Raw genomic sequence first — 51,353 nt, 5'->3', positions numbered from 1 at the left:
TAGACACTTCCCAACCTCGCTTGGTACTGCTCTTCAAATCTTACCGGAGAAAGTCCATTGTTGTAACTATGGCGTCTAACCGGGTTGTAAAACATTTCGATGTAATCAAAAATATCTTCTCTTGCTTTTGCTCTGCTGGCATAGGTTTTACGTTTAATCCGCTCCCGCTTGAGTAGTTGGAAAAAGCTCTCCACTACGGCATTGTCATGGCAGTTTCCGCGCCGACTCATGCTTTGTTTGAGGTTATGTTCTTTTAAGAACGCTTGCCACTCGTAACTAGAAAATTGACTGCCTTGATCCGAGTGGATCATCACTGTCTGCTTGGGTTTTCGTTTCCATAAAGCCATCAGCAAGGCGCTGACCACCAACTCCTTATCCATTTGACCTTGCATCGACCAGCCTACAATCTGGCGGGAGAATAAATCCAAGACCACCGCCAAGTACAGCCAACCCTCATGCGTGCGGATATAAGTAATGTCCGTTACCCAGGTCTCATTAGGTTCTAAAACATCAAACTGCTGACCCAAGTGATTGGGGGCTGCCACATGAGGCTTACCAGTATGGTGCCGTGGTTTACGCTTGTAGCCTGTTTGGGAACGCAGGCCCTGTGCCTTCATCAATCGATACACCCGTTGCTCTCCACAAGCAATCCCCAGATCTTGCAGGTCATCATGGATCTTGCGATAACCATAGATGGTGCCGCTTGCCAGCCACGCTTGCTTAATTTGACCTACGATCATCTGGTTCTCATACGCTCGAGACGAGAGCGGCTCTTTAAGCCAAGCGTAATAGCCACTGTGGTGGACTCGCAAAACCTTGCACATCGTGCGGATGGCATGCTCATGCTGGTGCTTTTTGATGAAGGCGTACTTTAACCGGACTCCTTGGCAAAGTACGCGGCGGCCTTTTTTAGGATGTCGCGCTCTTCGGTAACCCGCCGCAGCTCCGCCTCCAGTCTTTTAAGCTTAGCTAATTGATCATCTTGAACTAAGCGCTGCTCGGCTGGAATACCATATTTATTAATCCAGGCATACAGACTATGGGGTGAGGTGCCCAGCCTAGCAGCCACATCTCGAACCCCAAATCCTCGCTCAACGACTTGCTTGACTGCCTCTAACTTGAACTCTTCAGTAAACCGTCTTCTTGTACTCATTACACACCTCCTAATAGACTAAATATTAGGCTAGAAAGTGTCTATAGAAGTGGTAGCGATTCACCCAGTAGCACTTGGAAGTGATTTACAACTGATCGTAAATCCTATGCTGACTTTGAATCACAACACAAATGATCAACAAGTTACTAATCAAGCTCAGCCATTACAGCTAGCTACTTACTTAGGGCCTGCATACGCAAAATACTTTTATGCTGGTATTGGGCCTTATTTTCAACTTCCAGCAACCAATATAAATAATGGCTCCAAACAAACAGGACTGGGGATTTCAGCGGGCGCTTACTTTACCCCAGACCATTGGGTCATCGGCGCGGTCGCTTATAACTCATGGGGTGTTGGTAGCAATATAGCTGGGGGGTCCGCCAATTTGTTCAATATTCAACCTAGTATTTCCTATACAACGGATGCTGCCTGGACTTATAACTTAGGTAGTCAGATGACTTATAACTATGACGCAAAGGCAGCCGCGAATCAGCTCACTTTAAGTGGTGGCAAAACTGTCAACCTGTTTGGCTACCATACTCAAGTTCAAGCTGGTCCAACCTATATGGTTACAACTACACCTACAAGTGCTAAGGGGTTTGGTGGATTTCTTGGCTTAACAGTCCTTCTTCCAAAGTAAGTGGCTTTATTTCAGCGTCCTTATGGATCGTGAAGTGACTAATTGCGGTGATGGACGCTTAGACATGAAATCGGCCATAAGGCGTCAATTAAATGCATGCCCACCTTAAAATAAAGCCTCTTAATAGGGCTGTACCTTTAAAAAATTATTTAATATGTAATTTTCTGATGCTAACATGAAAATTCTTTTAACCCATATCAATTCAATTATGAAAACTCGCAAGTCCTTTGGCGCTCTTCTATTGGCTGCCTCCTTTATTTTCTCCTCAATAGGAAATGCAGTTGCTTGCACTTCTCTGATGATGACGGATCTTAACGGTAATGCTTACCATGGTCGAACCCTAGAATTTAGTTCGATTATCCCAACGGCGATGACCTATTTTCCCGCTGGTACAAAAATTGAGTCTGTTACACCCTCAGGCAAGCAGGGTAAGACGTTTAATACCAAGTATGCGATTTTAGGAATGACCGCCCAAGCTCTTCCTACATCCAAGCAGGTAACTTTTGCTGATGGCATGAATGATCATGGCCTCAGTTTTAAAGTCAATTGGTTAAATTCAACCACTGGAATCCCTGTTACCGCGGAAGACTCCAAACTGTTATCTATTACTGATTTCGGATCATGGACCTTGGGTAATTTTAAAAATGTAGCGGAATTAAAAGCAGCTCTTGAATCCAAAGAAACAGAATTTTGGTTGCCAGTTATAAAAGACTTTAGCCCCAATCCATTTCCTCAGCACTATAACTTTGTGGATAAAACAGGAGGTAACCTAGTTATAGAGTTCACCAATAATAAGATGAATGTGTATGACAATCCTGTTGGGGTAATGACAAATGGACCTGATTTCCCATGGCATTTACAAAATCTGAACAACTATACGTTTACAAACGTAGATAAAAATACCGGTCAGTTAGGTAAGATGCCATTGGCAACTCAAGATTCTGGGATTGCTCTGACTGCATTGCCATCTGCACAAACATCACAAGGTCGTTTTGTAAAAGCAGCTTTCTATGTGAATTATGTTCGAAAAGGGAAGACTCCTGATGAAGCAATGAATCTTCTGGCCCACGTCATGAATAACTTTGATCGTCCATATGATTTAACCATTGATGGGGCTGGTGGCTCAGGTGACGGAATACGTGGCAAAGGTTTTTCAAGTGAAGTTACCTTGTGGACTACGATGAGTGATTTAAATCGTAATCAATATTATGTACGCAGTATTAATGCCATGAATTTTGCTGTGGTTGATATGAATAAGCTTAAGAGCATTAAGCAAATTAAGTCAATCTCAAGCTACGATGTAGATAAAGCAGGTGCTGATCTATTTGTTGTATTAAATCAGTAAATACGTTGATGAGTGAGAATAAAGCCACCTTCGGGTGGCTTTTGTTTGGATGTCTCCAATGGGTCGATATTTGCCTCCAGTAGCTAACTAGCTTGAATGACTGCTTTTGAGATTTCTAGAGTCCTTGCTGATGCCATTAATTCAGCGCAAAGTGGTATTCCCTTTCACACAAGGAGAATGTCATGGAACAGCTTATTGCAACTACGCATAAAGAACCCTGGAATAAAGGCAAACTGACAGGGCAGAAAGCACCGCTTAAGTTAAAAGATATTTGGGCCATTCGAGTTCGACTTCAACTCAATGGTAGCAAGCGAGATTTGGCTCTATTTAATTTAGCTATCGACAGCAAGTTAAGAGCTTGTGACCTGGTTAAGTTAAAAGTTCGAGATATCGCGACTGGTGACCATGTTTCATCTAGAGCCAATATATTGCAGCAAAAGACCCATCGACCAGTTCAGTTTGAAATTACTGAGCTGACAAGAGCTGCCGTAGAGCAGTGGATTTATGCTGATGGCTTGCGCTTGGAGGATTATTTATTTCCAAGTCGGATCAAAGAATCCCCTCATTTATCCACTAGGCAGTACGCTAGGATTGTCCATGGCTGGGTCAGCTCGATTGGATTGGAATCGGCTAACTATGGAACCCATACGATGCGTCGCACTAAAGTATCTTTAATCTATCGCCGCACTAAAAATCTACGAGCAATTCAGTTGCTGCTGGGTCATACCAAGCTGGAAAGTACAGTTCGTTACCTAGGTATTGAAGTAGATGATGCTTTAGAGATGGCAGAACAAACTGAGGTTTGAAATTGGGGCGGCTGCATTAATACCATTGCTGCAGTCTGCCCCTTACTCATAAGCGGACATTTGAAGGGTTTGGCTACCGCAGGCAAATATCGACCCATTTGAGTCATTAAGCCCTTTACATACCAATCGTATAAGTCGCCATCACACTGGTAGTAGACACTGCTTGAAATGGCTCTTGGCGGTAGATGCCATTGATACCTAAACGCTGGTTCTTCTCTACATCGTAATAAGCCCCAATAGTAGCGGTAGGTCTGGTTTTAACGGGATTAGTATTAAAGTTGATTGGAGTTAATCCAGTTACTCCAGTAGCAGAGTAAGTACCATTAGCAGTATTGGTATCAGTCTCGACACCAGCACTAGCGTATACCGTTGCCTTAGGAATAAAGCGGTATGAAGCACCTAGTCCTGCTAATGCGGTAGTGGCATTGGTATTGAGGGCTGAGTAAGTTAATGGCGCAGTGACAGTTGAAGATGTACCTTCGGTGTAGCCACCCATATTGTTCTGGGTATAACGCATGCCAACATACGGACTAACAATTACCTCTGGCAGGACTGCAAAACCATACTTGGCTTGTATCTGAGCACCTTGGCTTATCAAATTAGACGAGCCAGTACCAGGATCTGAAGTTCCCACTACTGAACGGGTCACAGTTGCATTCTTTTGCCCATAAGCAGCAGAGACCTTCACCTCCGTACCGGTACCATCCAAGCGCTCATTCCAAGCGCCAAACAGGCCGATCAATGGGGTGCTATTGCCTAACTTGACTGTGCCACCCGGACTATTGGTTGAAAGATTTTGATCTGCGTACGCACCGATTCGATAATTGGCATGGGGGCGATAGGCTGCGATGAGTAAACCACTAGTGTTGTTAATGCCCTCTGCTTGCACAGCAGTACTTCGACCACCAGCAGATATACATACATTATTAGCACCAAAGACTGCACAGTCATAAGAAAAGCTATTGGCTAAAACAGTATTTTGCAAAGTGTAGATGCCTTGTAATACAGAAGCGGTATTCACCAAAGATTGCTGGGTATCGCCTGTTCCTGCACTTAAGGTGAGATAAGCATTATTAGCATCGTAACTAAGTGATGAGTTCAAAGAGCTGTAGCTTGCTAGGTTACCTGAGAGGTTAGAAAACTTCCCTGTTAGACCAGCAGAGGTGAGAACTGTATAAGTCTTCTTAGCGTAAGTGCCACTAGAGGCATCAATAGTAAAGCCGCCCGCTACGCTTGCTGTTCCACCTACTGCTAACACGCTATTGGCAGTTGGGGTAATGGAGATTGATAAAGTACCGCCGCTGTTTTGAGTATAGTTACCAGCGACAGAGAGAGTTCCAATAGAGCCGCCGGGAGCTACTCTGCCGTTATTGGTGACATTACCACCAATACCACCATGACCAGCCAAAGCACCAGCTGCTTGCACCGTAACATCACCAGCCAAACGTGCTGCATTGTTTGCTTCTGAAGAGCCAACGCTTAAAGTGCCGCCTGCTACTGTGGTGCCACCGGTATATGTATTAACGCCATTCATATACGTAGTGCCAGTACCGTTAAAAGTCATTGCACCCGGGCCTGAGAACGCTCCAGATAAAGTGGCTGAGCCGCCTGAAGGTGAGGTAATTGTGCCGCCACTAGAATTAACTGCAAAAGCTTGATTGGAATTATCTCCATTAAGCAAAGTTAAAGTTCCACCCGCAAAGACGGGATTTAATGTATTACCAACAGCACTTAAATAGTTTCCAGAACTGGTAACGATGTTGCTAGAGGCAACATATGCAGGGAATAGCAAATCCCACATATTGGTAGTACCAGAAGTTCCTGCTTCTAGAACTAAATTATATTGATATCCGCCATAGTTGCCCGTGAGGCTCGATGGCGTGAACAAGCTTGCGCTTACACCGGAAATGACATCCAAATAGCTTGTTGACTTAACTAGTCCACTATAAATTCCAAAGTTAGTTGTACCAGCACCACCGTCCCAGCTAGTTACAGAAGTTGCAGCTAACTTGCCATAAGTATTTGCAGTAGAACCAAGAATAATATTGTAGTTTTGAGGGAGGTTTCGAGTGTAGGTTAACGGGGTCGTATCACCAGTGCCCTGTGCATTATTCAGAGAGGTAATTGTTCCGGAGTTGGAAATCATATTGCCAAATGGCGCTCGAATGCTCCCAATGTTTGTAAGCGCCCCAACAGTTCCAGTGTTAGATAAACCAGTGCTAAACGCAGATGAAATCTGACCGTTATTTATCAGCACTCCAATATCTCCTGCGTTAGTAATTCCAGTACCGCCACCGCCAATGGAGCCACCATTTGCATTTGTCAATACAGAAATAGTTGCACCAACACTGTTGGATAAGCCAGAGTTAAGACCGCTTAAAGTACCGCTATTATTTAAATTGTTAATGGTTCCCGAGTTTATTACCCCATAATGTCCGCCGGAACCAAAGCTTCTGATGAGGCCAGCATTATTCAAGTTTGTTATGGTGCCAGAATTATTTAGGCCATCACCTGATGAGCCTGAAATAGTGCCGCCTTGCAAGTTGTTTAGAGTTTGTATTGCCGATAAAGAGTCGACTGAGATTGCATAGTTGCCAACACCCCCCAAAATTGTGCCGGTATTGGTAAGAACTCCTATGCTTGAGACGCTGCTAATGCTTCCAGAATTTAAGTCAATTCCATTTCCATTTAGAGCTTGAATAGTTCCCGAATTAACTAGGGCATCAATTCTGGCGGCAGACCCCCCGAAGTTTGCGGTGGTAAAGTAAATTGCACTAGAACTACCCTGAATTATTCCTGAGTTATTCAGAGAACCTATCGTCGAGCCGTCAAGTAACATGATTGCATTGCTATTAGAGCTAGATATTGTTCCAGTATTAACTAAATTATTGATTGTCGTTATCTGAGTTATGGCTAGACCGGCAGAACTCGAAATAGTTCCGTTATTTGTAAAGTTGATAATTGTCCCTGAATTGATGGCGTTATCACCAGAGCTGCTTATCGTGCCATTATTTGTAAAGTTATTAATTGTTCCACCGTTAGAGACTGTGATGTCGCCAGATGAATTTAAGGTGCCATTATTCACAATGGTGTCAACAGTATTGCCCACTGTAATGTAGATTGGGTTACCAGGAATATCTATGGTGGAATTTGAGTTAATAATCAAGCTTCCAACAGATGCCGGGACCGTTGGACCCACCCAGAAACCGGTTGAAGTTCCATTGTTAAAGTTTATTGGTCCTGCAGGGCTAACGTTAATACTTCCGCCATCCCATGCAAAACTAACTGAAGGGTTGGGGGTATAAGTACCGAGGTCATTTCTAGTTATGGAGCAACTGGATGAAATTACTTGAGTAGGGTCACATTCGACACCAAATATGAGCGAGGAGCTCAATACCAAAAGTATTGCCAAGTAAATTTTGACTAATTTCATATAGATTCAGGGTGGTTATTATTTGCTGAGAGTTTATGGGATATTTGATAAAAAAACCTTGATCGCATAAAGTCTAAATTTCGAAACTAAAGCTATTGACACAAGTACGCTGCATTTGTATTCAAATCCACAGAGCTACAGTCCTAAGATTGGACCACAGGTGAGGTTTATTTAACACTCAAATGGCTGCTTTAAATATGTTTAACCAGGATTTTGGCGGGAATAGCATGATTTATATGCGAACTGCGACATAAAAGGGCGCAACCCTGCCTCTTACTGGTGTCTCTTAATGGCCGCTCTCTGCCGGTCAAATCTCTGAAAATTACATCTATTGAAGGGCTGAAGTTAGCCTGGAAGCTGCCGATCGCTAGGGCAAGCGATATGATCTCTATCTACAGAAATTAAAACCACCGCCGAAGCAAAGGTCAGTAAATCTTATTACCAGGCCTTAGCTTAAGTGTCTGAATTTTCAATAACTGGCTCTTGGGCAACTATTAGCGCTTTTCGACTTACGAGATATTTAACGCCCTTACTTCCGCAGTTTTCAGTATGAATCTGATTGGCTGATAAATAAAACACATCGCCAGCCAAGTAAATAGTTTTAATACCGCCCACATTGATATCAATTTGCCCATCCAAAACAAGTGCTTTAGCCTCGTAGGGATGAGAGTGTAAATCTAGAAAAAATGGAGGCTCTCGGGTCACCATTACTGGAGCTGGGAAGTCTTCTTTTTGAAGCATTCCTAAAAACACATCTTGATTCATTGGCTGGACAATCTTTTATTAAGGCTCCATTGTAATTGCGCCACGCCATTCTGATAAAGCAGCTGTACGAGCTTTAATTTCAATCACCACAGGCCATCAATGGTGCAAGCGAGTAAATAGAGCTCTATTTGCAGTAATGAAGGTATTTTTCTAAAATGTGGAATAAGACCAACCTTGGGTCTATTGGCCTACCAGTAAAAACAAAGGGTTACGCTTTAACCTGAGACTAACTTTATTGGCAGGAGACTGGCCTTATTGTCAGTAATCACGAATGTCAAACGGGCGAAAAATTATTCAACCGTAACGCTCTTTGCTAGATTTCTGGGTTTATCAACATCAGTGCCGCGTGCGCAGGCTGTGTGATAAGCCAATAGCTGCAGGGGAACTACATGCAGTATTGGTGAGAGGTTACCGTAGTGCTCAGGCAGCTTGATGACATTAATGCCTTCACTACTTGAGATGTGAGTATCTTGATCAGCAAAAACATATAGCTTGCCACCACGCGCTTTGACTTCCTGCATATTGGATTTAAGCTTTTCTAATAAGACATCATTAGGTGCAACGGTAACCACGGGCATCTTGTCTGTAACTAAAGCAAGCGGCCCATGCTTTAACTCGCCTGCTGGATAAGCTTCGGCATGAATATAAGAAATTTCTTTGAGCTTTAGTGCGCCCTCAAGTGCAATTGGGTAGTGCATTCCACGGCCAAGGAATAGGGCATTTTCACATTTAGAAAATGCCTCGCTCCAAGCAATAATTTGTGGCTCAAGCGCTAGTACTGCATGAAGTGCTTTCGGTAGGTGACGCAAGTCACGCAGTAACTCTTTTTCTTTTTCAGGGGATATTCTGCCATCGCGTTTAGCAATCGAAACCGCTAAGAGATAAAGCGCTAAAAGCTGCGTAGTAAATGCCTTCGTTGAAGCCACTCCAATTTCAGCACCTGCCTTGGTCAAGAAATGCCAATCGGTTTCACGAACCATGGCACTACTAGCCACGTTGCATATAGCCAAAGTAAAGCGGTGACCCAAACTCTTAGCATGACGCAATGCCGCCAAAGTATCTGCTGTCTCACCAGATTGTGAAACCACCACAATAAGTGTTTTTGGATTAGGCACAGTGGTGCGATAGCGATACTCACTAGCAATTTCTACTTGAGTCGGAATGCCAGCAATATCTTCTAACCAATATTTAGCAACACATGCAGAGTAATAACTCGTGCCACATGCCAATATTAAAATCTGCTCGAAAGCTCTCCAGTCTTCTGGCTTAGCTTCAAATAGTTCAGGGCCAAAGTCAGCGATATTAGCAAGCGTGTCGCCAATTGCTCTAGGCTGCTCAAAGATTTCTTTTTGCATGTAATGCTGATAAGGGCCGAGATCAACTGAGTCAGCTTGAGCTGGCATAGGCTTCAACTCTCTTTGGGCGACCTTACCAGCTTGATCAATTACCTCAACGGAATCAGCCTTGAGAACAGCTACATCACCTTCTTCCAAATACATCATGGAATGAGCGCGTCCTGCCAATGCCAAAGCATCAGAAGCTAAGAAGTGCTCATGATCGCCAATGGCAACCACTAGAGGAGAACCAACACGAGCGCCCACTAAAGTACTCGGGTTATCTTGAGAGATAACGCCAATAGCGTATGCGCCATGTAATTTAGGAAGCACCGCTCTTACCGATGCCGCAATATCTTTTTGGTCACTAGCAACATATTGCTGGTGAATTAAATGGGCGATAACTTCAGTATCTGTTTCAGAGGTAAACACATATCCAGCAGCCTTTAAATCTGAGCGCAGAACTTCATAGTTCTCAATAATGCCGTTGTGTACAACCGCAATTAAGTCGTTGGAAGTATGGGGGTGGGCATTTTGGGTATCTGGCTTACCATGGGTAGCCCAACGTGTGTGTGCAACACCCAAGGTGCCGAAAAAATCTTTACCTTGCTCACCTAATTCAGAAACACGTGCAGTAGTTCGAGCTCTTTCGATGGGGTGCTTGGCATCCTCACCATTAATGACCGCAAAACCACAAGAATCATAACCACGGTACTCTAGACGGCGTAAACCCTCAACCAAAACATCAACAATATTTTTATGGGAGGCCGCACCAACAATACCGCACATTATTTTTTACCCTTTGCAGTTTTCTTAACCGGCTTCTTGACGGCCTTCTTCACAGCCGTCTTTGATGCTGCTTTTTTTACTGGTTTCTTTTCTTGCTTGACAGGGCGCTGCCACTGTAAGGAAATTTGTTTTGCTCGAGATACAGTCAGTTGATTGGCAGGAGCATCTTTAGTCAAAGTTGTTCCCGCACCCAATGTGGCGCCACGACCAACACGCACAGGTGCAACCAACTGAGTATCCGAGCCAATGAAGACATCATCCTCAATAATGGTCTGGTGTTTGTTAACGCCATCGTAGTTACAAGTAATAGTGCCAGCACCAATGTTGACTCTGGAGCCAACAATAGAGTCGCCAACATAAGCCAAATGATTGGCTTTGCTATTAGCGGCAATTTTGCTGTTCTTCACTTCTACGAAATTACCAATATGTACATCGTTTGATAAATCTGCGCCAGGACGCAAACGAGCATAAGGGCCAATTAATGATTGATTGCCCACTTTTGCGCCGTCCACATGGCTATATGCATAAATAGAAACGCCTTTGCCGATCACGCTATTGCGAATCACGCAATATGGTCCAACCTTAGTACCAGCATCTAGAGTTACACAACCTTCAAATACACAACCAACATCAATTGATACATCAGTGCCGCACTCTAAGGTGCCACGTACATCAATACGCGCAGGATCAGCAAGCGATACGCCTGCATCCATTAATTGATAAGCATTATTGAGTTGGTGTACACGCTCTAATGCAGCAAGTTGATCACGACTATTGACACCAATAGTTTCAAACTCATCATCAGCTTGCGTTGTTCGAATCGGCACGCCATCTTTAACAGCCATAGCAATCACGTCAGTCAAGTAGTACTCGCCTTGTGCATTGCTGGCGCGTAAAGACTTGAGCCACTTCTTTAATGAGTTCGTTGGCAATACCATGATGCCGGTGTTAATTTCTTGAATCGATTTTTGCGCTGGCGTTGCATCTTTCTCTTCAACAATCTCTTTTACAGAGCCGTCAGCATCACGAACAATCCGGCCATATCCAGTTGGATTGGCAAGGTTTTGTGTGAGGAGCGCAAGTGCACTGTCTTGACCGCGAACACCATCAGCTAACTTCGCTAATTTGGCTAGCGTCTTTTTTGTAGTGAGGGGAACATCGCCATACAAAACTAAGGTTGGCTCTTGAAGATCTAATTTAGGCAGGGCTTGCAATAGCGCGTGACCTGTTCCTTTTTGTTCCGCTTGCAGCGCAGTGCTTACTTTGCCAAAGCTTGGATCTTCCTTGCTTGTGTTTAGCAAGAATGTTTTTACATCTGCTGCGCCATGACCAATCACTACAACGGGGCCAGATTTAGCCTTCTTATCCTGTAGCGAAAGAGCGGTATTGAGAACGTGTTGGAGCAGGGGTTTGCCTGCGAGAGTTTGCAGGACCTTGGGCAGAGCGGATTTCATCCGCTTTCCTTGCCCAGCAGCCAAAATGACGATATTCATAAAGGGGGATTATAAGTCCCCTGAATCATGGTTCCACAGGCTAATTCATCCAATTCAGCCTCATCAATTGCCCTGTCGCCAGAAGATCTAGCAGCAATACCCGCTAACTCGGTGGAAATCTCCAGATTTTTGAAATCAAAGGCTTCACCATCCATCAAATGGGATGGGACGATGTGATGCATAGAGCGGAACAAGTTCTCTACTCGACCTGGATGCTTCTTTTCCCAATCGCGCAGCATTTCTTTCATGACCTGGCGCTGCAAATTGGGCTGACTTCCACATAAATCACAAGGAATAATCGGGAAGTTCATATCTGCCGCATAACGTTCAAGCAGTTTCTCAGGGACATATGCCAAGGGGCGAATCACAATATGCTTGCCATCATCTGAGCGCAACTTGGGCGGCATCCCTTTTAGCTTGCCCGCATAAAACATATTGAGCATCAAAGTTTCTAGAATGTCATCACGGTGATGGCCTAAAGCAATCTTCGTAGCACCCAACTCATCGGCAACACGATACAAAATGCCGCGACGCAACCGTGAGCACAATCCACAAGTGGTTTTCCCTTCGGGAATCACACGCTTCACAATGCTGTAAGTATCTTGTTCTTCGATGTGATACTGAACACCTAATTTCTTCAAGTAATTAGGCAAGATTTCGGCGGGGAAATTAGGCTGCTTCTGATCTAAGTTCACCGCAATAATTTCAAAATTGATTGGTGCACGCTCACGCAGCTTCATCAGAATATCGAGCATGGCATAGCTATCTTTACCGCCCGATACACACACCATCACTTTGTCACCATCTTCAATCATGCCAAAGTCACCAATGGCCTGACCTACCAAGCGGCAGAGTTTCTTCTCTAGCTTGTTTTCTTCGAAGATAACTTTACGAATATCGCCCATAAGAGTTCTTTTCTAAATTCTATTTAAGAAGTCTTGATACGAAATACTTCAACGCCTACCGAGTGGCAATCTGGATAGACATCTGGCTTAGCCGTACTTACACGCGCAGCCAACACCTTTGGGTGAAGCAACATTGCCGTCACGATGTCATCGCAGAAGGTTTCCTGCAAATGAATATGCCCCTGAAAGGCCCGAGCCTTAATAGTTTCGCGCATGAAGTCGTAATCCACCACTTCATCCAACTGATCATTCGTTGGCGTATTCATATCAAGGGGAATATATAAGTCCACATTGAGGATGACGCGCTGCTCTGCTTTTTTCTCAAAGTCATGAACTCCGATGTTGATATAAATCTCATAGTCCCGGAGAAATAAACGGCGACAGTCAACAAGAGCGGGATGAGAAAGAATAGCGTGCATGTATGTTTGCTTTTTAAAAATACTTAATTAGTTTTGAACATCACATCACGTGATGATGGCAATAAATGTTGCCCGCCGTCCACATATAAGGTGGTTCCGGTGATGGCGCTAGAGTCCGCCAAAAATACGGCTGCCTTTGCAATATCTGCTGGTGTTGAGGATCTTCCCAGTGGCGTCATTTGATGTGCTTTGGAAAAACCATCCATTGTTTGATCGCCTGATGGCAAAGAGATTCCTGGTGCTAATCCGACTACACGCAGATGGGGCGCGAAATCCATTGCCAATAATTCAACAGAAGAAAGTAGCGCTGCTTTAGATAATGTGTAGGACAAATAATCTGGATTGAGATTAATCAACTTTTGATCTAACAATTGAATTACCGCTGGAATTACACCAAATGTATTTGGCTTACTTTTTTGAAACTCAAACATCTGCTGAGATAGCAAAATTGGCGCGGTTAAATTGACTTGCATATGGTCTTGCAAACTTTTTCCACTTAACGGGGTACCGGAGTTCGCGCGGTCATATTCAAAGATAGACGCGCTATTTACTAAGCAGGCCAAATTAGGGAATATCTTGCTGACAGCCAAAAAAAGATTTTTAGTGGCAGCCTCATCAGCCAAGTCCGCCTGGAAAGCTTGGGCTTTCACACCCATCATTTCGATTTCTCTGATGGTTTCTTGGGCCTCTTGCTCAGATCGCCCATAATGAACGGCAACATCCCAGCCCTGACGGGCAAACTGCAAGGCAATTTCTCGACCCAGGCGCTTGGCGGCGCCAGTCACTAAAACTGCTTTTCCTTGCTGGGATGGGGGCGTTGAACTAGGGTTCAATTAAATTCTCTTAGACTAGCGAGCTATGGATATTACCTTGACCAGCCTTGAAACGGAGCATAGTGCACTTCTAAAGGCCCAAATAGCCTCTCAAATCGCCTTACAGGGCGGCTGGCTGACATTCTCTCGCTATATGGAGATGGCTTTATATGAGCCCGGCATGGGCTATTACAGCGCTGGCGCTCACAAATTAGGTGCCGGCGGCGATTTCACTACTGCCCCTGAATTAAGCCCTCTCTTTGGCGCAGCCATTTGCTCCACTCTCCTACCGGTACTTGAGGGACTCAAGGAAAAAGGCCTTCCCACTCAAATCTTGGAGTTTGGCGCTGGGACAGGAAATCTTGCTACCTCAATACTGACCCGCCTCAATGATCTTGGCTTTCATTTGGATCGTTACGACATTATCGAAATTTCACCAGACTTAGCACAGCGCCAACAAGAAAGAATTAGAAATACTGTTGGACAACTTCATCTTAAGACCCAATGCAATTGGTTAACGGAGTTACCCGAAAATTTCAAAGGCATCATTCTGGCCAACGAAGTGATTGATGCGATTCCTTGTGATGCCATCATTTATCAAAATGGATTTTGGTATTGGTACGGTGTTGCATTTGAGAATGACAAACTGATCTGGAAAGTAGGCCCTCCAGTCGAACAACAATTACTTCCTGAAAGCCTTCTCAGCGGCAACTTCTCTGAAGGTTATGTCACCGAACTACACGCGCCAGCAAATGCATGGATGCAACAAGTTGCAAAACATTTAGATGCTGGCCTATTCCTCACGTTTGACTATGGATTTCCTGAGAGCGAGTACTATCACCCGCAAAGGCTTGAGGGCACCCTCATGGCCCATCATCGCCACCATGCAATTCAAGATCCATTTCATCTACCTGGTCTTTGCGATTTAACAACGCACGTTGAATGGTCCCAAATTGCTCGTAGCGCGTTGGCTGAAAATGTGGATGATGTATACCTTACCAACCAGGCTGCGTATCTATTAGATGCTGGCATTGGTGACATTGCTTTAGAAATTGGCGACCCAAGTGATCCAGAAACCTTCCTGCCGATCTCCAATTCTTTGCAAAAATTATTGTCTGAAGCAGAGATGGGCGAACTCTTTAAAGCTTTTGCATTTTCAAAGAAATTAGAAAGTTTGCTACCGGGATATGTACTCGAAGATCTGCCGGGCCTACGCGGCAGAAATAGGCTGTAGGCGCTCGTTTTAAGAAGCTAGAGCCATAGTAATTGCAGACAACCTGGCAGATTCAAATGCGCTGCCAATCCGCTCGCCGTTGGATCGATCTTCTGCAGCTACGCCAGCAATAATTTCGGCTGTATTGATGGCTTGAGTAGTACGCATTGCATTGATCAAAGGGGAAACAGGCATTCCCAATTTATCCGCAAGATTCAAAAGTGCTTGTGCTCGATCTGGCTTACGCCAAACATCTGCACGGTTGAACCAATTCAAAACGTCAACCGCCTGATAAGAAGCATTGGGATACTTGTTTATCAAGGCCCTAAGATCGCTGAATATTTCACTGAAATCTCGCACATCAATTGGCATGCGCACACATTCAGCCCATGAACGAATTTCATTTGCGGGCAAATTCATTAAGGCAATTGCGCAGCGCTCTTCAATACTATTTTCAGCTAAGGAAAAATACGCGATGAGCTCTTCACGAAACGACTCTTCAGACAGTTGGGTGGTCAATGAAGGTCCCAGTATCGTTCTGGCAGCACCGGCATCCAATAAAACCTGAAATAAGCGCATCGGCTTAGAAGCAACTAAGCCCCTGGCTAATTCCTGCCAAATACGCTCCGCCGATAAAGCATTTAGCTCACCTGATTGGACAATTGCCTTTAGGGCGCTGAGCGTTTCAGGAGCAACACTAAATTCAGGAAAGCGTGCAGCAAAGCGAGCAATACGCAGGAGCCGCAATGGATCTTCTGCAAATGCATCTGACACATGACGAAATACTTTGGCAGCCAAATCTTCTTGACCGTTATAAGGATCAATAATAGGGCCGAATTGCTTTCCATCAGCGCCCACTTCTTGCGCCATTGCATTGATTGTTAAATCACGACGCTCTAAGTCTTGCTCCAGAGTGACGGAAGGATCGGCATGGAAGTTAAAGCCTTTGTAGCCTTTACCAGTCTTGCGCTCAGTGCGCGCCAGTGCATATTCAGCCTGCGTCTCTGGATGCAAAAATACTGGGAAATCTTTGCCTACAGGACGAAAGCCCTTAGCAATCATCTCATCTACGCTGGAACCCACCACAACATAATCAATGTCGTGCAAAGGCAAGCCCATGAGGGTGTCCCTAATGGCTCCGCCTACTGCGTAGATTTTCATTACTGCATGCCCTCTAGGCTGCGACGACTCATTTTGAATACTTCCGGCAACGCATCAACACTATTCGCTGGCAAAGTATTGGGTACTTGCATAGATGCAATATTGTCACGAGACATCAATGTAGGACCTGGCAAGAATTCGAATGCCAATGCCTGTAGATAACCCACAAAAGCTGGCACGGGAATGATGAGGCACGAGGTTTTAGCCTTACGAGCGGCAAACTCAATAATCTCTTTCATGGTGTAAACCGTTGGGCCAACCAAGTCATAGGACTGACGAATTGTTTGAGGCATCGATAAGGATTTAACAAATGCACTTGCAACATCATCTGCGCTCACCGGCTGAAACTGCGCCTGGGAATTTGCCAAAGGCATAGCTGGAAACAACTTAGTCAACTTAGAAAACAAATTAATAAATTGATCCTGCGCCCCAAAAATGACTGAAGGCCTAAAGATAGTCCAATCTAAATTGCTGGCCTTGACTGCAGCCTCGCCATCACCTTTGCTGCGCTGGTACATCGATGGACCATGAGAGTCGGCACCCAATGCGCTCATATGTAAATAGCGCTTTAAGCCATGGAGCTGCATTGCCGTAATAATGTTTTTAGGCAGCTCCACATGCGCAGCTTTAAATACCTTTCCATAAGGCTTAGCCGGCTTATCGTGCAGTACTCCGACCAAATTGATCACGGCACCATTTTTCTTAATGCGCTCACAAAGGCTCTGCAGCTCATCAAACTCATGAACATCAGCCTCTTCGACATGTACCTTGGGCAACATGCGTAATTCACGCGCGGCACCTAAATGGCCTGTTGGAACTAATACAGAATAACCCGCTAGTTGAAGTTGCGCAGCAATCACTCGCCCCACAAATCCATTGCCACCGATTAGAAGGATGTCATATTTCATAGGAAGCTTTCTTTGCTTAGCTCGGTGCTTGATTGTTTAAGGAAGCTCAGATTGAGTAGCAGCCTTCGGTGTAATGACACCTAGGCGCTGTTTTAAAGATTGTGGCTGACCACTCATCACCGATGAATAGTAATTTGCATTAGAGAGCACATTCTTCACGTACACACGTGTCTCAGTAAACGGAATAGTTTCAGCAAAAATAGCACCCTCTGTAGGGCCAGATAATTTTTCCCGCCAAGCCTTTGAGCGCGAAGGGCCTGCGTTATAGGCTGCAGAGGCCAAAACCCAAGACCCATCTAAATCGATCAAAACCATATTTAAATAATTACTACCTAAAGTTAAATTGGTATTCATATCACTCAATTTGTCATTGGTGTAATTGGGCATCCCAATTTTCTTAGCTACGTACTTTGCAGTATTCGGCATCACCTGCATTAAGCCAGATGCACCCACAGAAGAGGCAGCATTCATAATGAAGCGTGACTCTTGACGAATTAAGCCGTAAGCCCAAGCAAGATTGAGATCTATTTGACGCGCAATTGGAGATAGCTCTTCTTTGTACGGAGTTGGGTAGCGCAAGCTAAAGTCATGCTCTTGCTTGGTACGATCGGCAGTGTTAACGACACGGTCATATAAATTGATTCGTTTTGCATATTCGGCAGCTGCTAACAACTGCTTGTCGGTCATATTGCGTAATTCCCAATTCCATTCACGATTACCTTCGAAGCGAAGATTCATGGAATACAAGCGCTCACCACGAATAAAGCCCTTGCGGCTGGCCATTGCATCTATCTCCTGCTCAGTCACTTTCGTTTTAGCAGGCGCATTATTAGATTTGCCTAATTCTTCACGCGCAAGCTGGCCGTAGAAGTTATATTGATCCGCAATTATTTCAAAACTGTCTTTGGCCTTTGCGTCCTGCCCTTCAGCTTTGAGCGCACGACCATACCAATAGGTCCATGCGGGATCTTTAGCCCGCACCGCTGGGTTCATGCCATCAATCGCATTTTTAACTAGAGCCCAATCTTTAGCGCGCAAGCCTGCGCGCACTTTCCACTCTTGTGATTCGACCGAAAGGAGTTCGTTATAGCCCAGCTCTTGCTGTAAGCGATAGGCATCATCCGCATTGGGATCTAATTTTTTGGCTAAAAATTGTCCGATCACGCCCCAAGCAACGGCTTGGTTTTCTTTGCTATAGCGTGAAGCGTTTTGAGAAAAGTCGCGATAGGCCTTTGATGGATCAGCTTTTACAGCCTTAACAATATCTGCGATCGGATCTTCACCGCCAAGGCGACGTGCCATCGTGTCATAGCCCCTCTCGCTAGCCGCACGCCCAATAGCTTTAGCCTCACTCGGGGACATGCCACCTGCGGCCACCAAAGATGGAACCAATTCTTGACATGCTTGTCCAAAATAACTTGGGTCAAGCAACACTGCTCGAGAATCAATCGCCAATTTAGTTGGGTTTTCGCCTTGTGATAATTTTGATAGCAGGGAATAGCACTTCACTTGTGTATCGTCATCCAATACAAACTTAGCGTACTCCACATCAAAGCGTGCCCAGTCCCTACGCTTACCCAAAACCAATAACCAATCATTGCGCATACGGTCAGCCAATGCTGTGCCTTGATATTGATTTAAGAACGCGACTACTTGAGCATCTGCACCATAGTCATTACGCGCGCCGCCAGCACTATCAAATAACTGTGGCTTGATACGGAAGTAGGCTACATAGTCATCAAATGGATAGTTGACTAGATTCGATGAAAGTTGCTGAGTACGAAATATATCATTCTTCTTTGCAGCTTCGCGCAAATCGACAAACATCCGATCGGTATCGGTAATTTCAGCTGGGGCAGCTTTGCTTTCATAGGACTTGGGCAGGCTTGGCTTCTTCAGCTTTTCAGCATAGGAATTGGACGCGCCTAACGCTAGGCCCAAAACCAGAATTTTGGCCCACTCAAGATATTTGCTGTTTACTGTTACAAACTTCATTCTTCCGACTCAACCCTATCTCTATTTGCAAGGCTAGAGGCCTTGCAGTAATTGATTACTATATCCTTTAATTTTCGCCTGATAATGGTTGATATGCACGGTAATTCACCAAAAACTCTTCGCCAAGATTTATTAAAACAACGCAAAGAAATTGCTGCTGGGAATGGCCATGCTTCTGTAGAAGCGGGCTTGATTGCAGGCCTCAATCATTTTTTAGCAAATGAAGGCAAATCCATTCGCTCAATCGCCCTTTATTGGCCCATTCAAGATGAAATTGATTTACGCCCCACTTTATTAAGCTGGATGAAGAATGTCCCTCAGCGTCGCTTAGCGCTGCCCTATGCACGCCCGGATAAGCATCTTGAATTCTACGAGTGGCAAGAGGGAGATGTATTAATTCCAAGCGCTCACGGCGTTCCTGAGCCCAGCCCAGAAAACACTGCCAGGCCACAACTCATTCCCGACTGCATCCTGATTCCCTGCGTAGGCTGGTCTAGCTCTATTGTGAGCGGTAAAGCACACTACTGGCGCCTAGGCTATGGTGGCGGGTATTTTGATCGAACACTAGCCCAGCTGCGAAAAGACAATCCAAACCTCATTTGCATGGGGGTTGGATTTGATTGGCAAAAATTAGATGATTCTCAATGGGCTGCTCAAACACATGACGAGCCCCTGGATATGCTGTTGACGGAGTCTGGCTTACTTATTTGATTTACTTCGTTAAATCCAAATTGTCTGCAATCGCTAAAACTGCATCAGCCTGATTTAGCGAGTAGAAATGAATTCCAGGTGCGCCAGCAGTTAACAACTGATCGCACAAGTCGGTCACCACTTCTTCACCAAATGCACGAATAGACGCGACGTCATCACCGTAGGATTGAAGGCGTAAACGAATCCAGCGTGGAATTTCTGCGCCACAGGCATCAGAGAATCGTAATAATTGGCTGCTATTGGTAATCGGCATAATGCCGGCAATAATTGGCTGTGTAACGCCTAATTCATAAGCCTCGTCTACGAAGCGGAAGTAAGCATCGCTGTTGTAAAAATACTGAGTAACCGCGGAGTTAGCGCCCGCCTTCATCTTTTGCACAAAGAAATCGATATCACTAGCAGGTGACTTCGCCTGTGGATGCGTTTCTGGATAAGCAGCTACATCAATATGAAACCAATCGCCTGTTTCTGAGCGAATAAATTCCACCAATTCATTGGCATGATGAAACTCGCCATACTGACCCATGCCAGATGGCAAGTCACCGCGCAAAGCCACAATGCGCTTCACACCTAAGGCTTGATATTGCTTGAGCATCTCGCGCACGCTTTCACGTGAGCTACCAACACAAGACAAGTGAGGAGCAACAGCCGCACCAGCAGCGTGAATGTCACTCACCACTTTTAAAGTACCGGACTGAGTAGAGCCGCCGGCGCCAAAGGTCACGGAATAAAACGCTGGCTTGAGTGTTTCACTAAAACGCTCACGCACAAGATGCAACTTAGTCTCACCTTCAGGTGTTTTTGGAGGAAAGAATTCAACGCTTAATTCCATGATTTTGGGCCTAGGTTTCTATGTGACTGGATTAATAACGGTAATGGTCAGCCTTGTATGGGCCTTCCTTCGTTACGCCAATGTAAGAAGCTTGCTGATCTGACAACACAGTTAACTCTGCATTGAGAGTCTTGAGCTGTAAGCGTGCAACCTTCTCATCCAAATGCTTAGGCAATGTGTAAACGCCGACTGGGTATTTATCTGTTCCTACTGCATTCCACAATTCGATCTGCGCAATCACTTGGTTTGCAAATGAAGAGCTCATGACATATGAAGGATGTCCTGTGCCGCAACCCAGGTTAACCAAACGACCTTTAGCCAAAATAATGATGCGCTTTTCAGGCTTGCCATTGGCAGCTGGGAAAATCACATGGTCAACTTGTGGCTTGATTTCTTCCCACTTGTATTTCTCAATACCAGCAACATCAATCTCATTATCAAAGTGGCCAATATTACAAACGATGGCTTGATTCTTCATCTTAGCCATGTGGTCATGTGTAATCACATGGTAGTTGCCTGTTGCAGAAACAAAGATGTCCGCTTTATCAGCAGCGTAATCCATCGTCACAACACGGTAGCCTTCCATTGCAGCTTGCAATGCGCAGATTGGGTCTACTTCAGTCACCCAAACCTGAGCTGATAAAGCACGCAATGCTTGAGCTGAACCCTTACCCACATCACCATAACCACAAACCACAGCGACCTTGCCAGCCACCATCACGTCAGTAGCACGCTTGATCGCATCTACCAAAGACTCACGGCAACCATAGAGGTTATCGAACTTGCTCTTAGTAACAGAGTCATTTACGTTGATTGCCGGGAATTTCAAATCGCCCTTAGCAAACATTTGATACAGGCGATGTACGCCAGTAGTCGTTTCTTCTGTAACACCCTTAACTTTTTCTAAGCGTGTTGAGTACCAAGTTGGATCTTGTGCCAATTTTTTCTTGATAGCAGCAAACAAAATAGTTTCTTCTTCGCTAGTTGGATTGTTCAAGCAAGCTTGATCTTTCTCAGCGCGCGCTCCAAGGTGCAACAACAAAGTAGCATCGCCACCATCATCCAAAATCATATTGGTGTAGCCGCCATCAGCCCACTCAAAAATGCGGTGAGTAAAGTCCCAATACTGCTCAAGGGTTTCGCCTTTAATAGCAAATACTGGCGTGCCGTTAGCAGCAATGGCTGCAGCAGCATGGTCTTGTGTAGAGAAAATATTGCAAGATGCCCATTGAACTTCAGCACCGAGTGCCTCTAGCGTCTCGATCAATACTGCAGTTTGAATGGTCATGTGCAATGAACCAGTAATGCGTGCGCCACGCAATGGCTGTTGAGCAGCAAATTCATCACGAATGGCGATTAAGCCTGGCATCTCGGTTTCAGCAATGGCGATTTCTTTGCGACCAAAGTCAGCCAAAGAGATATCAGCGATTGCGCAACGAGTTGCTACAAAGTTATTTAAATCAGAAACGGTATTCATTAATGCTCCAGCTAAATACGATCCAATGCTGGAGTAAAAACTCGCTAGCCATTGAATCATGGGTTAGCGAGCGCGGTTGCAATTAGCAAACTCCGGGGGTTACCTTAGAGCCCACTCCCTTCAAGCCTGGGGAAGTGCTGGGTCTCAGCATTCCTTGCAACGCTCCTTGAAGGTATGCCGTAATTGTAAACAATTACGGCATATTTCGCCTCAATACACCTACAAACTGCGTATTTCCTACTTACAGACCTGCTGCCGCACGTAATGCAGCCGCTTTATCTGTTTGCTCCCAAGTAAATTCTGGCTCTTCACGACCAAAGTGGCCATAAGCAGCAGTCTTTTTATAAATTGGGCGCAAGAGGTTAAGCATCTTCACGATACCTTTTGGACGCAAGTCAAAGTGCTCAGAAACCAATTGAGCAATCTTCTCATCCGAAATCTTGCCAGTACCAAAAGTGCTCACCATGACTGAGGTTGGTTTAGCAACACCAATCGCATAGGAGATCTGAATCAAGCACTTGCTTGCCAAACCAGCAGCAACTACGTTCTTCGCAACATAACGTCCAGCGTATGCAGCAGAACGGTCAACCTTAGATGGATCTTTACCAGAGAAAGCGCCGCCGCCGTGAGGAGCTGCACCACCGTAGGTGTCCACAATAATTTTGCGACCAGTTAAACCACAATCGCCCTGTGGGCCGCCGATAACAAAACGTCCAGTTGGGTTTACCAAGAAATTAATAGCGCCTTTGATCAAATGCTTAGGCAATACTGGTTTGATGATTTCTTCAATGACTGCTTCACGTAATTTTTCGAGAGAAATTTCTTCATCGTGTTGGGTTGATAAAACAACTGTATCGATTGAGTCAGGCTTGCCATCTACATAACGTAATGTCACTTGTGACTTCGCATCTGGGCGCAACCAGTTCAAACGGCCATCGCGACGCAATTGAGACTGACGCTCTACCAAGCGATGTGACAAATGAATTGGTAATGGCATGAGCTCAGATGTTTCATCACAAGCATAGCCAAACATCAAGCCTTGGTCGCCAGCACCTTGATCCAAGCCGTCATCATGGGCTTTATCAACACCTTGAGCGATATCTGGACTTTGCTTATCGTACGCAACCAATACTGCGCAACCTTTGTAGTCAATACCGTAGGCAGTATTGTCGTAACCAATTTCACGCAAGGTATTGCGCGCCACTTGGATGTAGTCAACGTTGGCGTTTGTAGTGATTTCACCAGCCAAAACGACTAAACCGGTGTTACACAAAGTTTCTGCTGCAACACGTGCAGTAGGATCTTGAGCCAAGATGGCATCAAGAATCGAATCAGAGATTTGGTCTGCTACTTTATCGGGGTGACCTTCAGAAACGGATTCTGAGGTAAAGAAGTAATCATTTGCCATTGCATATTCCTTTAATAATTAACACGATCATTGGGACAACTCGACGTGCCAGGAACTACAACGGCGACGCTTTAGCAGAATTTATGAATCGCCCTGCAAGTTGCCTTAACTCAGCGATGGATGGATTCTATCCGAAAAATGCCTAATTCAGCAAGGCATGCTGAAATCCACACACTGAGAGCGGCATTGAATATCATTAGGGGGTGCGAACACTCCTTCTCAAGCTCTGCCTTAATGCGATTGCCGTGCTTCCTCTTGCGCTAGTGCAAGTGATTGGGGCCTTTTTAGGCATGCTGGCTTACCTTGGCTCCAAGCAATATCGCTCACTCTTTAAACCCCAATACGAAGCAGTAGTTGACGCACGGGGCCTGCCATTCAAGCTTTGGGATGCAGTAAGGGCCTCTGGAATGCTGTTTTCAGATAGCTTGTGGATTTGGCGCAACCCTGCAAAAGCACTGAAATTAGTGGAAGTGCAAAACTGGGATGTGGTTGAGGCGGCGATCGGCGAAGGGCACGGCTTAGTGATGCTGACTCCTCACCTTGGTGGCTTTGAGATCATTCCACGTGTTCTCGCACAGCATTTCCCAGCAACGATTCTCTATCGACCTTCACGCCAAGAATGGCTCAATGAAGTAGTAGAAGAAGGTCGCGCCTATCCGAATATGCATTTCGTGCCGACCAACCTCAATGGCGTGCGCCAAATGACTAGAGCGCTCACCCGAGGCGAAGCGATTGGCATTCTTCCAGATCAAGTGCCTAGTGGTGGCGAAGGTGTTTGGGTCCCATTCTTTGGGCGTCCTGCATACACAACGCCATTACCGGCGCGCCTAGCCAATAGGAATAACACGCCAGTAGTCATGTTTACCGCTAAGCGCAAAGGTATTGGCCAAGGATGGCTCATGCAGGCTACTCGTCTTGCGCCTTTATCTGAAGATGCCAATTTTGCCGCCGCAGAACTCAACGTTGCAATTGAAAATGCAGTTCTGGTTGCGCCAGAACAATTTATTTGGTCATACAACCGCTATAAGCATCCCGCCGGTGCAGAATTGCCTCCAAGAAATTAAATAAATTCGTTATCATTTTTGAAATGACCTGGTTACAAAACCTCTTCAATTTCTTGGCGCTCAGTCTTTTGCGTCTCTTTGCCTTTCTGCCTTATACGATCACCATCCATGTGGGCTACGGCATGGGCTGGCTTGCCGCCCATATTCCAAACAGCCGCACCCACGTAGTCAAGACTAATTTACGTTTGTGCTTTCCCACTCTCAGTGAAAAAGAACTTGATGATCTGGCGATTGAGCATTGGAAATTATTTGGCCGCAGCGTATTAGAGAGAAGTCGTATCTGGCTGGGTAGTGGCAAACAAATTACCGATATCGTCACCATTGAATCAGCGATTACTTTGGGAGATCGCAAGCCACGCCTACTGATTAATCCACACTTTGTTGGGCTTGAAGGCGGCTTTATGGCGCTTTCAGTATTGGCCAATCAACACGACTGGCCCTGTGGTGCAGGCCTTTATCAAAACATGAAGAATCCTTTCTTCAATCAAAAAATGATTGAGTGGAGAAATCGCTTTGGTGGGAAGTCCATTGAGCGACAGAGCCGCTTACGTGACCTGATTCGTGAAATTCAAACGGGTAACTTTATTTTCATTGCCCCTGATATTGACTTGGGTCCACGTGACTCTGTCTTTGTCCCTTTCTTTGGCATACAGACCAACACCATTACCTCAGTCTCGCGCCTGGCAAGACTCAGTGGCGCTGAGGTATGTTTGATGACAACTACCTTAAACAAAGACCGTAAAGGCTATACCTGCCATATTAGTGAGCCATTGCCAAACTTCCCTAGCGATGATGTTGAAAAAGATACTGCTCGCCTAAATCAATATATCGAGGAACTTGTTCAAGAAAGACCAGCAGAGTACTATTGGGTTCATAAGCGTTTTAAACACAGGCCCGAAGGCGAACCGAGTCTTTACGATTAAACGGAATTATTTTGAGCACCAATACCAACAATCCAGTACGCAAGCTTCGCTTCACCAAAATGCATGGTGCCGGCAATGATTTCATTGTGCTCAATGGTATCGACCAAGACTTAAGCGGTATCTCCAAGGAGCAATGGCAAGCCTTAGCCCATCGTCAATTTGGCATTGGCGCCGATCAAATTCTCCTAGTTGAAAAAGCCACGCGCCCTGATGCTGATTTTCGGTACCGCATTTTTAATTCGGATGGCGGTGAAGTTGAACAATGCGGTAATGGCTCGCGCTGCTTTGTACGATTTGTGCAAGACCAGGGCCTATCTAACAAGAATCCTTTGCGCGTCGAAGTGGCACACACCGTTCTGACTCTCAAGTCCCATCCGGATGGCCAGGTGGAGGTGGATATGGGTGCGCCAATTTTTGAACACAGCCATATTCCATTTAATGCGACTGGTTTGGCAAGCGTTCAAGAATTTCAAGAAACCCTCTATGCACTCCCTTTGAATTACCCAGCTACTCACGATAGTTTGGTGGGCGTCCTCTCAATGGGGAATCCACATGCCGTCCAAGTAGTTGGTGATGTCGATAGCGCACCCGTTTTAGAAGAGGGTCCTGAAATTGAAAAGTTTGCTGCGTTTCCTAAAAAAGTAAATGTGGGTTACCTGCAGGCGCTTAATCGCAATGAAATCAAACTTCGCGTCTTTGAACGGGGCGCTGGAGAAACCTTGGCCTGCGGTACCGGCGCTTGTGCAGCCGTGGTTTCAGGGATTCGCAGAGGCTTGCTAGACTCGCCAGTAAAAGTACATACCCGCGGTGGAGATTTGCAGATTGCTTGGGGCGGGGTAATTGATGGTGTTGCTCAGCCCGTCATCATGACCGGGCCTGCCGTTACTGTCTTTGAAGGTGAAACAACAATCTAAAAGTAGCTGCTTTTAGATTCCATATAGATCGCGATAGGCTTTTACTGCAGGCAAGTAATGAGTAAGCTGAGCATCACTAGAAGAGGTTAGGAAAGACATTAAGCCGGCTAAGTTAGCAATCGCGACAACTGGCAAACCAAACTCTTGTTCTACGGCCTGCACTGCAGACTTGTCTCCAATTTCAACAGCATTACCTGAGCGCTCCATCCGATCCAAAGCGATCAATACCGCCGCAGGCTCTCCTCCCGCTTTGCGAATAAGATCTACGGATTCCCTAACTGAAGTGCCAGCAGAAATCACATCATCAATGATGACAACCCTGCCCTTTACTGGCGCACCAACCACCATGCCACCTTCACCATGGTCTTTAGCTTCTTTGCGGTTGTAAGCGTATGGAACGTTAATGCCGTCATCCGCCAGCGCAATGGCTGTTGCCGCTGCAAGTGTGATTCCCTTATATGCCGGCCCATAAAGCATATCGAACTGAATATCCGATTCTTGCAAAGCTTTGGCGTAATAACGACCCAATGCGCTTAGACGAGCTCCATCATTAAATTCACCCGCATTAAAGAAATAAGGTGAGAGTCTTCCCGCTTTGGTTTTAAACTCCCCGAAGGACAAAACCTTTGCCTCTAAGGCAAAACGAATAAAGTTATCTTGATTTGAATTATTTGAGCTCATAGGCCTACATGTTACGCATCATTTCCGCGAACCTCAACGGTATCCGTTCCGCAGTCAAAAAAGGCTTTCTGCCATGGGCTGTGAAGCAAAAGGCTGATTTCATTTGTATGCAGGAGCTTAAGGCTCAGCGCGATGATCTAGAGGACGCCATTCTGAATCCCGACGGCATGCATGGCTTCTTCCATCATGCGGAGAAAAAGGGCTACAGCGGTTGCGGTATTTATACGCCCCATAAGCCAGATGAGGTCTTGTACGGCTATGGCAATGAAGAGTTTGATGCTGAAGGGCGCTATGTTGAAGCCCGTTTTAAAGGTTTATCAGTGATCTCTGTTTATATGCCCTCAGGCTCAAGCTCTGAGGAGCGTCAAGAAGCTAAATATCGCTACCTCGACAGCTTTCTGCCACATCTCGTTTCCCTAAAAAAATCTGGTCGCGAAATCGTCCTATGCGGCGATGTCAATATTGCCCATCAAGAAATTGACCTGAAGAACTGGAAAGGGAATCTCAAAAATTCTGGCTTCTTACCTGAGGAGCGCGCGTGGCTTACCAATCTCTTTAGCAAAGTAGGTTACGTAGACGTCTATCGACATCTTGAACCAGAGGCAACAGAAACTTGCTACACCTGGTGGAGTAATCGAGGCCAAGCCTATGCTAAGAATGTTGGCTGGCGAATTGACTATCACATCACCACCCCTGGTATTGCTGCTACAGCCAAGAAAACTGCGGTGTACAAGGACGAGAAATTCTCAGACCATGCACCACTTACCGTGGATTACGACTGGAAGATTTAACAAGTAACGGGGAGAATTTACTTTCCCCATTACTCCGCTTTTACTCCCCCTCTTTTTTGGTCTGCACGATCTTGAAATGAATCGTTGCCCAAATAAGAAGTAGGACTGGGGCGCCAATAATGGCAGTGCCGTAGAAGAATGCTTGGTACCCAAAGTTATCAACAAACACTCCGGAGAAGCCCGCCAACCATTTGGGCAAGAGCAGCATCATCGAACTAAACAGGGCGTACTGGGTAGCTGAGTAACGGATATTAGTAAGTGATGACAAGAAAGCTATAAAGGCTGCACTAGCGATACCAGAACTTAAATTATCTGCAGAGATGACCCAAATCAAACCATGTAAATCATGTCCTTGAGTGGCCAGCCAAGCAAACAATACATTGCTGACCGCCGAGAGAACTGCACCCACAAATAGAATTCGCAGCACGCCAAAACGCAATGTGAGCACACCGCCTACAAAAGCGCCGACCAAGGTCATCACCACACCAAATACTTTACTGACGGCTGCAACTTCATCTTTGGTGTAACCCATATCAACATAAAACGGATTGGCCATGATGCCCATCACGACATCACTAATACGGTAGATGGCAATTAAAGACAAAATCAAAATGGCATGCCAGCGATAGCGCGTAATAAATTCTGCAAATGGCTCAACCAAGGTTTGATAAAGCCAGGCCTTAGCAGTGCGTACTTTGGCTAATTCGTATCTTGCTGGCTCTTTACTCAAGAGCGTTGTAATCACTCCCACCCCGATAGAAGCTGCCATACAAAGATAAGCAAACTGCCATGCGCTGGCGTCGTAGCCGCTGCCTGTTTCAGCCCGAGCAGCAAGCCAAAGCACGCCGGCGCCAGCCCAAATTAGGGCAAGACGATATCCAGTTTGATAAGTAGCAGCAAGGGCTGCTTGATGGTCACTATTAGCTGACTCGATACGAAAAGCATCTAATGCGATATCTTGAGTGGCAGATCCAAAAGCCACCAAGAGCGCACACCAAACAATGGAATTGAGTGCCAGCTTGGGATCTAAAGTCGACATACCGACTAGGCCCAAAATAATGAGTGCTTGCGCAAAGAGTAACCAGCTGCGACGGCGACCAAACAATTGAGTTAAGAGTGGGATTTGTAGGCGATCCACAAGCGGAGCCCAAACCCACTTAAAAGCATAGATCAAACCAACCCAAGTTAAGTAACCAATGGTGCTGCGATCAATGCCGGCTTCACGCAGCCAAAAGCTCAGTGTTCCTAGAATAAGTAATAGAGGAAGTCCTGCGGAGAAGCCCAAGAACAACATGCGCAAACAAGGCCATTCGAGATAAACCCGAAAGTCTTGAAGCCAGGACTTCACTACATGGAGTTGCTTGTTAGGCACGACGAATGCGGAATAAAGCGAGGCTACCAAATAAATTTGGCATCAAAGTCACCTGGCGACCCTCATGCAAGATGCATTGATCGATTACCTTCAGGCCAAGGCTTGAGGCTAACTTCTCAAAGTCAGCAACCGTGAGTACGCGTACGTTAGGCGTGTTGTACCACTGGTAAGGCAAGCTCTTAGAAACTGGCATGCGGCCAAGACCAACAGCCAATCGATGAGACCAATGTCCGAAGTTTGGGAAGGAGATCACCGACTCCTTCCCTACCCGCACTACCTCACGCAAAATCTTTTCAGTTTGATGAATAGTTTGCAGAGTTTGTGACAGCACAACTGTGTCAAAACTACCATCTTCAAAGAGCGCTAAGCCGCCCTCTAAATCCTGCTGAATGACATTCAAACCCTTTTGCACGCAAGAGAGTACGCGTGAATCATCAATCTCAACGCCATAAGCGTGAACCGGTTTTTGTTTCTGTAAAAACTCCAAGAAACTACCATCGCCACAACCGAGATCCAAGACTTGAGTATTGGGTGCAATCCAATTAGCTATGGCAGCAAAGTCGGCACGCTTATTAAAATTGCTCATGCTTGAACCTCACGCATTTGCTTAAAGTAAGCGCGGACCAGGTTGTGATAACGCTCGTCATCCAACAGGAAAGCATCATGCCCATGTGGCGCATCGATCTCAGCATAGGTCACTTCACTCTTATTGCTCAGCAAAGATTGCACAATCTCGCGACTACGATCCGGTGGGAAGCGCCAGTCGGTTGAAAAGCTGACAACCAAAAACTTGGCTTGTACTTCCGCTAGGGCGCGATTCAGACTGCCATCGTAACGACGTGCAGGATCAAAATAATCTAGTGCGCGTGTAATCAATAAATAAGTATTGGCGTCAAAGTAGGTTGAAAACTTATCACCTTGATGGCGTAAGTAACTTTCAACCTCAAACTCAACATCAAAGCTGAAGCGATAGTCATTTGACTCGCCATTAGGGCGCTGCAATTCTCGTCCAAATTTTTCTGCCATGTCATCATCAGACAAATAGGTGATGTGACCAACCATGCGCGCCAAACGTAAACCGCGTTTTGGTACAACGCCATGCTCGTAATAGTTACCACCATGAAAATCAGGGTCAGACAGAATGGCATTACGCGCCACTTCATTGAAAGCAATGTTTTGTGCGCTCAGCCTTGGGGTAGATGCCACCACCACGCAGTGATCTATGCGCTTAGGAAACTGAATGGCCCAAGCCATAGCCTGCATGCCGCCCAAGCTTCCGCCCATCACTGCAGCAAACTTACGAATGCCCAATTTATCAGCCAGGCGGGCCTGAGTATTCACCCAATCCTCAACCGTGACCACCGGAAAATCTGCGCCATATGGCTTGCCGGTAGCAGGATTGATGCTCATTGGCCCAGTAGAACCAAAACAAGAACCTAAATTATTAACGCCTATGACAAAAAAATGATTGGTATCCACTGGCTTGCCCGGGCCAATCATGTTGTCCCACCAACCAATATCTTCTGGATTATCTGGACTTGGTCCCGCTACGTGGTGAGATGCATTGAGCGCATGACAAACGAGAACGGCATTACTTTTATCGGCGTTGAGCTTGCCATAAGTTTCAATTACCAAATCATAGCCAGACAAGATGGCGCCACTCTGCAAAGGCAGGGGCTCGGCAAAATGAATAGTATTTCTAGAGAGGTGTAGCTCGCTCATTCTGACAGGAGAAGGCGCAGACTAACATCGGAGGCTTCAGTTGGCAGCTTCTTAAATCCGCTACGGGCAAAGCGATGCCAACGACCCAAAACAAAACTCATCAACATTGCAGCACGGATGCTGACCTCTTCCTGACCCAACTGCGCCCAATTGCCACCTTGGGTTTGGGCGATACGTAGAGCTTGCTTAAGAGATGCCTCGACACGATCGAGCACTTGAGTAATGCGCTCTTGAAGACGATCATCTTCTTGCAATAAAGCATCGCCCAATAAAACACGAGTCATGCCAGGATTCTTTTCAGCAAAGAATAAAAGCATTTGCAAGATACCGCGCGCCTGAGCAAGGCCGGATTCTTCTTTTTGATTAATTTGATTAATCAATCCAAAAACAGTTTGCTCAATAAAAGAAATTAGGCCCTCGAACATTTGCGCCTTGCTGGCGAAGTGACGATATAGAGCCGCTTCTGATACTTCAATCTTGGCTGCTAAAGCCGCCGTAGTGACACGCTCACCCTTCGGGTTTTGTAACATCTCAGCAAGCACTTGCAGAATCTGTAAGCGGCGTTCGCCTGGGCGAGGGCGCTTACGAGCTACACCAGCGTCAGCGTTTCTGTCGTTGATGTTTGCTGGCTCTAAGGACTCGCGCATGTTTATCTACTTATCTAGAGCGGATCATCGTACCAAACGCTTGCTCGGTCAGAATTTCTAACAATAAAGAATGCTCAATGCGGCCATCAATGATGTGCACTGAATTCACGCCGCTCTTAGCCGCATCTAATGCAGAAGAAATCTTCGGCAACATGCCACCAGAAATAGTGCCATCAGCAAAGAGTGCATCAATTTCTCGCGCAGTTAAATCTGTCAGTAACTTACCGTCTTTATCCATCACGCCCGGAATGTTAGTCATCATGACCAACTTCTCTGCGTGAAGAATTTCAGCCATCTTGCCAGCCACCAAGTCAGCGTTAATGTTGTAAGCCTGGCCTTCTGCACTAAAGCCAATAGGAGAAATCACCGGAATAAACGCGTCATCTTGCAGAGCCTTAACAACAGCAGGATTAATTGCTTCAATTTCACCAACAAAACCGATATCTATTTTTTTGCCTGGCTCCGTGTCACTCGGAATCATCATTTTTTTAGCATGAATCAAGCCGCCGTCTTTACCTGTCAATCCAACAGCCTGGCCACCAAAGTGGTTGATCAACATCACAATATCCTGCTGCACCTCGCCACCTAGAACCCACTCCACTACTTCCATGGTTTCTTCATCGGTTACGCGCATACCTTGAATAAAAGTGCCGGTCTTACCAATCTTCTTTAAGGCCTCATCAATTTGTGGGCCTCCGCCATGAACCACTACTGGGTTCATGCCGACCAGTTTTAACAAGATAACGTCGCGCGCAAAACTTTCTTTGAGGCGCTCTTCCACCATCGCGTTTCCGCCGTACTTAATCACAATAGTCTTGCCGTGATACGCGCGGATATAAGGCAAAGCCTCAGCAAGAATCTCCGCCTTTAATAAAGGAGAGATATCACTAATAGTTGGTAAATGCTTAGTCATCGCTACTTAAAATTTATTCGCCAAATAATTTTTGACGGAGTTCACGACGCTCTTGAGCCTCAAGAGATAAATTGGCTGTAGGCCTTGCAATTAAACGGTTCAAGCCGATTGGCTCACCAGTTTCTTCGCACCATCCATAGTCGCCAGATTCAATGCGCGCCAATGCTTGTTCTACTTTTTTGAGCAGCTTGCGCTCACGGTCACGCGTGCGCAATTCCAATGCATGCTCCTCTTCAATCGTTGCACGATCGGCAGGATCAGGAACCAAAATATTTTCACGCAGATGCTCTGTTGTCTCAGAGGCATTCTTTAAAATGTCGTTTTTAAGAGTGAGCAGTTTTTGACGGAAAAAATCTAACTGCGCAGCACTCATGTAGTCCTTGTCGGACATCTTGAGCAACTCTGCCTCAGTTAATGGAGCACCTTTTGCAACCTTAGCGCTCGCAGCCTTGCTACTAGCTTTTGCAGCGGTTGCTGGTTTTGTTGCTGTTTTTACCGTCATCTCATTCTTTCCTGGTTTGAAGCATTATTGCCTCATTCTGCCAAACTTTTACGGCCCTTTTATTAATATTCATCAATATGGGCCGTGGCGGCGGATTGTACCCGAATCTTGCTAGGCCAAACAGCCCTCAAGCCCTGCCAATAGGGTGTCCTTGGGCAAATCGATGCCTATGAAGACCATACGGGTTTGCTTGGGTTCTGTGCCCCATGGGCCAGCTAAATCACTGCCCATCATCTGGTGAACGCCCTGGAACACTACTTTTCGGCTGCTTCCCTTCACGTAGAGCACGCCTTTATAGCGCAACATCTTCTCTCCAAAGACCTCCAAAATGCCCCCCAGGAAGTCTTCCAACTTTTTGTGATTAAAGGGTTTATCACTACGAAAAACAAAGGATTGGATACGATCAGTATGGCCAGCATGGCCATGGTGTTGGTGCTGGTGGTCGTGACTATGATCATGGCCACAGGTACTATGATCATGATCGTGACTATGGTCGTGACCACAATCCGCATGGTCATGGTCGTCCTGCTCCAAGAAATGAGGGTCAATATCCAGCTTGGCATTGAGATTGAAGCCCTTGAGGTCTAAGACAGCATTCAAGGGCACCACACCCTTAGAAATGCCTGTAATAGGCGCCCTTGGATTCATATGCATTAAGCGATTACGTAAGGCATCTACATCAGCAGGCGTCACTAAATCGGTCTTAGTAATAAAGATTTGGTCGGCAAAGCCAACTTGGCGCTGAGCCTCTTCGTGCTCATTGAGTTGTTGCTGACCGTGCTTGGCATCCACCAGAGTCACTACAGCATCTAAAACATAATGATCTGCTACATCATCATCCATAAAGAATGTCTGAGCGACGGGGCCAGGATTAGCAACACCTGTAGTTTCAATGACAACGCGATCAAAGCTAATCTTCTTATCTTTACGCTGCTCCCAAAGCTCATTTAAAGCATCCACGAGATCGCCACGAATGGTGCAGCAAATGCAGCCATTGCTCATTTGCACAATGTTCTCTTGGTTATCTTGCACCAAGATGTCGTTATCAATATTCTCTTCACCGAACTCATTCTCAATGACGGCAATTTTTTTGCCATGCTCTTCAGTCAGGATGTGTTTAAGCAAAGTAGTTTTGCCGCTTCCCAAGAAGCCCGTCAAAATCGTTACTGGAATTAATGCCATGGATGATCCAATCAAAATCTAAAAGCCAACAATTCCCAAAGCGGGAAACCTTCTATCTTACCGAGTTCCTCAGCCTTTGCCAGCCTTTGCGCGGGGATGCGCTTTATCGTATGCCTGAGCTAGGTGCTGAAAATCTAAAGACGTATAAATCTGGGTACTAGCAATGCTGGCGTGCCCCAGCATCTCCTGCACCGCTCTTAAATCTTGTGAGGATTGCAGCACGTGGCTGGCAAAGCTATGGCGCATCATATGAGGGTGCACATGAGTGGGCAAACCAGCACGCATGGCTAAAGTACGCAATCTCGCTTGCACCGTACGCGGCGATAAGCGCTTACCTGTTGCCGACAAAAACAAGGCGATGGATTCTTCTGGATAAGTTCCAGCATCGCGCAGCTCTCGCCATGTAGCAAGTGATTTCATGGCAGGGGCTCCAACTGGAACAGAGCGTCGTTTGCCGCCCTTACCTAAAACCGTTACTTCAGCAGCATCCCAATCGAACCAGCCAGCAGATTCCTGTTGGCGATCTTTGCTTTGCATGACATCAATCCCCAAGAGCTCTGAAAGGCGCAAGCCAGAGGAATATAGCAAATCAATAATGGCAGCATCGCGGATGGATTCCAAATCCTTTTTTTCTTCGGCCTCTTTGACTGCTTGGTTTACCAAGGAAAGCGCCTGCTCGACGGATAATGCCTTGGGTAAAGACTTCAGACGCTTGGGCGCCTTGACGTCGTCAACCGGATTGGCAATTAAATTGCTGGTTACCTTGCCGGCACGGGCATCGCGCCTGGCATCTTTTTCAGTAAGCCAGTCATACCATCCTCGCCATGCTGAAAGGGCTCTCGCAATACTTCTTGAAGATTTACCTTTGGAATGTAAGCGGCCGGCCCAACGACGTACATGGCCGTTACTCACTCTTAACAACTCAATACTGTCTTCAAGAGCAAAGTTTTGCAGGTCACTCAGGTCCATGCCGTACGCTTTAAGCGTATGCGGCGAAAGTTGACGCAACACATGTAACTCATACAAATACTCTTGCATGAGAGGATGTAGTTCAGTCGACTTTAATTTCATAAGCCTGGATGCGATCCAAAGCTGCAGCAGTTAATTCGGCAATTTGACGCAAATAGAAAGCGCCCATATCCGCCGTAAAGCGGGATTCATCCTTACTGGCTAACAGCAACACCGCGGGCGATTGAGTGGCACCAATACTTTTGCCTAATGGCAACCCAATGGCCACCATGCTTTGCCATTCAGGATTAATGCTTGTCTGGCTTGCTAACAAATCTACGCTAGCTGCTGCCAACTCCTTAGCAGAGCCGCATAACGGGGTATCTATCCAAGGGCTAAAAGCAGAGTTAGGCGACAGTAATTGTGCAGACTCCACTTCGAATACTTCGGCTAGACCTAAGGTAATTGCAGACTCCACATCAGATTTATTGTTGGCCTTCATCAAACGCAATAACCAAGCAACCAAACTTTGTTGGGTTTTGTCATTACGACTTCCAAAGTGCAACATCTCACTTAAGCGACGATTGAGCTCTTGATTTTGTGTACGCAATACCGTCATCTGACGCTCTTGCAAAGAGATCGCACGATCCTCATGTGGATGCTTAATCCGAATCTCATTAAAGAGATCAGCGTAACGCTCAAAGAAGCCTGGGGTTACACGTAACCACTCTGCAACCAATTCTTCTTGTTCGGCTTGCTTTGGATCGATTGCGCTCATGTATTTCTTTCTAAATATGTTCTTTGGTTAACCAAGCTTTTTACGCAAGAGTTCGTTTACCTGACTAGGGTTTGCCTTGCCTTGCGAGGCTTTCATGATCTGGCCAACGAGAGCGTTAAACGCCTTCTCTTTGCCCGAGCGGAACTCTTCAACCGATTTCTGGTTAGCCGCTAACACCTGATCAATGATGGCTTCAATAGCACCGCTATCACTAATTTGTTTCAGCCCTTTGGCTTCAATGACTTGATCAACGGTACTGATAGCTTTACCTGCGATAGCCTCTTCCCAAAGAATGGCAAAGATATCTTTAGCGATCTTATTAGAAATAGTGCCATCTGCCACACGCGTTAGTAATGGCGCTAAATGCTCCGCTTTTAATGGCGCGTCAGCAGTAGCAATACCTGCACGATTTAAAGAGGAAGCAAATTCACCAGCAATTAAATTGGCCGCGGCTTTTGCCAATGGCTTACCTACGATTACTAATAGCTCTTCAAATACTTTTGCGGTGTCACGATCTTGCGTGAGCAACTGCACATCGTAGGCACTTAATCCAAATTCACTTTGCCACTGCTCACGTAATTGCGCAGGCAATGCAGGCATCTTGCTGCGAACATCTGCAATCCATGCATCATCAATCACAACGGGCAATAAGTCAGGATCGGGGAAGTAGCGATAGTCGTTAGCATCTTCTTTACTGCGCATACTGCGGGTTTCACCACGATCAGGATCGTAAAGTCGGGTTTCTTGAACAACGGTACCGCCATCTTCAATCAGCTCGATTTGGCGACGCACTTCATATTGAATGGCTTCTTCCAAAAAGCGGAAGGAGTTCAAGTTTTTAATTTCGCAACGGGTACCAAATTCAGTCTGGCCTTTGGGACGCACAGAGACGTTCGCATCACAACGGAAAGAGCCTTCTTGCATATTGCCGTCACAAACCCCAAGCCATACCACCAAGCCATGCAAAGCCTTGGCATAAGCAACGGCTTCAGCAGCGCTGCGCATGACTGGCTCAGTCACGATCTCGAGGAGTGGTGTACCTGCGCGGTTCAGATCAATCCCGCTAGAAGGTTCGCCATGAGGACCTGTAAAGCCCTCTTCATGGACGGATTTACCAGCATCCTCCTCCATATGGGCGCGAGTCAATTCAACTACTTTTATTTCATCCCCGACCAAGATCTCCAGATGACCCCCAACAACCACCGGGATCTCCATCTGACTGATTTGATAGCCCTTAGGTAGATCAGGATAAAAATAATTTTTGCGGGCAAAGATACTTGCTGGCGAAATCTTCGCATTCACTGCCAAACCAAAACGAATCGCATGTTCAACAGCCTGACGATTAAGCACCGGCAAAACACCAGGTAGCGCTAAATCCACTGCGCATGCTTGCGTGTTTGGGGCTGCACCAAAGCGTGTACTTGCACCGCTAAAAATCTTGGATTGAGTTTGTAGCTGAGCGTGGGTCTCTAGACCAATGACGACTTCCCATTGCATCATGCCACCTCGCTTGCTGGACGCAAATGCCAATCGCTGGCTTGCTGATATTGATGCGCCACTTGCAACAAGCGTGCTTCAGAAAAATAATTGCCAATGAGTTGCATGCCAATAGGCAAACTATTTCCATTAAATCCACATGGGACACTCATCGCCGGTAAACCTGCCAAGTTTGTAGAAAGCGTATAAATATCTTCTAGATACATTTGCACGGGATCTTTAGATTTCTCGCCCAAACGCCAAGCCACATCAGGGGCTACAGGCCCCAGGATGACATCGCACTGATTGAATGCAGCCTGAAAGTCTGCCGCAATAATGCGACGAATTTTTTGTGCCTGCAGGTAATAAGCATCATAGTAACCATGACAAAGAACATACGTTCCAATCATGATGCGGCGTTTAACTTCGGCACCAAAACCTTCGGTACGTGACTTGGCATACATATCATTGAGATCGCGATACTCATTGGCACGATACCCATAACGCACGCCATCAAAGCGACTCAAATTACTCGATGCTTCTGCCGGCGCTAAAACGTAATACACCGGAATAGAGAGCTTGGTTTTTGGCAGACTCACATCAATCAATGTAGCGCCTAAATTTTCTAAAAGCTTGGCTGCTTCATTAACGGATTTCGCTACATCGCTTGCCAAACCTTCAGCAAAGAATTCTTTTGGCAAACCAACACGCAAACCTTCCAATGGTTTTGCGGGATTGGTATTACCTTCCTTCCAATGTTGATTGAGATAACGACCGTAATCTTCACCAGAATCAGCCAAGGAGGTAGAGTCACGCGGATCATGCGAAGACATTGCAGACAGCAACAAGGCGCAATCTTCTGCAGTTTTGCCCATCGGCCCAGCTTGATCTAGCGAGGAAGCGTAAGCAATCATGCCGTAGCGCGACACGCGCCCATAACTGGGCTTAATACCGGTTAATCCACAAAATGCTGCTGGCTGACGAATGGAGCCGCCCGTATCTGTGCCAGTCGCAATTGGAGCCAAACCAGCCGCAACAGCTGCAGCCGAGCCGCCAGATGAACCACCAGCTACGTGGGCAGAATTCCATGGGTTTAAAACAGGGCCATAGGCAGAGTTCTCATTAGACGAGCCCATCGCGAACTCGTCCATATTGGTTTTACCCAAACAAACCATTCCAGCGCCATGGGGATTACCTTCGTCTGGGATTCCCAGATTGGCAACCACCGTGGCATCAAAAGGACTTTGATATCCAGCCAAGATTTTGGAAGCCGCAGTGGACTTCCAGCCACGCGTTACAAAGACATCTTTGTGGGCAACGGGGATACCCGTCAACTTACCAGCTTTTCCAGATGAAATAAGCTGGTCTGCTTTATTTGCTTGCTCTAAGCTTAAGTGAGCATTCACATCAAGGTATGCATTCCACTGCATTCCAGCCTCAATACGATCCAAAAAGTACTGGGTTAACTCCTTGCTGGAAACCTCTTTTGCAGCCAGTGCTTTTGCCATCAAAGCGATAGGGGTGTTGTGCCAACTCATTCGATCACCTTTGGCACCAAGAAATAGCCGTCGTGCTGAGCAGGGGCTGATTGCATGTTTTCGGCACGATGGTCTGATTCAGTAACCTGGTCAACACGCATGGGTTGGGCCAAATCACGCAAAAAGAGGATTGGGTGAGCCAAAGGCTCAAGACCACTTGTATCAACGGCTTGCATTTCCTCAACCAAGGAAAAAATGGCCTGCAATTGAGGCAAAACTGCCTCGGCTTCTGCCTGGTTTAACTCAAGCCTAGATAGGTGCGCAATGCGCTGGACATCATCAAGTTTCATGGGACGAGAGTATCATTCCTATATATTTTCATTAACACTTTCTATTTTCCCACTACATCATGTTTGGTTTTTTCCGCAGCTACTTTTCCAATGACCTAGCCATCGACCTAGGAACCGCTAACACCTTAATTTATATGCGTGAGCGGGGTATTGTCCTCGATGAACCTTCTGTTGTGGCAATTCGCCAAGAAGGTGGGCCAAACGGCAAAAAGACCATTTTGGCCGTCGGCAAAGAGGCAAAAGCGATGTTGGGTCGTGTTCCAGGGAATATTGAGGCCATTCGCCCAATGAAGGATGGCGTTATCGCTGACTTCACCATCACCGAACAAATGCTCAAGCAATTTATCAAACTTGTGCATGAAAGCAAATTATTAAAGCCAAGTCCACGCATCATCATTTGCGTTCCTTGCGGATCTACCCAAGTTGAACGTCGTGCGATTCGCGAATCTGCATTAGGCGCTGGTGCATCACAAGTATTTCTGATTGAAGAACCAATGGCAGCTGCAATTGGTTCTGGCTTGCCTGTCTCAGAAGCTGCGGGTTCGATGGTTGTCGACATCGGCGGCGGTACAACTGAAGTTGGCGTCATGTCATTAGGTGGCATGGTTTACAAAGGCTCTGTTCGTGTTGGTGGCGATAAGTTTGATGAAGCGATTACCAATTACATTCGTCGTAACTACGGGATGTTGATTGGTGAACAAACTGCTGAGCTGATTAAAAAAACGATTGGCTCAGCTTTCCCTGGCGCTGAAGTGCGCGAAATGGAAGTAAAGGGTCGCAATCTTTCTGAAGGTATTCCACGTAGCTTCACCGTTACTAGCAACGAAATTCTTGAAGCGTTGACTGATCCGTTGAATCAAATCGTGACTGCGGTAAAAGCAGCTCTCGAGCAGATCCCACCTGAGTTAGCGTCCGATATTGCTGAACGCGGCATGATGCTTACTGGCGGGGGAGCCTTATTGCGCGACCTCGATCGCCTCTTGCTTGAAGAAACTGGTTTGCCAATTCATGTGGCAGAAGATCCCTTAACTTGCGTGGCTCGTGGTTGCGGTATCGCACTCGAGCGCATGGATAAGTTAGGCGGAGTGTTCTCGCACGAGTAAGCGACCTACACGTCGACCAGGGAATTGCAACATAGCGCTCCACCACTTTTCAGACAGGGCATTCCGGCCTTACTTAAACTGATTGTCTGTCTGTCGATCAGCATCGCTCTGATGCTGATCGATTTTCGTTTCAAAGCACTCGACCCCATTCGCAACAACATCAATTGGATTTTGCGCCCACTTGAATATGTCATGATGGCGCCGCGCAATGCCTTTGAAGCAACGTCTGAGTATTTCACAACCAGATCGACTCTTGATCAAGAAAATCAAGTAATGAAAGTACGTCAGGCAGAGCTTTCTTTGCTGGCAAATCAATCTGAATTTTTGATGGTGGAAAACCAAAACCTGCGCGAGCTCATGACTTTGCAAAAACAGGTTCCATTCAAAACATTGCCGGTAGAAATTCTGTTTAACCCACCCAATCCAATTTCACAACGCATCGTAATCAATCGCGGCAGTAATGATGGTCTAAAGCTTGGCAACCCGATTGCCAATGATTCCGGGATTTTGGGCCAAGTGGTCCGTCTCTATGAGCGCTCTGCTGAGGTTTCCCTGTTGGAGGACCGTGATTTTGCCGTTCCAGTCCAAGTGGCCCGCAACGGCCTTCGTGCAGCCGTATTCGGCGCAGGGCGCGGCAACCCACTGGAACTTCGCTATTTACCGGTAGCCAGTGATTTGGAAGTTGGCGATATTTTGCTGACCTCGGGGATCGATGGCGTTTACCCTCCAGGGTTTGCAGTAGCAGTGATTAGCAAAATAGAGCGCAATGTTGATAAGAACTCTTCTAACGTCTTTTGTGTTCCCGTTGCGGCAGTAAATCGCTATCGTCAAGCGCTTGCACTGTTGTACGATCCGCAACTTGATGCCAAAGCGGCAACTGTGAATAACAAATCCACTTCTGGTGCGCCGCTCAGCAATACGCCGGGCAGACGCCAAACTCGCGCGCGAGGCATGCAATGATCGATTTCCAGAGCGGCTATATTCTGCGCCCGGTAAATCCGGTCTTTATTTATTTCAGCCTATTTTGCGCGCTGCTATTAAACCTATTACCCATTGGTAATTACGGTTGGGTGCCAGATTGGTTAATCCTGTGTATTGTTTTTTGGAATATTCATCAGCATCGCTATGTCAGTGTCATCACGGCCTTCATTTTGGGCTTGATGATGGATGTACATAATTCCGATTTATTAGGATTGCACGCCTTTAGTTACTCTCTGGTCGCCTACCTTGCTATCTCATGGCACAGGCGCATTGTGGCTCTGACCGTTCTTTCCCAAGCCCTGCACCTACTCCCCATCTTCTTATTGGTATCGCTATTTCCTGTGCTGGCGCACTGGCTGCTCAGCGGTGAACTCTATTGGTGGGCTTTAACAGGTGCGATCCAGGCTTTGATTGAAGCAATGCTTTGGCCGCTAGCCACCCGCATCCTGCTTGCGCCGCAACGTCGCCCTATAGATGTTGATCACAATCGACCCCTTTAAGAAGCGGCATGGTTTCTTTTAAAAAACCGGATCTCGACTCCTTTCAAGAGCGTATTCATATTGCGACTCTATTTGTCACGTTTTGCTTTTTACTACTCATCACCCGTCTTGTATGGCTACAACTTGTAAGCCACGGAAAATACGCACTTCTGGCTGAAAGCAATCGCATTGCCTTGGTTCCAGCGCCAGCAAATCGTGGGCTCATTATTGATCGCAATGGCATCGTTATTGGTCGAAATTATTCTGCCCTTACCTTGGATGTGAATGCTGAAGAAGTCAAAGGGAACGTAGATCAGCTCATCAACGATCTTTCTGAAATCGTTGCTATTTCGCCTCGGGATCGTCGCAATTTCAAGCGCTCCCTGGAGGATTCTCGAAATATGGGCACTTTCCCTCTGCGCTCCATGCTCAACGAGACCGAAACCGCCCGGTTTATGGCCAATCGCTATCGCTTTCCTGGGGTAGAAATCCGGGCTAGAAGCTTTCGGGAGTATCCATACAACGAATTAGCCTCCCACCTGATTGGCTATATTGGCCGCGTTTCGCAACGTGACAAAGAGCGCATGCAGACTGAAATTGAGGACGCCAAGGCCGATGATCCCGATGCTTTGCAGGCTTCTTTTTTGCGTGGCATTCAGTACGTAGGCAAGATTGGTTTAGAGCAAAGCTATGAAAATGTTTTGCGTGGCGTGCCTGGTTACGATCAAGTAGAAATTACTGCGGGCGGCAAACCGGTGCGTACACTTTCAAGCTCCCCTTCAGTTCCCGGCAAAAATCTAGTTCTCTCCGTTGATATCAAGCTCCAATATTTAGTTGAGCAACTATATGGAAATTTTCGCGGTGCATTTGTGGCCATTGAACCAGCGACAGGTGATGTATTGGCTTTTGTCTCTAAGCCCAACTTCAATCCGAATGATTTTGTGGAAGGCATTGATTCGGTGACTTGGAAAGAGTTGAATGACTCTCCACAGAAGCCGCTCTATAACCGCCCACTGAAAGGAATCTATCCACCCGGATCTACTTACAAACCTTTCATGGCATTAGCCGCTTTAGAAAATAAAAAGCGTACTCCATCACAAACAATTTCGGATCCTGGCTACTTTGACTTTGGCAACCACACCTTCCGGGACGATAAAAAAGGTGGTCACGGAATTGTCGATATGCAAAAGTCGATTGTTGAATCTTGTGACACGTATTACTACATGCTTGCTCGAGACATGGGGGTAAACATGATTGCCGATTTTATGAAGCCATTGGGCTTTGGTCAAATCACTGGCATTGATTTACAAGGCGAAGCAAGAGGTGTTTTGCCATCCACCGAGTGGAAGAAAAATACTTTCAAAAAACCTGAGCAGCAAAAGTGGTACGAGGGTGAAACTATTTCCCTGGGTATTGGACAGGGTTACAACGCTTTCACAATCTTGCAATTAGCCCATGCCATGGCAAACGTAGCTAATAACGGTATTGTGATGAAGCCGCACTTAGTCAAAGCCATTGAAGATCCATTTACTCGCAACAGAGTGCTGACAACCCCAAAAGAAAGTTATCGGATCGATCTCAATGCTGAGAATATTGAAGTGATTAAGAAGGCCATGGTCGAGGTTAATAACTCCGGCACATCTGCCGCAGCATTTAAAGGAGCTGGATATCAAGTGGGCGGAAAAACCGGAACTGCGCAGGTATTTAGTTTGAACTCCAAAGATTACAAACATGGATCCACAGCAGAATTTTTGCGCGACCATGCCTTGTATATCGCATTTGCTCCAGCGGATAAACCAACCATTGTGATTGCGATGGTTGTAGAGAACGCAGGCTTCGGCGCGCAGTATGCCGCTCCGATTGCACGTCAAGCATTGGACTACTACATTGAGGGCAAGTGGCCCAAGGAGGTTCCGGAATGGAAAAGAGCCCCTTAATCAAAGTTAAAAGATTTTTCTCCAGCATCTTCGCTGGTTTAGACCGCCAGCTAGGCCTTATTCTGCTTGGCTTAGCGGCTGTTGGCTTTTTTACTTTTTTATCTGCAAGTCAAAATACTCCCGTACAAATTACAGATGAATTGCGCAATCTCGCACTCTCGTTTTTAGTGATGTGGATCGTTTCACGCATTCCACCAAAGTGGTTAGAGATGGGTGCAGTTTGGATTTATGGATTTGGGGTTGCCCTCTTAATCGCAGTAGCTGCATTCGGACTCATTAAAAAGGGTGCTCGTCGCTGGCTCAATATTGGAGTTGTCATTCAGCCATCCGAGATCATGAAGATTGCGATGCCACTGATGCTTGCTTGGTACTTTCAAAAGCGAGAAGGCATTCAAAAATCCTGGGACTATGGTGTTGCTACTGTGATTTTAGCGATACCCGTTTTTTTAATCGCACGCCAACCAGACCTGGGAACTGCGTTACTCGTTTTTGCAGCAGGACTATACGTCATCATCTTAGCGGGCCTGCCGTGGAAATGGATACTGCCATTTGTTGGCTTGGGCGCCATTGGCATTTTGTTAATTATTATTTTTGGTGGCACTATTTGTGCCAATGATGTAGTGTGGCCATTTGTGCACGACTATCAAAAGCATCGCATATGCACTCTGCTAGATCCGACTAGCGACCCACTCGGTAAAGGCTTTCATACCATTCAATCCATGATTGCTATTGGCTCTGGCGGATTCTTTGGCAAAGGTTGGTTCCAAGGAACGCAAGCGCATCTAGAATTTATTCCAGAAAAACATACTGACTTTGTCTTTGCAGTTTTTTCTGAGGAATTTGGTTTATTAGGCAACCTGGTATTGATTGCCTTGTTCTTCGCACTCATTAAAAGAGGCTTAGCGATCTCGGCGAGCGGGCCAAACTTATTTACGCGCCTCTTAGGTGCGTCAGTGACTTTAATTTTCTTTACCTATGCATTTGTCAACATTGGTATGGTGAGCGGTCTCTTGCCGGTAGTTGGAGTGCCGCTTCCATTTATTAGTTATGGTGGCACTGCATTGGTGACACTTGGCTTTGGCGCAGGAATATTAATGAGCATCCATCGTCACCGTCGTTTAGTGCAAAGCTAACTCAGCGTAGTGATGAATTGAATTGATTGAGATTTTTGATGAAATAAAAAAAGCCCGGCATGCCGGGCTTTTTTATCAACAAAGGAAGAATTACTTCTTACGTTTGTTAACTGAATCTTTAAATGCTTTACCAGCAGAAAACTTAACAGTCTTTGCAGCAGCAATTTTGAGTGGCTCGCCAGTTTTTGGGTTACGACCCATACGTGCAGCACGTTTGCCAGAAGCAAAAGTACCAAAGCCGATCAGTTGTACTGAGTCACCTTTAGTAACAGCTTTGATAATTGTGTCGATTGCAGAATTCAATGCGAATTCAGCTTTGGCTTTAGAAATCTCCGCGTCGTCAGCAATCGCTGCGATTAGTTCGGCTTTGTTCAAGTGAAGCTCCTTATAGATATTGATGTCAGCGCACATTACGCTTACATGATTTTAACCACAAAAAATTACAAAAATAAAGTTGCGTTACAGCAATTTTTTACTACGACTACAAATTACTCATCCAAAACGGTGATATCAGAAACAAAATACTCGGTATCGCCAAAACAGGTAGTTGGCAAACCAATGTGTTGCTCATACTTAAGAGCCACCTTTTTACCCAAATTAGCATTTATTTTTTGCGCTACAGCATCTTCACGCACCGTAAAGAAGAATTTTTCTGACATTGTGCCTGGCATAGAAACCATGGCTAATTCGCCTTCCCAGGTTTTGCATACGTAACCGCGATTAGAGAATTTCTGAACATACCCCGCACGCTCACCGCTGCCATAGCTCCAAGTTAGCATTCCCCACGTATAGACTGAAATACCCACTAACCCAATTAAAACAAGGCTTAAGAGCCACTTTATAAAGCTATTCATAAGATCATCCTTAGCAAAACTCCACATAAACCCTAGGCCGGTTTTCAAACCCTCTGCTTGAAGTATATGAGCATCCGAGCATAAGAAATAGTCAATTTAGGGCTGATATACAAATTAAAATATTAACAATTACCCCACTTAGACAAAGCTCATGGAAATTCGCCACATCATCTTTTTTATTTTTATAGCATCGGCCGTTTACGTCTATTTCAGAGGAAAGGTTCGTTTTGGGGTCATTAGATCTCTTACCGACTACCAAGTGCTTTTGGCTCCCGTAAATGCACTTTTGTATTTATTTTCAAAAGTAAAACCCAGTGCTTTTATTCCAGTAAGCCAATTTCCTGAAATGCAGCCCATCCAAGATAACTGGGAAATGATTCGACAAGAAGCGCTTTCACTGCAGGAAGGCGGATCTATTGCTGCGGCAACTGGATACAACGATATTGGCTTTAACTCCTTCTTTCGCACTGGATGGAAGCGTTTTCACCTCTGCTGGTATGGAAAAGAGGTGCCCTCTGCTCAAGCAGGTTGCCCCAAAACAGTTGCACTGCTTAAATCAATTCCCTCAGTCAAGGCTGCCATGTTCGCCTCACTACCGCCTGGAGCAACGCTGGTGCGCCACCGCGACCCCTATGCGGGCTCCTTGCGGTATCACATTGGCCTAACGACTCCCAACGACCCCAAATGCTTTATTGATGTAGATGGGGAGCGTTATTTCTGGAAAGATGGGGAAGCGGTCATGTTTGATGAAACTTACATTCATTTCGCTGCTAATGAAACAGATCAGCAAAGAATCATCTTATTTTGCGATGTCGAGCGCCCGGTTCACACTAAGGCAGTTACTCTATTCAATCGCTGGTTTGGGCGCTATGTAATGAGCGCTGCATCATCTCAAAATGTTGAAGGTGAAAAAATAGGCTTTGTAAATATTCTGTTTACCTATTTTTACCATCTCCGTGCACAAGCCAAAAAGCTCAAAGCAAAACATCGCTCCGTTTATTACGTAGGTAAGTGGGTGCTTATTTTGGGAATCTTATGGGCAATATTTTGGTAAGCGCCGACCTTTAAATCAAGGGCTCAACAACTGTACAATTTGCTCGGGACTGATGGGGCCCCAAATTTCTACTCGTTTCTTGCGGCTATTTTGACCAGAAACGAATTGAATTTGTTTTTGAGGCACCCTTAATTGCTTAGAAAGCCAAGCCAATAATAGCTCATTAGCCTTATTTTCTAAGGCAGGCGCCTGTAAAGAAATCTTTAAACAGCCGTCATGCAGGCCAACGACCTTGGTCACTTTGGCTCCTGGCTGACAATGCAAATTTAAGATTATTCCGGTGGGGGTTTGTTTTAACCAATTAGGCGTCATTAAAGTACTTTAAACTGAAAACATGCCATACAAAAATTCTCAAGCCCTAGAGCATCTCTTTACAAGCAACCGAGAGTGGGCCGAAGGCATGATCGCAAAAGATCCTGACTTCTTTAAGCGCCTAGTTAACCAACAGGCACCAGAGTATCTCTGGATTGGCTGCGCAGATAGTCGCGTGCCCGCAAACGAAATCGTAGACCTATTGCCAGGCGAGCTATTTGTTCACCGCAACGTAGCTAACGTTGTAGTTCACACTGATCTAAATTGTTTATCCGTTATTCAATTTGCAATTGACTTGCTTAAGGTCAAGCACATTCTGGTGGTTGGTCACTATGGATGTGCCGGTGTCCACGCGGCACTAAGTGATCAACGCGTAGGTCTTGCTGATAACTGGTTGCGTCATGTAAAAGACGTACATCAAAAACATGAGCGTTATTTAGGTGAAGCTATTCCAACTCCTAAGCGTCAAGATCGACTTTGCGAACTCAATGTTATTGAACAAGTAGTTAACGTATGCGAAACAACTATCGTGCAAGATGCTTGGGCGCGTGGGCAAGATCTCACTGTTCACGGCTGGGCATATCGTCTTGATACGGGCCTAGTAAATGATTTAGGTATGTCGATCAGCTCTACAGAAGAAATGTTAGTGCGCTACAAGAAGTCCATCAACCGTTACGAATCAGAGCAAAACTAATTTGCTGAAGTCTTTTTCCAATCAAGTAGTCGTCGTTCTACTCAAGCTTCTTGCCCTTTTGCCTTATAGGTTTCTGGTTGCTCTGGGCTACGGCCTTGGATATATTGCGGCTCGAATTCCAAGCGATAGAAGTCGAGTGGTCAAAACAAATCTCCATTTATGCTTTCCAAGCTTAAGTCCGGCTGAAATCGACGGTCTTGCCAAAGAGCATTGGCGCTTGCTTGGGCGTAGTCTGGTAGAGAAAAGCATTATCTGGTGCGGCAGCTCTAAACAACTGAGCAATATGATTGAGGTGAAATCAGCGGTTGACCTCTCAAGCAAAAAACCGCGCATCTTAGTAAACATGCATTTCACAGGGATTGAGGGCAGCATTATTTTGAGCGCGCTCTCCAAAACAAAACATTGGCCGCGCACTTCAGGATTTTTTCAGAGAATGAAGAATCCATTCTTTAACAAACGAATTGTCGAATGGCGTAATCGCTTTGGCGGGAATTCAATTGATCGCCAAGGCAACGCAAAGGCGATCATCCGAGAAATTCGCAACGGGGACTTCATCATCATTGCGCCGGATCTTGATTTAGGTCTTAAGGATTCTGAATTTGTACCATTTTTTGGAATTCAAACAAATACCATCACCACCATTTCTCGTTTAGCAAAAATTACTGGCGCTGACGTATGCTTAATGACCACCACATTAAAAGCAGATGAATCAGGTTACCTTTGCGAAATTGGGAAGCCTTTAGAGAATTTTCCTGGGGCAGACCCCAAGTCAGACACCGCACGCCTTAATCAATGCTTTGAGGCAGAAATTCGACTTCGGCCGGCCGAATACTACTGGGTTCACAAGCGCTTTAAAAATCGACCAGATAATGGTCCGAGCCCCTATAACCCTTCTTTCTAGGGGCCTTTTGTCCTATCATTAAGGGATGACTGAACGTATTGGGCTATTTGCCGATCTCCACAGCAATTTAGAGGCTTTTGATGCCTGCATGGCTCGTGCCGAGGAACTTGGCGTTACTCGCATGGTGTTTCTGGGGGACCTCGTGGGCTATAACGCCGACCCTGTTGCACTGCTTGAACGCGTTGCCGGGCTTGTAGAAAATAAAAAAGCGATTGCCATTCTTGGCAACCATGATGAGGCTGTTTTTAAGGATAGCCGTAATCAAATGAACGCCAGCGCCAATGCCGCAATTGAGTGGACTAAATCTCAATTAAATAATGACCATGTAGATTTCCTTAAAAATCTTCCTCTGATGGTTCAAGAAGATCGGATTTGTTTTGTGCATGCCTCTGCTTACAATCCAGCCGAGTGGAATTACATTACTGACAGCATGAGTGCATGGCGTTGTGTACAAAGCTCTGGCAAAAATTACACTTTTGTTGGTCATGCACATGAGCAAGCGCTTTTTTATCAAAGCGCTGTTGGGAAACTCATTCGATTTGCACCACACCCTGGCGATGAAATTCCGGTACTACCTCATCGCCAATGGGTAGGTGTTGTTGGCTCTCTTGGTCAACCTAGAGATGGCAATCCAGAGGCCTGCTTTGCTGTTTTTGAGCCCGCTTCAGAAGCCCTTACATTTCATCGTACGCCCTACGATCACTACACTGCCGCAGAGAAAGTACGTCGCGCTGGCCTGCCAGAAGACCTGGCAAACCGCCTCATCACCGGCAAATAAACAATGCCCATCAATACCGACATTCAAGCAGTAGACGATATATTTCAAGAAGGCAAAATAGTAGATGGATTTGTTTTAGGCAAGGAAGTTCACCGCGGCGGAATGGCGAGCCTTTTTTCAGCAACTAAAGAGGGGATAGATGTCCCTATCTTGCTGAAAATCCCGCGTGTTGGCAGAGATCAACCGGTTGAAAGTTTGATCGGCTTTGAAACCGAACTCACTATCTTGCGCTCCCTAAAAAGTCCTTACGTTCCTCAATATTTAGGTTCAGGCAATATGGCCACGCGTCCTTATATTGCAATGGAAAGGGTTGAGGGCCGGCCATTAGAAGATTACATCAAGGAAGGTAAAGTATTTACGATTGATGAGGTAGTACGCATTGGGGCAGATTTAGCGCAAGCCGTTCAGTCACTGCACTCACAAGATGCCATCCACCTAGATGTCAAGCCTGAAAATATTTTGATTGATGAGAAGGGGAAGTTAACGCTCATTGATTTTGGTTTGTCGCACCACGCTCGATACCCAGACTTGCTTGCAGAAGAGATGCGAAAAGGTATCGGCTCTGCGCCTTATATTTCTCCAGAACAAGTAGCCGGCATTCGCTCTGATTCGCGAAGTGATATTTTTTCTATTGGCGTGATCATGTATGAGTTGCTGACTGGCGAACTGCCATTTGGTAACCCTCAAACAATGAGTGGTCTACGTAAACGGATGTGGGCAGAACCCTTTCCACCACGCGCTATTCGTAGAGAAATTCCTCGCTGGTTACAGGAAGTAGTGCTCAGATGTCTAGAGCCACGCGCTGCCGATCGCTATCAAAGCGCAGCGCGCTTACGTCAAGTATTGCGAGACCCCGAGGGCGTTACGCTCACCGAACGAGCCGACCGGGTTGAGCCACCTAGCTTTTGGGAAAATCTCAAAGGCATGTTCAAAGCTGCTGGTTACGAGCCCTCTCCCAGCCCACGGCCTAGTATGGGCAACCTTGATGCGCCCCTCATGATTGCTGCGATTGATACGCGTCAGTCTGATGAAGCTCTGCGTGAGCGCATGCAAGTTACAGCGAAAAATTTATTACAGGCCTATCCTGAAAGCCGCCTAATTTGTTTGAGCACGATTGCCAGCACACCAACCTATGAAGGCAATCATGAAAGCCAAACCGCTAGCGGCATCGTCCGCGGCCACCTAGTGCAATTGATGGAGTGGGCTAAACCACTCAAATTACCACCTGAAAGAATTTCTTATCACGTACTTGAGGCGCTTGATCCCGCCTCTCGAATCGTTGAATTTGCCAAGGACAATGATGCTTCCCTCATTTTGATTGGGGCATCACATAAGCTGCCTAATAAAGTAACGCCCTGGAGAACCTCGATGACCAAGATTGTCGAAGAGGCTCCCTGTAGCGTTCATATTGTGCGCACTTAAATATCAGCGCATTTTGTCTTGCTTTTGATCCAAGATCAATTCTGGCTCTTGTGCTTCAATCCAATTGTCGCGATTAAGGACGCTAGTTAACTGCTTTTGATCTAGCTCGCCAGTCCACTTGGCAACCACAATCGTAGCCACGCCATTGCCAACTAAATTCGTCAGCGCTCGTGCTTCAGACATAAAGCGGTCGATGCCCAAGATGATTGCTAAACCAGCAACCGGAACATCTCCAACAGCAGAAAGGGTGGCTGCCAAAACGATAAAGCCACTACCAGTTACGCCTGCTGCACCTTTAGATGTGAGCAATAGCACTAGCAAGAGCATAACCTCCTGCATGAGTGTCATCGGCGTATTGGTTGCTT

At 46.0% G+C, this 51,353-nt stretch carries 50 protein-coding genes and 1 riboswitch (1 of these 51 cut by a window edge); of the genes, 19 read left to right on the top strand and 31 right to left on the bottom strand.

The window, feature by feature from the left end; all coding sequences use genetic code 11:
- Positions 1-1,153, bottom strand: a protein-coding gene (locus tag ICN34_RS03825; RefSeq protein ID WP_143742197.1) for an IS3 family transposase whose coding sequence is annotated in 2 segments (ribosomal slippage) — positions 1-913 and positions 913-1,153 — 1,154 coding nt annotated over the 2 segments. Because the reading frame shifts where the segments join, the coding sequence is not laid out codon by codon here. This gene is flagged as partial in the annotation.
- Positions 1,154-1,190: 37 nt separating this feature from the next.
- Here ICN34_RS03825 and ICN34_RS03820 point away from each other — a divergent pair.
- From ICN34_RS03820 to ICN34_RS03810, 3 genes are all read left to right on the top strand, one after another.
- The gene (locus tag ICN34_RS03820; RefSeq protein ID WP_216120857.1) at positions 1,191-1,793 is read left to right on the top strand and encodes a hypothetical protein; all 603 of its coding nucleotides are present in this window, start codon (positions 1,191-1,193) and stop codon (positions 1,791-1,793) included.
- A 175-nt stretch (positions 1,794-1,968) separates the two neighbouring features.
- Complete coding sequence (locus ICN34_RS03815) at positions 1,969-3,138, top strand: linear amide C-N hydrolase (protein WP_255538564.1); 1,170 nt, start codon at positions 1,969-1,971, stop codon at positions 3,136-3,138.
- A 182-nt stretch (positions 3,139-3,320) separates the two neighbouring features.
- Positions 3,321-3,944 (top strand): tyrosine-type recombinase/integrase, encoded by a 624-nt coding sequence (locus tag ICN34_RS03810; RefSeq protein WP_216120855.1) that lies wholly within the window; start codon positions 3,321-3,323, stop codon positions 3,942-3,944.
- 115 nt (positions 3,945-4,059) lie between these two features.
- Here ICN34_RS03810 and ICN34_RS03805 read toward each other — a convergent pair whose 3' ends face one another.
- The 7 genes from ICN34_RS03805 to ICN34_RS03775 form a co-directional block, all read right to left on the bottom strand.
- Entirely contained in the window at positions 4,060-7,377 is a 3,318-nt protein-coding gene (locus ICN34_RS03805) for an autotransporter outer membrane beta-barrel domain-containing protein (RefSeq protein WP_216120854.1), read from the bottom strand.
- 453 nt (positions 7,378-7,830) lie between these two features.
- Positions 7,831-8,142 carry a cupin domain-containing protein gene (locus ICN34_RS03800; RefSeq protein WP_216120852.1) on the bottom strand — a complete coding sequence of 104 codons (312 nt, stop codon included), beginning with the start codon at positions 8,140-8,142 and terminating at the stop codon, positions 7,831-7,833.
- Positions 8,143-8,432: 290 nt separating this feature from the next.
- Positions 8,433-10,265, bottom strand: coding sequence for a glutamine--fructose-6-phosphate transaminase (isomerizing) (glmS, locus tag ICN34_RS03795; RefSeq protein ID WP_216120850.1), 1,833 nt, complete (start codon positions 10,263-10,265; stop codon positions 8,433-8,435).
- Positions 10,265-11,758 carry a bifunctional UDP-N-acetylglucosamine diphosphorylase/glucosamine-1-phosphate N-acetyltransferase GlmU gene (gene glmU / locus ICN34_RS03790; protein WP_072582627.1) on the bottom strand — a complete coding sequence of 498 codons (1,494 nt, stop codon included), beginning with the start codon at positions 11,756-11,758 and terminating at the stop codon, positions 10,265-10,267. The genes glmS and glmU overlap by 1 nt, the downstream gene beginning before the upstream one ends.
- Positions 11,755-12,663, bottom strand: coding sequence for a tRNA 2-thiocytidine(32) synthetase TtcA (ttcA, locus tag ICN34_RS03785; RefSeq protein ID WP_216120848.1), 909 nt, complete (start codon positions 12,661-12,663; stop codon positions 11,755-11,757). The genes glmU and ttcA overlap by 4 nt, the downstream gene beginning before the upstream one ends.
- Before the next feature lie 23 nt (positions 12,664-12,686).
- Positions 12,687-13,082 carry a dihydroneopterin aldolase gene (locus ICN34_RS03780; protein ID WP_072582625.1) on the bottom strand — a complete coding sequence of 132 codons (396 nt, stop codon included), beginning with the start codon at positions 13,080-13,082 and terminating at the stop codon, positions 12,687-12,689.
- Between the two features lie 23 nt (positions 13,083-13,105).
- On the bottom strand, positions 13,106-13,915 hold the full coding sequence (locus tag ICN34_RS03775) for an SDR family oxidoreductase (protein ID WP_072582624.1): 810 nt from the start codon (positions 13,913-13,915) through the stop codon (positions 13,106-13,108).
- A 25-nt stretch (positions 13,916-13,940) separates the two neighbouring features.
- On the opposite strand from ICN34_RS03775, the gene ICN34_RS03770 reads away from it, so the two are divergent.
- Entirely contained in the window at positions 13,941-15,128 is a 1,188-nt protein-coding gene (locus tag ICN34_RS03770; RefSeq protein ID WP_072582623.1) for a class I SAM-dependent methyltransferase, read from the top strand.
- Between the two features lie 9 nt (positions 15,129-15,137).
- Here the strand turns inward: ICN34_RS03770 and ICN34_RS03765 are convergent, their stop codons facing one another.
- The 3 genes from ICN34_RS03765 to ICN34_RS03755 are packed head-to-tail and all read right to left on the bottom strand — an operon-like array spanning position 15,138 to position 19,171.
- Positions 15,138-16,268 carry a polynucleotide adenylyltransferase gene (locus ICN34_RS03765; RefSeq protein WP_216120845.1) on the bottom strand — a complete coding sequence of 377 codons (1,131 nt, stop codon included), beginning with the start codon at positions 16,266-16,268 and terminating at the stop codon, positions 15,138-15,140.
- Positions 16,268-17,176: a complex I NDUFA9 subunit family protein gene (locus ICN34_RS03760; RefSeq protein WP_216120843.1), complete on the bottom strand. Its 909-nt coding sequence runs from the start codon at positions 17,174-17,176 to the stop codon at positions 16,268-16,270. The genes ICN34_RS03765 and ICN34_RS03760 overlap by 1 nt, the downstream gene beginning before the upstream one ends.
- Positions 17,177-17,212: 36 nt before the next feature.
- Positions 17,213-19,171 carry a lytic transglycosylase domain-containing protein gene (locus ICN34_RS03755; RefSeq protein ID WP_255538563.1) on the bottom strand — a complete coding sequence of 653 codons (1,959 nt, stop codon included), beginning with the start codon at positions 19,169-19,171 and terminating at the stop codon, positions 17,213-17,215.
- Positions 19,172-19,255: 84 nt separating this feature from the next.
- Here ICN34_RS03755 and ICN34_RS03750 point away from each other — a divergent pair, with 84 nt between their 5' ends.
- Positions 19,256-19,882, top strand: coding sequence for a 5-formyltetrahydrofolate cyclo-ligase (locus tag ICN34_RS03750; RefSeq protein WP_216120841.1), 627 nt, complete (start codon positions 19,256-19,258; stop codon positions 19,880-19,882).
- A gap of 1 nt (position 19,883) precedes the next feature.
- On the opposite strand, the gene metF is transcribed toward ICN34_RS03750, so the two are convergent.
- The 3 genes from metF to metK all read right to left on the bottom strand — a co-directional run bounded on the left by metF (position 19,884) and on the right by metK (position 23,599).
- Entirely contained in the window at positions 19,884-20,714 is an 831-nt protein-coding gene (gene metF, locus ICN34_RS03745; RefSeq protein ID WP_072582618.1) for a methylenetetrahydrofolate reductase [NAD(P)H], read from the bottom strand.
- A 31-nt stretch (positions 20,715-20,745) separates the two neighbouring features.
- Positions 20,746-22,191: an adenosylhomocysteinase gene (ahcY, locus tag ICN34_RS03740; RefSeq protein WP_072582617.1), complete on the bottom strand. Its 1,446-nt coding sequence runs from the start codon at positions 22,189-22,191 to the stop codon at positions 20,746-20,748.
- A gap of 61 nt (positions 22,192-22,252) precedes the next feature.
- Positions 22,253-22,365, bottom strand: a riboswitch (S-adenosyl-L-homocysteine riboswitch).
- A gap of 67 nt (positions 22,366-22,432) precedes the next feature.
- Positions 22,433-23,599 carry a methionine adenosyltransferase gene (metK, locus tag ICN34_RS03735; protein ID WP_216120839.1) on the bottom strand — a complete coding sequence of 389 codons (1,167 nt, stop codon included), beginning with the start codon at positions 23,597-23,599 and terminating at the stop codon, positions 22,433-22,435.
- 203 nt (positions 23,600-23,802) lie between these two features.
- Here metK and ICN34_RS03730 point away from each other — a divergent pair, with 203 nt between their 5' ends.
- The 3 genes from ICN34_RS03730 to dapF are packed head-to-tail and all read left to right on the top strand — an operon-like array spanning position 23,803 to position 26,500.
- Positions 23,803-24,663, top strand: coding sequence for a lysophospholipid acyltransferase family protein (locus ICN34_RS03730; protein ID WP_216120837.1), 861 nt, complete (start codon positions 23,803-23,805; stop codon positions 24,661-24,663).
- Between the two features lie 23 nt (positions 24,664-24,686).
- On the top strand, positions 24,687-25,586 hold the full coding sequence (locus ICN34_RS03725) for a lipid A biosynthesis acyltransferase (protein WP_216120835.1): 900 nt from the start codon (positions 24,687-24,689) through the stop codon (positions 25,584-25,586).
- A gap of 59 nt (positions 25,587-25,645) precedes the next feature.
- A complete protein-coding gene (gene dapF / locus ICN34_RS03720) occupies positions 25,646-26,500 on the top strand; it encodes a diaminopimelate epimerase (protein ID WP_202816823.1) in 855 nt (284 codons plus the stop codon).
- 12 nt (positions 26,501-26,512) lie between these two features.
- Here dapF and pyrE read toward each other — a convergent pair whose 3' ends face one another.
- Positions 26,513-27,181, bottom strand: coding sequence for an orotate phosphoribosyltransferase (gene pyrE / locus ICN34_RS03715; protein WP_216120834.1), 669 nt, complete (start codon positions 27,179-27,181; stop codon positions 26,513-26,515).
- Positions 27,182-27,189: 8 nt separating this feature from the next.
- Between pyrE and ICN34_RS03710 the strand changes: the two genes are divergently transcribed.
- Positions 27,190-27,972 carry an exodeoxyribonuclease III gene (locus ICN34_RS03710; protein WP_216120832.1) on the top strand — a complete coding sequence of 261 codons (783 nt, stop codon included), beginning with the start codon at positions 27,190-27,192 and terminating at the stop codon, positions 27,970-27,972.
- Between the two features lie 40 nt (positions 27,973-28,012).
- Here ICN34_RS03710 and ICN34_RS03705 read toward each other — a convergent pair whose 3' ends face one another.
- The 12 genes from ICN34_RS03705 to gatC all read right to left on the bottom strand — a co-directional run bounded on the left by ICN34_RS03705 (position 28,013) and on the right by gatC (position 39,340).
- Complete coding sequence (locus ICN34_RS03705; RefSeq protein ID WP_216120830.1) at positions 28,013-29,344, bottom strand: MFS transporter; 1,332 nt, start codon at positions 29,342-29,344, stop codon at positions 28,013-28,015.
- Positions 29,337-29,930, bottom strand: coding sequence for a methionine biosynthesis protein MetW (gene metW / locus ICN34_RS03700; protein ID WP_072582609.1), 594 nt, complete (start codon positions 29,928-29,930; stop codon positions 29,337-29,339). The genes ICN34_RS03705 and metW overlap by 8 nt, the downstream gene beginning before the upstream one ends.
- Positions 29,927-31,066 (bottom strand): homoserine O-acetyltransferase, encoded by a 1,140-nt coding sequence (locus ICN34_RS03695; protein ID WP_072582608.1) that lies wholly within the window; start codon positions 31,064-31,066, stop codon positions 29,927-29,929. The genes metW and ICN34_RS03695 overlap by 4 nt, the downstream gene beginning before the upstream one ends.
- Positions 31,063-31,713 (bottom strand): nucleoid occlusion factor SlmA, encoded by a 651-nt coding sequence (slmA, locus tag ICN34_RS03690; protein ID WP_072582607.1) that lies wholly within the window; start codon positions 31,711-31,713, stop codon positions 31,063-31,065. Before slmA ends, ICN34_RS03695 begins: the two co-directional genes overlap by 4 nt.
- A 10-nt stretch (positions 31,714-31,723) precedes the next feature.
- Positions 31,724-32,626: an acetylglutamate kinase gene (argB, locus tag ICN34_RS03685; protein WP_072582606.1), complete on the bottom strand. Its 903-nt coding sequence runs from the start codon at positions 32,624-32,626 to the stop codon at positions 31,724-31,726.
- Positions 32,627-32,639: 13 nt separating this feature from the next.
- Positions 32,640-33,017 carry an RNA polymerase-binding protein DksA gene (gene dksA, locus ICN34_RS03680; RefSeq protein ID WP_072582887.1) on the bottom strand — a complete coding sequence of 126 codons (378 nt, stop codon included), beginning with the start codon at positions 33,015-33,017 and terminating at the stop codon, positions 32,640-32,642.
- 222 nt (positions 33,018-33,239) lie between these two features.
- Entirely contained in the window at positions 33,240-34,310 is a 1,071-nt protein-coding gene (locus tag ICN34_RS03675) for a GTP-binding protein (protein WP_216120828.1), read from the bottom strand.
- Positions 34,311-34,379: 69 nt separating this feature from the next.
- The gene (locus ICN34_RS03670; protein WP_216120826.1) at positions 34,380-35,381 is read right to left on the bottom strand and encodes a tyrosine recombinase XerC; all 1,002 of its coding nucleotides are present in this window, start codon (positions 35,379-35,381) and stop codon (positions 34,380-34,382) included.
- Entirely contained in the window at positions 35,362-36,036 is a 675-nt protein-coding gene (locus tag ICN34_RS03665) for a DUF484 family protein (protein WP_216120824.1), read from the bottom strand. Before ICN34_RS03665 ends, ICN34_RS03670 begins: the two co-directional genes overlap by 20 nt.
- Before the next feature lie 27 nt (positions 36,037-36,063).
- A complete protein-coding gene (gatB, locus tag ICN34_RS03660) occupies positions 36,064-37,536 on the bottom strand; it encodes an Asp-tRNA(Asn)/Glu-tRNA(Gln) amidotransferase subunit GatB (protein ID WP_202816818.1) in 1,473 nt (490 codons plus the stop codon).
- Complete coding sequence (gene gatA, locus ICN34_RS03655) at positions 37,533-39,050, bottom strand: Asp-tRNA(Asn)/Glu-tRNA(Gln) amidotransferase subunit GatA (RefSeq protein WP_216120822.1); 1,518 nt, start codon at positions 39,048-39,050, stop codon at positions 37,533-37,535. The genes gatB and gatA overlap by 4 nt, the downstream gene beginning before the upstream one ends.
- A complete protein-coding gene (gene gatC, locus ICN34_RS03650; RefSeq protein WP_215358758.1) occupies positions 39,047-39,340 on the bottom strand; it encodes an Asp-tRNA(Asn)/Glu-tRNA(Gln) amidotransferase subunit GatC in 294 nt (97 codons plus the stop codon). The genes gatA and gatC overlap by 4 nt, the downstream gene beginning before the upstream one ends.
- A gap of 59 nt (positions 39,341-39,399) precedes the next feature.
- On the opposite strand from gatC, the gene ICN34_RS03645 reads away from it, so the two are divergent.
- The 5 genes from ICN34_RS03645 to rodA are packed head-to-tail and all read left to right on the top strand — an operon-like array spanning position 39,400 to position 44,973.
- Positions 39,400-40,443: a rod shape-determining protein gene (locus ICN34_RS03645; RefSeq protein ID WP_068319852.1), complete on the top strand. Its 1,044-nt coding sequence runs from the start codon at positions 39,400-39,402 to the stop codon at positions 40,441-40,443.
- A 24-nt stretch (positions 40,444-40,467) separates the two neighbouring features.
- Positions 40,468-41,403, top strand: a complete 936-nt coding sequence (gene mreC / locus ICN34_RS03640) for a rod shape-determining protein MreC (protein WP_072582600.1) — start codon at positions 40,468-40,470, stop codon at positions 41,401-41,403.
- Positions 41,400-41,924, top strand: coding sequence for a rod shape-determining protein MreD (gene mreD, locus ICN34_RS03635; RefSeq protein WP_072582599.1), 525 nt, complete (start codon positions 41,400-41,402; stop codon positions 41,922-41,924). The genes mreC and mreD overlap by 4 nt, the downstream gene beginning before the upstream one ends.
- 8 nt (positions 41,925-41,932) lie before the next feature.
- A complete protein-coding gene (mrdA, locus tag ICN34_RS03630; RefSeq protein WP_216120820.1) occupies positions 41,933-43,840 on the top strand; it encodes a penicillin-binding protein 2 in 1,908 nt (635 codons plus the stop codon).
- Positions 43,822-44,973 (top strand): rod shape-determining protein RodA, encoded by a 1,152-nt coding sequence (rodA, locus tag ICN34_RS03625; protein WP_072582597.1) that lies wholly within the window; start codon positions 43,822-43,824, stop codon positions 44,971-44,973. The genes mrdA and rodA overlap by 19 nt, the downstream gene beginning before the upstream one ends.
- A gap of 90 nt (positions 44,974-45,063) precedes the next feature.
- Here rodA and ICN34_RS03620 read toward each other — a convergent pair whose 3' ends face one another.
- Positions 45,064-45,384 (bottom strand): HU family DNA-binding protein, encoded by a 321-nt coding sequence (locus ICN34_RS03620; protein WP_011903860.1) that lies wholly within the window; start codon positions 45,382-45,384, stop codon positions 45,064-45,066.
- Positions 45,385-45,461: 77 nt separating this feature from the next.
- Entirely contained in the window at positions 45,462-45,827 is a 366-nt protein-coding gene (locus ICN34_RS03615; protein ID WP_072582885.1) for a hypothetical protein, read from the bottom strand.
- Between the two features lie 157 nt (positions 45,828-45,984).
- Here ICN34_RS03615 and ICN34_RS03610 point away from each other — a divergent pair, with 157 nt between their 5' ends.
- The gene (locus ICN34_RS03610; protein ID WP_216120878.1) at positions 45,985-46,881 is read left to right on the top strand and encodes an aspartyl/asparaginyl beta-hydroxylase domain-containing protein; all 897 of its coding nucleotides are present in this window, start codon (positions 45,985-45,987) and stop codon (positions 46,879-46,881) included.
- A 15-nt stretch (positions 46,882-46,896) separates the two neighbouring features.
- On the opposite strand, the gene ICN34_RS03605 is transcribed toward ICN34_RS03610, so the two are convergent.
- On the bottom strand, positions 46,897-47,193 hold the full coding sequence (locus ICN34_RS03605; protein ID WP_072582595.1) for a DUF167 domain-containing protein: 297 nt from the start codon (positions 47,191-47,193) through the stop codon (positions 46,897-46,899).
- A gap of 22 nt (positions 47,194-47,215) precedes the next feature.
- On the opposite strand from ICN34_RS03605, the gene can reads away from it, so the two are divergent.
- Genes can through ICN34_RS03585 form a run of 4 tightly spaced genes read left to right on the top strand, consistent with a single transcriptional unit; the run spans position 47,216 to position 50,988 of the window.
- Positions 47,216-47,887, top strand: a complete 672-nt coding sequence (gene can, locus ICN34_RS03600; protein ID WP_072582594.1) for a carbonate dehydratase — start codon at positions 47,216-47,218, stop codon at positions 47,885-47,887.
- A 1-nt stretch (position 47,888) separates the two neighbouring features.
- Positions 47,889-48,788, top strand: a complete 900-nt coding sequence (locus ICN34_RS03595) for a lipid A biosynthesis acyltransferase (protein ID WP_216120818.1) — start codon at positions 47,889-47,891, stop codon at positions 48,786-48,788.
- Between the two features lie 25 nt (positions 48,789-48,813).
- Complete coding sequence (locus tag ICN34_RS03590) at positions 48,814-49,566, top strand: metallophosphoesterase (protein WP_216120816.1); 753 nt, start codon at positions 48,814-48,816, stop codon at positions 49,564-49,566.
- Positions 49,567-49,569: 3 nt separating this feature from the next.
- Positions 49,570-50,988 carry a protein kinase gene (locus tag ICN34_RS03585; protein ID WP_072582591.1) on the top strand — a complete coding sequence of 473 codons (1,419 nt, stop codon included), beginning with the start codon at positions 49,570-49,572 and terminating at the stop codon, positions 50,986-50,988.
- 3 nt (positions 50,989-50,991) lie between these two features.
- On the opposite strand, the gene ICN34_RS03580 is transcribed toward ICN34_RS03585, so the two are convergent.
- Positions 50,992-51,353 carry the end of a dicarboxylate/amino acid:cation symporter gene (locus tag ICN34_RS03580; RefSeq protein WP_216120813.1) on the bottom strand. The gene runs 967 nt beyond the window's last position, so 362 of the gene's 1,329 nt are visible here — the last part of the coding sequence; its start codon lies off the right edge, out of view — the gene reads right to left on this strand; the stop codon is at positions 50,992-50,994.

The organism is Polynucleobacter sp. Tro8-14-1, from assembly GCF_018881655.1.
Taxonomy (GTDB): domain Bacteria; phylum Pseudomonadota; class Gammaproteobacteria; order Burkholderiales; family Burkholderiaceae; genus Polynucleobacter.
Note: the sequence above shows the minus strand (reverse complement) of the source record. Positions and strands in the feature narration are given on the sequence as shown.

Bases quoted from the DNA above. Each gene is read 5' to 3' on its own strand.
- ICN34_RS03815 (WP_255538564.1), top strand. From the start codon at position 1,969: ATGAAAATTCTTTTAACCCATATCAATTCAATTATGAAAACTCGCAAG.
- ICN34_RS03810 (WP_216120855.1), top strand. From the start codon at position 3,321: ATGGAACAGCTTATTGCAACTACGCATAAAGAACCCTGGAATAAAGGC.
- ICN34_RS03805 (WP_216120854.1), bottom strand. From the start codon at position 7,377: ATGAAATTAGTCAAAATTTACTTGGCAATACTTTTGGTATTGAGCTCC.
- ICN34_RS03800 (WP_216120852.1), bottom strand. From the start codon at position 8,142: ATGAATCAAGATGTGTTTTTAGGAATGCTTCAAAAAGAAGACTTCCCA.
- glmS (WP_216120850.1), bottom strand. From the start codon at position 10,265: ATGTGCGGTATTGTTGGTGCGGCCTCCCATAAAAATATTGTTGATGTT.
- glmU (WP_072582627.1), bottom strand. From the start codon at position 11,758: ATGAATATCGTCATTTTGGCTGCTGGGCAAGGAAAGCGGATGAAATCC.
- ttcA (WP_216120848.1), bottom strand. From the start codon at position 12,663: ATGGGCGATATTCGTAAAGTTATCTTCGAAGAAAACAAGCTAGAGAAG.
- ICN34_RS03780 (WP_072582625.1), bottom strand. From the start codon at position 13,082: ATGCACGCTATTCTTTCTCATCCCGCTCTTGTTGACTGTCGCCGTTTA.
- ICN34_RS03770 (WP_072582623.1), top strand. From the start codon at position 13,941: ATGGATATTACCTTGACCAGCCTTGAAACGGAGCATAGTGCACTTCTA.
- ICN34_RS03765 (WP_216120845.1), bottom strand. From the start codon at position 16,268: ATGAAAATCTACGCAGTAGGCGGAGCCATTAGGGACACCCTCATGGGC.
- ICN34_RS03760 (WP_216120843.1), bottom strand. From the start codon at position 17,176: ATGAAATATGACATCCTTCTAATCGGTGGCAATGGATTTGTGGGGCGA.
- ICN34_RS03755 (WP_255538563.1), bottom strand. From the start codon at position 19,171: ATGAAGTTTGTAACAGTAAACAGCAAATATCTTGAGTGGGCCAAAATT.
- ICN34_RS03750 (WP_216120841.1), top strand. From the start codon at position 19,256: ATGGTTGATATGCACGGTAATTCACCAAAAACTCTTCGCCAAGATTTA.
- metF (WP_072582618.1), bottom strand. From the start codon at position 20,714: ATGGAATTAAGCGTTGAATTCTTTCCTCCAAAAACACCTGAAGGTGAG.
- ahcY (WP_072582617.1), bottom strand. From the start codon at position 22,191: ATGAATACCGTTTCTGATTTAAATAACTTTGTAGCAACTCGTTGCGCA.
- metK (WP_216120839.1), bottom strand. From the start codon at position 23,599: ATGGCAAATGATTACTTCTTTACCTCAGAATCCGTTTCTGAAGGTCAC.
- ICN34_RS03725 (WP_216120835.1), top strand. From the start codon at position 24,687: ATGACCTGGTTACAAAACCTCTTCAATTTCTTGGCGCTCAGTCTTTTG.
- dapF (WP_202816823.1), top strand. From the start codon at position 25,646: ATGCATGGTGCCGGCAATGATTTCATTGTGCTCAATGGTATCGACCAA.
- pyrE (WP_216120834.1), bottom strand. From the start codon at position 27,181: ATGAGCTCAAATAATTCAAATCAAGATAACTTTATTCGTTTTGCCTTA.
- ICN34_RS03710 (WP_216120832.1), top strand. From the start codon at position 27,190: ATGTTACGCATCATTTCCGCGAACCTCAACGGTATCCGTTCCGCAGTC.
- metW (WP_072582609.1), bottom strand. From the start codon at position 29,930: ATGAGCAATTTTAATAAGCGTGCCGACTTTGCTGCCATAGCTAATTGG.
- ICN34_RS03695 (WP_072582608.1), bottom strand. From the start codon at position 31,066: ATGAGCGAGCTACACCTCTCTAGAAATACTATTCATTTTGCCGAGCCC.
- slmA (WP_072582607.1), bottom strand. From the start codon at position 31,713: ATGCGCGAGTCCTTAGAGCCAGCAAACATCAACGACAGAAACGCTGAC.
- argB (WP_072582606.1), bottom strand. From the start codon at position 32,626: ATGACTAAGCATTTACCAACTATTAGTGATATCTCTCCTTTATTAAAG.
- dksA (WP_072582887.1), bottom strand. From the start codon at position 33,017: ATGTCCGACAAGGACTACATGAGTGCTGCGCAGTTAGATTTTTTCCGT.
- ICN34_RS03675 (WP_216120828.1), bottom strand. From the start codon at position 34,310: ATGGCATTAATTCCAGTAACGATTTTGACGGGCTTCTTGGGAAGCGGC.
- ICN34_RS03670 (WP_216120826.1), bottom strand. From the start codon at position 35,381: ATGAAATTAAAGTCGACTGAACTACATCCTCTCATGCAAGAGTATTTG.
- ICN34_RS03665 (WP_216120824.1), bottom strand. From the start codon at position 36,036: ATGAGCGCAATCGATCCAAAGCAAGCCGAACAAGAAGAATTGGTTGCA.
- gatB (WP_202816818.1), bottom strand. From the start codon at position 37,536: ATGATGCAATGGGAAGTCGTCATTGGTCTAGAGACCCACGCTCAGCTA.
- gatA (WP_216120822.1), bottom strand. From the start codon at position 39,050: ATGAGTTGGCACAACACCCCTATCGCTTTGATGGCAAAAGCACTGGCT.
- gatC (WP_215358758.1), bottom strand. From the start codon at position 39,340: ATGAAACTTGATGATGTCCAGCGCATTGCGCACCTATCTAGGCTTGAG.
- ICN34_RS03645 (WP_068319852.1), top strand. From the start codon at position 39,400: ATGTTTGGTTTTTTCCGCAGCTACTTTTCCAATGACCTAGCCATCGAC.
- mreD (WP_072582599.1), top strand. From the start codon at position 41,400: ATGATCGATTTCCAGAGCGGCTATATTCTGCGCCCGGTAAATCCGGTC.
- mrdA (WP_216120820.1), top strand. From the start codon at position 41,933: ATGGTTTCTTTTAAAAAACCGGATCTCGACTCCTTTCAAGAGCGTATT.
- rodA (WP_072582597.1), top strand. From the start codon at position 43,822: ATGGAAAAGAGCCCCTTAATCAAAGTTAAAAGATTTTTCTCCAGCATC.
- ICN34_RS03620 (WP_011903860.1), bottom strand. From the start codon at position 45,384: ATGTGCGCTGACATCAATATCTATAAGGAGCTTCACTTGAACAAAGCC.
- ICN34_RS03615 (WP_072582885.1), bottom strand. From the start codon at position 45,827: ATGAATAGCTTTATAAAGTGGCTCTTAAGCCTTGTTTTAATTGGGTTA.
- ICN34_RS03605 (WP_072582595.1), bottom strand. From the start codon at position 47,193: ATGACGCCTAATTGGTTAAAACAAACCCCCACCGGAATAATCTTAAAT.
- can (WP_072582594.1), top strand. From the start codon at position 47,216: ATGCCATACAAAAATTCTCAAGCCCTAGAGCATCTCTTTACAAGCAAC.
- ICN34_RS03590 (WP_216120816.1), top strand. From the start codon at position 48,814: ATGACTGAACGTATTGGGCTATTTGCCGATCTCCACAGCAATTTAGAG.
- ICN34_RS03585 (WP_072582591.1), top strand. From the start codon at position 49,570: ATGCCCATCAATACCGACATTCAAGCAGTAGACGATATATTTCAAGAA.